We start from the raw sequence: 57,671 nt of genomic DNA, 5'->3' as shown, positions 1-57,671 counted from the left end.
GGTCGTTAACATATCTCTCAACAACATCTTTACTCATGTTACCTAGAGAGCCTAGATAATAGCTAGAAGACCATAAATGACCGCCCCAATATTGTTTTTGTCTAATTTCTGGATGTGTTTGTAAGAATAGGAATGCACTTCTGCCTTTTAGTGCTTTGATTACGTCTACTGCTGATTTTCTCGGTGGAAATGAAATAAGCATATGTACATGGTCTGGCATTACTTCCATTTTTTCAATGACTATTTCATTGTCGTCAGCTACTCTTTGTAGAATATCTTTCATTTCGTTAGATAACTTTTCATTTGTAAAAGTCTTATTTCTGTATTTTGTACACCAAATTAAGTGAAAATGTAAATTATACACATAACGCTTTGTGTATATTGCGTCTTTTATTTTATTAGTCATTGTATAGTCTCCTTTACCTTATAAAATTAACGATTTCTCTTGATACAAGCTAATACATTGATTATAATTATAGTATAAACTTAAAGGAGGTGAAATACAATGAAGAAGATGAGTGATTTAGAGTATCATTATGGATTGAAAATGCGCATTTATCCAAGCACTAACCAAAAGAAGATTATTAAAATTAATGGTAACATTGCTAGAACTATTTATAATAAAATGGTTGCTATTGACCAAGAATTATATAAGTTGAAACAAGTTAAGTTACCTATTGATATTGTTAAGGAACGTATTAAAGAATTAAAAAGTCGTAAAAACGCTAGAAATTTGTCTAATCATTATCAGTACATGCAAGATAAGAATATTGATAGTTTAGCTAAAGCTAACGCTATTCAAAATTATCAAAAAGCGTGGAAGATGTTTAGAAAAGTACATTCATCTGGTACACCTAAGTTCCATAAAAAGAGTTACCGTTTGAGTTATCAAACTAATGCTCAATATGGTAAAGATGCTAAAATGGACGTTTATTCTGCTAGCGTAAAATTTCTTGATAAGAATCATATTAGTTTGCCTAAATTAGGTAGCTTAAGAGTATCTGGTTCTCACCGTCGTATTATTGACAATAAAGATGATATTAGAATCGGTACTGTTACTATCTCTAAAGATACAGCTGATAGATATTTCGTATCAATGCAATTAGGCTCTGATACACCATTTGTAAAGAAATTAGCTAAAACTAATTCTCAAGTTGGTGTTGATTTGAATACAGAGAATTTTTTGACCGATAGTTTTGGTAAAGTGGTAGCTAATCCGCGTTATTACCGTACTATTAAAGGTAAAATAGCTAAAGCTCAAAAAGTATTATCTAGAAGGCAAAGAAGAGCTAAAAAAGAAAAACGTTCTTTACGTGATAGTAAAAATTACCAAAAACAAAGAGTTTTAGTAGCTAAGCTCCATGACAGAGTGCGCAATCAACGTAATAACTTTTTGAATCATGTTACTACTGCACTTATCAATAACCACGATTTGGTGGTAGTAGAAAATTTGAGAAGTAAAAATATGCTCAAGAATCATGCTTTAGCTATGTCTATATCCGATGTAGGCTGGAGAAGCTTTTTACAGAAATTGGATTATAAAGCTAATTTGTATAACAGAACAGTTATATCAGTTAATCCTAAAAATACAACACAGACTTGTTATGCTTGTGGCTTTATAATGGGTACAGATGGAACTGATAAGCTAACTCTCAAGGATAGAGAATGGACTTGCCCTAATTGTCATGAACACCATATTAGAGATTGGAATGCAGCTAAAAATATTCTAGCTAAAGGATTAGACAAGTTAGAAAAACAAAAAAACTTAGCTAAAGCTAAGTAAAGGGTGCGTTTGGCAGCTCGCGCCACCCGTATATTATTGTATACAAAGTGCTGTGGTAAATTGATGTGTAAGACGTAAGTATCTTTTTTGGATATTTATGCTGTATTTTACCCACGGAAGAGTGTGTTAGTAGAGCCGAAAGGCTTGAACACTCACAAGCCCCATGTCTTTAGACTGGGGTGAGTTGACTGGTACGATGTTCTGTCCCTTAATAGTAGATTTAAAACTTTGCAACAGAACCAAAAGAAGTGCAAAACTTGATATGCGTCAATTTTCGTCTGCTAAAAGTGAGCTATACTACAGTTGTAAAGAGGAAAAGGAAGTGTTCATTAATCTGCAATCTGCTGCGGATAAAATAAAAACACATAAAGGAGATAGGAATTATGGAAAAAGCTATATTACAATTAGAAACGTTGTCTTGTCCAAGTTGTATGCAAAAAATTGAAGGTGCCTTGAAATCAGTTAACGGTATTGATAAAGACAGCATTAAAGTATTATTCAACTCTAGCAAAGTCAAAATCAATTTTGATTCAGCTGTCACTTCGATTGAAGAGATTCAAAAAGCTATTGAAAACGTAGGCTATCAGGTCCTCAAAGTAAAAGTCAAGGCCGCTTAACAGATTAAATGAACTAGGCAATTCTGGAAGAAAAGCTATTTTTCCGGGATTGCTTTTTTGTTGCAATCCGATTCGAGGTGCTTAGAAACGATAAAAGATAACTTTCTAAACTTGATAGCCGTAAATTTTTATTCGATAAAAAGAGGGTATCGTTATAACTGTAAAGAGGAATAAGTGTCATTGAGGCTGTTAGATCAAAAAATAGTGAGAAGGGACACGTATTTTTTCAAAACTTGATGTCAGTCAATTAATTACTTAGGCAATTATCTTATATTGTATTTATCAATAAAAGAGAAATTAAATTTGGAGGGAAAAAGCATGCAACAATATATATTAAGCAAGAAAAATGTTATCGCCGTTATCAGTGGATTGTTAATCGCACTCGGTTTCTTCAGTCACTTTGTTTTAGAAAACGTAGGACTTTCAGAGTGGTCTTTGATCATTGCCTCTGTCTTTGGGATTACGCCAATTGCCATTCAAGCATTTCAAGCAATGAAAGTCAAAGTCATCAGTATTGATGTCTTAGTCAGTATTGCAGCGATTGGTGCGCTTTTTATTCAAGATTATGAAGAATCGGCTATTGTCACGTTCTTATTCTTATTCGGACACTACTTAGAACAACGAACATTGAACCAAACGCGATCTGCTATCAAAGAATTGACTGAAATGGCACCCGAAAGCGCCTTGAAACAAATGGATAATGGCAAATTTGAAGAAGTAGAAGTGGATGATGTAAATGAAGGGGATATCTTGCTCGTTAAAACGGGTGCGAAAGTTCCAGTGGATGGCACAGTCCTTACGGGCGAAGGGCATATCAATGAAGCTAGCATTACAGGGGAAGCTGTTCCGGTCAACAAGCTACCTGATGCAGAAGTTTTTGCAGGAACCATTTTAGAAAACGGAACGATTCAAATCAGAGCTGACCGAGTTGGTGAGGACACTACATTTGGAAAAATTATTGAACTCGTGGAAGAAGCACAAGATTCTAAATCCGAAGCAGAACGGTTCATTGATCGCTTTTCTAAATACTACACACCAGCTGTCTTGGTTCTGGCAATTGTTGTATGGGCGTTCAGTCAAAATATTGAGTTAGCAATCACCATCTTGGTTCTAGGTTGCCCAGGTGCATTAGTTATCGGAGTGCCTGTCTCAAACGTTGCCGGTATCGGGAATGGTGCTCGTAACGGTGTTCTTTTAAAAGGGAGTGAAGTCATTCAAGACTTCAGCAATGTGGATACAATTGTATTTGATAAGACAGGTACTTTAACTGTCGGAAACCCAACCGTTGCAGCGACTGAACTGTATGAAAAAGATTCTGCTGAAACGCTTGGCTATCTGGCCAGTGTGGAATGGGAATCAGATCATCCATTAGCAAAAGCGGTCTTAAACCAAATTGGAGAAACAAATTTTTATCCTGTTGAAGGAACTGAAGTCGTGAAAGGCGGCGGAATCGTTTCAAGCGTAGCTGGACATAGAGTGGCTGTTGGGAATGTGGCCTTGATGGAAAAAGAAAATGTCACTCTCAGCAAAAAAGTGCAAAAAGATGTCAAACGGTTTGAACAACAAGGGAACTCTCTCGTTTTGACAGCGGTTGACGGTGAATTAAAAGTACTGATGGGCATTCGCGATCAAGTCCGTCCGGATGTGAAAGCTAATTTGCAGGAATTAAAAGACTTGGGCGTGAAAAATCTAGTCGTTCTTTCAGGAGATAACCAAGGAACCGTTGATGTGGTCGCCGGCGAACTTGGTTTGACCGAAGCTCACGGCCACATGTTGCCGGAAGACAAAGCGGCTTATATCGGAAAACTACAACAACGTGGTCAAATTGTAGCCTTTGTTGGAGATGGCGTTAACGATAGTCCGTCCTTAGCTTTAGCAGACATTGGAATCGCAATGGGAAGCGGAACGGACGTAGCGATTGAAACATCCGATGTCGTTTTAATGAATTCGAACTTCAGCAACTTGCCTCACGCATTAGGATTAGTAAAAGCCACCGTAAATAATATGAAACAAAATATCGTGATTTCAATTGGAGTAGTGTTGGTCTTGTTGACCAGCGTCTTCTTCAGCGAATGGATGAATATGTCTATCGGAATGTTGGTTCATGAAGGTAGTATCTTGGTGGTAATTTTCAATGGCATGAGATTAACGAAGTATAAGTTGAAAGGTCGAAAAGAACAAAAAGAAGTATCAACACCTGCAGAGAAAGTAAAAATATCTTAAGAATAAATTAGAGGATGAACATAGGCACTGATTGTCCCTTATTCAAAAAATAGTTTTTTGCGTATTGGGAAAAGTCTTTAATGGGGTCAGAAACTTAACAGTACATGACACCTACTTTATTAATATTTTTTTACTCAAAAAGATTAGAAGGCTCCTATGTCAAGAATGCCGGACTATATTCGAGTAGACTTTTGCGATGGCAATTTAAACGGCGTTGTTCGTATTGAATTTGACCGCTATCGGCAAAATAACGCTGGGTATAAACGCCATAACTGGACATTTGAGTCACGGTGCCGCGCTTGATTTCACGGCTGATCGTGCTGGGATCGCGGGCTAATCTTTTAGCAATCGCCCTGATCGAATAATGATCTTCATAAAGACTCTGGATTTGGCCACGCTCCTCACGTGATAGTTGCTTATAAGAAGCTGTTTAGTATCTTTGATTTTGACCCAATAATTTGATAAACTACTGTCAAAAAAGTTGGTGATCATATGCAACATTTTAGTCATCATTACCAAAGCGATATTTCTCGGCAACAATTCGATTTGATCCGTCAGGATCTGGAAGCTTCAAGAAAACGAACTCACCCAAAACACATTGATCCTTATGATATCTTCTGTGCCATGCTCTATGTCCTTAAAAATGGCTGTACTTGGCGTGATTTGCCGGCTGATTATCCAAAGTGGTCCACCGTTTACTACTATTGGATGAGTTGGTCAAAAGCCCCCACCCCTGATAAACCAGCTTTATTAACTCAGGTTTTAAAAAAATTGTCGCTGATCGACGATTAAGGCAAGGGCGGTCAGCCCGAACTTCGTTCGTCATTTTAGATGCCCAAAGCATTAAGAACACCGCTACCGCTGAAAATAAGGGTTACGATGGTGGCAAGAAAATTTCCGGCATTAAGCGCCATTTAGCCGTCGACATCAATGGATTCCCGCAAGCTATCCATATTACCCGGGCTAACATCACTGATCGTGACGGGGCGATTGCACTCGTCACCCTTAATTTAGAGCAGTTTAAATTGGTTCGAACCATGATGGTTGATAGTGGTTATACCGGCCAAAATTTTGCCAATGAGATTAGCAGTTTAACCTCAGCCAAGGTAATCGTCGTTAAATGAAATGAGTTACACCAATTTTCGGTTATCCCCCAACGGTGGCTCATTGAACGTTCATTTAGTTGGTTGGGAAATTATCATCGTTTATGGCGTAACTGTGAGCGTAAGCTCAACACTAGTCTCATGATGGTTTCGTTAGCTTTTATCAGGTTACTTCTCAAAAGATACTAAACAGTTTCTAAGATTTTTTGATGGTATCTTTAGATTGGGTCATGAAGTCCGTCCTAACTTATTGGTTTTGTCACTTATAAGTTTAAGGCTTCATGGCCTTTTTGGTCTAGTTATTTAGGTGTTGCACTTACATTGTAAATCCGGCGTCACAAAAAAATTGACTGACGAGTCAATAATTTGTTGACTCGTCAGTCAATCGCGACTATACTGTAGGAAGGTTGATCAACCGACATATTAAAACGTGTTTCAAGTTTGACCTTAAGGAGGATGACAAAAATGACAACAGCTATTATCGAACTTGACCATCTTCAAAAAAACTTTGGCAAGTTTGCCGCATTAAAAGATGTCAGTTTCACGTTGGCACCCGGTCAGGTTCTGGGTTTTCTAGGACCTAATGGGGCCGGCAAATCCACGACCATTCGAGTTATTTTAGGCTTATTAAAAAAGAGTGGCGGCTCAGTGACCGTCTTCGGCAAAGATGCCTGGCGGGATGATGCGGCGATTCATCCACGCATCGCCTATGTTCCTGGGGACGTTTATTTATGGCCAAATCTTTCTGGCGGCGAAATTATCGACCTATTGCTACGTTTAAATGGCCGCCAGCATAATCAAAAGACCGATGAACTAATCAAGGCCTTTGAATTTGATCCGAAGAAAAAAGCTCGTACCTATTCAAAAGGCAATCGTCAAAAAGTAGCGTTAATTGCTGCGTTGTCGCAAGATGCCGATTTGTATATTTTTGATGAACCCACTTCTGGGCTTGATCCATTAAATGAACAGACTTTCCAGCAAGAAGTTTTAAAACTGAAAAGAGCCGGTAAAAGTGTGCTGCTATCAAGCCACATTTTGTCCGAAGTCGAGCGAATGTGTGATTCAATTGTTATCATCCGTGATGGTAGTGTGATTGAGAGCGGCAATCTTGATCAATTACGGCATCTATCGCGGATCAAAATTGAAGTCACCACCGCTACCCCAATGACTGCTTTGGCAAAGCAAGCTGGCGTTCACGACCTCACTTATCGCGATTCCGAGCACACCAAGGCGGTTTTCACCGCTGATCGAGACGCGCTTGGCACCATCATGACCACACTGGCCGCCAACACCGTGGTCGACATGCAATCAACGCCGCCAACGCTGGAAGAGTTATTCCTGCGTTATTATGGAAAGCAAGGTGAGACTCATGCGGCACAGTAATCGGAACGCAGGTTATCTGCTTCGGGCAAACCTCAAACAAAATCTAAAATTTTCACTCATCTGGCTTGTCATTTTGATCATGATGATTGCCAGTGGTGCTGGCAAATTGGAAGCAGCCTTTGCAGGCGGGGCCTCGGGCTCTAAAGAGATTGTCAAAATGCTGCAAGCGCCGGGCATGGCGGCAATGTTTGGCGCGATGCCAAAGGTGGACACGTATAACACAGCGATTGTGTTTGCTGGTGTGATGGTCGTCTTCATGATTATTTTGCAGGCCTTATGGGTTATGCCGCTGATGATTCGCAACACCCGCGGTCAAGAAGAAAGTGGCTTGCTCGAAATGGTTCGCGCTCGCAATGTTGGGCGAACGGCTGCCATCACCGCCGCTTCGCTTGAGCTTCTCATCGACAGTGCCATAATGGGTATCCTCTATTTTGTCTCGTTGGCCGCTGTCAACATGGGTGGTACTGACTTGTACGGTGACTTCCTGTTTTCACTGGGGATGGTGATCGCCAACTTGCTATTCGGAGCCATTGCGTTGCTATTCGCGCAACTAACCAATAACACACATACAGCCAATATGTTGAGCTACATGGTGCTGACTGCCGCTTATTTGGTTCGGCTGGTCACCGATATCCAGCATCAAAATCTGACGTGGTTATCACCAATTGGTTGGTTCGAAAAAGCAAACTTCTATACTGATAACAACGTCTGGGCTTTAGGTTTGGCCTTACTGGTCAGCATTCTGCTTGCGGCCAGCGCCACCATGATTGCCCGCAACCGCGATCTGGGCGCCGGGATTATTGCTGAACGCACCGGCCGAGCCAAAGCTGCCGGCTGGCTTCGCTCGATCCCTGCCTTACTGTGGCGAACTGAGCGCAGATTATTTGCTGGGTGGTTAATCGGCGCCGTGGTGTTTGGCGGCGTCATGGGTAGTGTGCTCGGCGGCGTTGGCGACATTCTTAAAACGAATCCGCTTTATCGTAAAATACTAGATGTTGGCCAAATCAACGCTGCCAATCAGACCATGGTCCTGTCATTCTTAGGCATGTATCTCGGCATTTTCGTCGCATTAGCCGTGACTGCTGGCGTCCAAGTGGCATTCCGACTCAAACGCGATGACAACCTTGGTTACTTGAGCGTCATTCATGCCGAAAAGCCAACGCGAACCACGATCAGTGTCAGCTACTATTGCTTTGGTCTGCTGGCAGGCGTGTTCGTCCTTTCTGCTGGGCTGCTGGCCTTGTTCTTCACTGGGAACACTGTTCTCAGTCACCCGTTGCCGCTCAAGTACCTCGGTCGCCTATTCGTGGCTAGCGTTCCGGCTGTGATATCGTTTATCGCCCTTGGCATCGCACTAGTCGGTCTGTGGCCACGCTTAAGCAGTCTATTCTGGCTGTATATGGGAGCCGGTCTGATCGTTCAAATTTTCCGGGGATTGTTTGATTTGCCAAAACACGCAGGCAACTTCACACCTTTTGGCTGGATTGCCAATGTACCGGTTGAAAACGTTGATCAAACATGGCTAATCGTGATGGTTGTTAGCGCTATAGTATTATTTATTCTTGGCATTGCTGGTTATCGCCGTCAGGATTTGAGCCTATGAAAAATGTTGTGACAGATCCTGAAAAGGTCACCCGAATCCTCAAAACAGCGACGGAAATTTTCGGCCAGCAAGGCTTCATCAAGAGCAAAACCGATCAGATTGCCAACCAAGCACAAGTATCTAAGGGCTTGCTCTTCCATTATTTTGGCAATAAACAAGCGCTGTATCTTGACGCTTTCAAATATGCCTATCATCGAATTTATGATCACATGGACCCTAAAAAGTGGCAGAATGCCCCTGGCTTGGCTGCCATGATGACCACTGCAGTTAAGTATGAGTTGAAACTACAATTCAAATTCCCAGCTGAATACCGCTTGATGATGCAAGCCTATGCTGATTTACCGCATTTTCCCGAACCGTTGCGACAACAAGTGCAGCAAGAAACAACTGCCATATCCGCTGAAACCGATCGCATTTTTCGCGAGAAAATTGAACAGCTGCCTCGTCGTGAGGGCCTGTCAGTCGATGACGTTTTCGGTGTCGTTTCTGCCTTAATCGCCCAACAAACGGCGGTCACCACCAGACTCATTGCCAGTGGCCATTATCGCAAGTTTGAAGATCTGCAGTCCGTGGTTGAGACGATGGCACGCCAGTTATTGATTGTCGAACACGGCTTTTTACCAGATGAAAGTTGACGTCAGCTGATAGATCAAAAAAGGTCATTAGGGTATACCCTAGTGGCCGTTTTTATTTCTGTGCTATACTAGGAATTACAAGCGTTCATTAGAACTGTCCAAAAGGAGAATTGGAAATGGCTAAAATCGGTTATGCGCGTGTGAGTTCCAAGGAGCAACATTTAGATCGACAGTTAGCGGCTTTAAAAGACGTTGATAAATTATTTACGGATAAATTAAGTGGGGCTAACACTAATCGGCCAGAACTGCAAAAAATGCTGGCCTATATTCGTGAGGGTGATATTGTAATGGTCACTGAATTAGATCGCTTAGGCAGAAACAACCATGATTTGACTAAGATCATGAACTCCATTCAAAATAAGGGTGCCACCCTAGATGTGTTAAATTTGCCGTCCATGACAGGGATTGCTGACCCAAATTTACGTCAACTGATGACCAACTTGATTATTGAACTCTATAAGTATCAGGCCGAAAGTGAACGTAAGCGAATCATTGAGCGCCAGCAACAAGGGATTGCCTTAGCTAAGCAGCAGGGTAAATATCATGGGCGCAAACCCCAATATGCCAAAGATGATCCCCGTTTGCAACATGCTTTTAAGCTTTATCGAGCTGGCATGAGTGACATTGATGTGTCCCGAAATACAGGTATTAAACGGACGACCTTTATTCGATACCGTGTGAAATACGGTATTAAAAGAAAATAGGGCGCCCTTTTGGTTAGCACATGTTAACTGAAAGGGTCCCTATTTTCTTTACTTAAAAGGTAGATTGATGAAATGCTAGCTAACGCTAGTCCTAGTGATAAATTGTCTAAACGCTTGCAAGCAATCTTTGCCCAAGCATCTATTTCTCGGCGTGATATGTTGGGTGCAATGATTGGCGCCGGTATGAATATTGCTACAGCAAAAAGTGAATCATTTGCAGTGAATGAACTCAAACAGCAGTATATCGATGGCTATAATAATTCAAGCCCTAATAAACTATCAACAGTTCCAGATAAAGTAGCCAACCAAGCTGAGTATTCTCAACGAATTTGGGTGCATGGCGACGTCATGACGACACGAATGAAAGAAACCCTGAACAAGGGTTTGAGTCGCCGCATGAAGAAATCAGACATCAATAAAATGACCCGCAGTATTCCTCAAAGCGGTGATCGAATTGATGACAATTTAACAACGCCTATGAACCAAATGCTATCCAGAATTCATACGTTAACAACTAATGAAGCTATACGCAATAGCAACGGTGGTAAGAATAGAGCGTATGATGAACAGAATGTTCAGTATGTGATGTGGTTAACCGAGGAAGATGATCGTGTTTGTGATATTTGTGAACCACTTGATAGACAAACATTTGCCTATGGACAAGCACCGATTCCAGTCACGGATACTCATCCAAGGTGTCGTTGCCAGCTGGTAGCCTGTGATGAAGATGGGAGTCTGCTGTCTGGTGAACTTGATAGGGTATTTAAGGAACAAAAAAAGCCCACTTAGTTTAAAACTAAGTGGGTCAGGAATATTATTAATTGGCTCCGCTCACAACAAAGTCGAGGGGTGCTAACTAAGTTAGCATCTATAATTTAGTATAAGAACCTTAAATGAAGCTTAAAAACTAATTCTTTGATTTACCGACAAAGAAAGAAACTACAGCAACAACAATTACTGCTCCAATAATTGAAGGAATAATTGCCATTCCGGCTAATTGAGGGCCCCAAGATCCGAGTATAGCTTCTCCAATAGAGGAACCAACTAATCCGGCAACAATATTAGCAATCCACCCCATTGATTTTCCTTTGCTAGTAATTGCTCCAGCAATAGCACCAATGATGGCACCAATAATTAAAACCCATAACCAATGCATAAAACCTCATCCTCTCTTATTTTTCGAAGGATGTTTTTTAGATTTGTTATAGTTTTGAATTTCTTTAAAAATGGCTAATAAAAGTTGAGATATAGAAATGATAATTGATATTTTTGACCAAAGTCCAAATCTTTTCATATGAAATCCTCCATTATCTAAATTGCATCCTTCTAAATCTAATTATAGGCAATTGAATATTTGCATACAAGTTATTCGATTGTGCCATTCTTTTTAAAATAGGAATTTTTGATTTGCCTTTTTCTCAATTACAGACGTTAAAGAATAATTGATTTAGTTGTTGAGCTTACAAACAATTTAGCATACGGACTTAAAAAGGAGTTTTGATGAGGCAAATTACAAGTTTAATCCGAACAAGCCCGGAATCTTTCAATGGCAGTCTGTTGATGATGTATTTTTAATGGTCGTTGATTAATTAGTTCAAGTGCTGCTAGGATCTCATCAGTCGTTACTTGGCTAAAATTGGTCTTTTTCGGGAAGAACCAGCGTAACCGTCTATTAAAATATTCATTGGAACCTCGCTCCCATGGTGAATATGGATGGCAAAAATAAACTTTGATCTGATAATCCTGTTCTAAGGCCTGATAATTGGCAAACTCTTTACCATGATCAACAGTAATGGATTTTACTTGGGGACCGAAGGCCCCCATAAACTTGCCAAAGGCGGTGTTTAGAGCCTTAGCCGTTCTATTAGGGGCTTTGATGGCCCATAGAAGTCGGGTCTTACGTTCTACGAATGTAACCAGACATGATCGTGACTCACTTCGACTAGAAAGCACCGTATCTACTTCCCAATGACCAAAAGCTAACCGTTGATTAACAGTTGTTGGCCGTTGTTCGATGGAAGTCCCACTTGTAAATTTCCCACGATTTTCGCTCACTCGGTGCTGGCGGACATTCCGATTGGGTAGATCAGTCAATTTGAAGGGGAGCCAGCCACGATTAAGCCAATTATAAATTGACGCAGTGCTCAAGTTATAAGCGGCCGCAATGGTTTCTGGTGACCAGGTTAATCGTAAGTGATTGGTAATTAAAGTCGCTAATGCTGCCGTCAGCATCGAACGACGACCGCAATTCCGCCTTTTGCGATCTGCATCTTGCTGAGCTAATTCTGGATCATAAGGTTTAACTCGGTCCAACTCATAGCTAATCGTAGCTTTGGCGACGCCTAAGGCGTCAGCCATTACTTGGTAAGATTTATTCCCCTCATTGACCAGTTGTGCTAGTGCGCCACGTTGAAAACGTGATAAAGTAGATGTACCCAAAGTAATCACTCCCTATATTGGTTGGAATTAGCTACTACCATTGTAAGTGATTGCTTTGGGCTTTTTAATTTCTGTTCGGATTAATTATAGAATTTGCCTGATATAAAACCGATTTGATACAAATAACGAAAGGAAGTAGCACTTATGAAATACCAATTAGAGTACGATAAACTAGCACTTACTGAACCTTTTTACTATGAAGAACGAGGAGAATGGCTTGATTGTCTGCAGATTTGGTTACGATTCTCTCCGATTTTTACTGTTCCTAAAGGCGATACACCAATAGAGGTACCATTAAATTTGAAAGATGGCACGAAAAAAATGCTTTCTGATTTAGTTAGAGTTGCCTTTGATGGTAAAAAATTTACTTTTGAGAACGTTCAAGATACTTTGGTTCAATATGAAATTGTTGCATACGGTCGAGGTCTAACGAATGATAATAACATTCATATAACTGATGCCAAAGAATTTACTGAAATAGTAAAAAAGTATAACCAATATATTGAAATAGATACTCGGTTACAAAACCTAGCATATTCTTGGCATTTATTAGATTAATGCTAGTTTGTTATTTCATCAAGCTAATTGCATAGATCTCATTAATGGCTATAAACTCGCCACCAATCATCAATTTATCCTGGTAATAGCCTTCTATTTTCCCCTCAATAAAAGGGGCCACATAACCATTTTGATCTTGCAGGCTGCGTTCGACTCTAACAACCTGACTCTTTTCCAAAGCCTGACTTAAACAGCTTTCAATCTCGTTAAGCGCCATTTGTTCACTATGCCGGCGATTTAATTTAATTTCGTCTTCACGATCTACCTTATTCAAACTAGCCGTATGATCACTCAAGTAAAATCCTTGCCACTTCATCATGCCTCGGTCTTGATATTGGTTTAAAAACTGTGTTACCAGGTTTGGGTCAAATTCTTGTTTATTCATAGGAATTCCCTCCAGCGTGGCCACCAACTAAGCCAGCACGTTGTACAGCGGTTGCGCCAACAGATTTACTTGATAACTTAATCAGTGATGTGAAACCATATTTTTTTCGAATGTCATCAACCGTACGATCAAGATTGCGATTTTTTAAAGTTTTGTACTTTGTATCAAACAAATTCAATTGCACAACATTATCGTCAACTAGACCAGCACAGCTAATTGAGATGTTCCGAACGGCTTCGCCTTGCCACTTATCACGAAAAAGCGTTATAGCATAAGCTGCTAGAAGTCCGTTATCATTGGTGGCATTAATTTTCATAGAGTGGCCAAAACCACGTTTCCTGGTTTCCTCCTTTGCTCTGAAAGAATAACCGATTCCTAAGCTAATAACTGTAGCCGCTTTATGATGTGACCGAATTCTTGTAGCCACCTGTTCGGCGATTTCACGTAAGACAATCTCTATTTCTTCTTGCTTGGTATAATCGCGTGGTAGCACCTGACTGTTTCCATACGATTTAGCCTTAGGTACGTACTTATCACGAATTAACGCCCGATCGATACCCCAACTAAACGCATATAATTGCCCGCCAATAACCCCAAATTTCTGTTTTAAAAGAAACGGGTTATAGTGGGCCAAGTCATACATTGAATTGATACCTAACTTATTTAATTTCTCGGCTGTCTTATGGCCAATTGACCAAAGATCATCAAGTTGTGTCACTGGCCACAGTTTGTCCTGAACGTCTTCATAGTGCCATTCACCAATTAGACTGTGGGTACGTTTAGCTTCCATATCAAGCGCAAACTTAGCTAGTAGCGGATTATCACCGATACCAACTGTTAAATAGATGCCCAGCTCTTCCTTAACCTTTAGCTGGATCTTTCGAGCCACCTCTCGTGGGCTGTCTCCAAAAAGTTTCCAGCTATTCGTCATATCAATTAAAGACTCATCAATCGAATAGGGTTGAATATCCTCTTCTGCCGCAAAACTCTTAAAAATCTCATGAATGGCCAGATTATACTTGATATAAAGGTTCATACGTGGTGGCACAACAATGATCCTATTATCTTTAGGTACGTCCCTGGTGCGCATGACATTACTAATTCCAAAGAGTTTCTTGGCCATTGGTGAAGCAGCCAGTACTAAGCCACCATTTGTGTTTTCAGCCGTAGACATGACGACAAGTATTGACCTTAAAGGATTCAGACCAAGTTCGACTGACTCACAACTCGCGTAAAACGACTTTGAATCGATCATAAACACGACGCGGCGCGACTCTTTAGCATAATCGTACATTGGGCATACCTTCTCTTAAAGCGTTAGCCTGATAATCTAAAGACTTCTGGACGTGGCCAAATTCAATCATGGTCATGTTAGGAATATGCTTCAAACAGATTTTAACAAGTTGATCGCGATCATAAAAATAGTTGCAACTATCTATTAAGATTGTCGACTCATTTGCTAGTTCGTGTCGCAGCTGTAAACTACCGTCATAATGCAGTACAAAATATTTGTCTGAGTTTTCTAACCAAATTGGTCCTTCGAAAATCATTGCTGTAGCCCCCTTCAAATGACATTATACAAACATACGTTCGCTGGGTCAACTGAATTATTACTTATTAATTAGTTTAGAATGTACAATTCTGTTGTTTTTATCTCTGTTGCGTATTACAATTAGAGGTTCATATTTTCTAAAAAAATTGAGGTTGTCTTAATGTTAAACAAACTGCAAAAACTTTACACGTCAAGCCTGGCACGTATCGATCCAAAATTATCTAATATCATTGGTAAAATGAAGCTGTTATGGATGAAACAAATAAATTATATTATACGTATTCTCCGCTTTTTTAAAAGAATAGCATTATCTGCTGGTTCTCTCACAGTAACCACAATATTTTTGTTACTGTTTTACATCATAGTTCAGCTGTGGGGGTTTACCAACGAGAAGTATAGTTCTTGGCTTGATGGTTTATGGGATATGAAAGCTACTTTTATCACAACAATTGGGATTGGACTTGTCAGTCTCAGTGTAAACGAACAAAATAATTGGCGAGCAAAACTAAAGGTTCAATATGGTTTTAGAATGGCGTTTACATCGGTAGAACAAGTAATGTCCGATATAAATAGAACTTTTTTGGTTGATCAACAAATTATCAACGATTTAAATAAGGAATATGCGAGAATACAAAATAAAGAAGCTGTTCAAAAGAATATTGACAAGTCAGAACTTGATTTAAAGCTTAAAATATTACTCGAAATCTCAGAACACTTATTAGAAAAGATAAATTTCACGGAATTAGCAGTTGATCAGAAAAATATTCAATTGGAGCTTTCCTACTTAAATAGCGAGATTAGAGAATTTATTTCTAAACCAACCGCAACTGATACAAATTATTTATATATGTTTAATAAACTAAATTTCAGTATCCATACAATTGCAAATAGATTAAGTTCTCCTTGGCGATGGGACAAAGATAGAAAGCAAAAGTATTGCAAAATAATTGAAAAGTATTGCAAAATAATTGAAAAGTATAAGATAAATAAGGAGTAATTGTATACAAATAAAATATAAAAACCAAACTTAATTCTTAGTTTGGTTTTTTAAGTATCAAAAACTGAAAGGAAAATGGCATTATTTGTATCGAGCCATCGATGCAGATGGTTTAACCTTGGATATTTGAAGGTAGAATAAAATTGGGACAAGTTAAATGTGATAGAATCATGTATAATAATTAAATAATTTTATTGAGGAGGACATTACATGCCCAAGAAAACATATACTGATGAATTTAAAACAGATGCCGTAAACTATTATTATGATAGTGGACTTTCTATTAATACCACTGCTAAAAAACTAGGAGTAAGCGTCAGTGCATTAAGAAAATGGATTAAATTATCAAAAAAAGATGGATCAGTGTAGAGAAAGTGGAAATTATTCTAGCGATAAAGATAAAGAGATTGTAAGATTAAAAAGACAATTAAGAGACGCAGAAGGAGCGATTGAAGTACTAAAAAAAGCAATAAGCATTCTGGGATAGTAACAACGGAAGAAATTTATAAGAATATAAAAGAAGTAAGTGAAAATTCTAAACAAAAGCCTACTGTAGCTGGAATGCTTAAATGTATAGGATTATCAAAATCAGGATATTATAGACATAAGTCTAAAGGATTGAGTAAATCAAAAGAACGTCAGCTAAAAATCAAGGATCTTATCATGGAAATATGGGAAGAAAGTCAGCACCTTTATGGTGCACCCAAAATTACAGCTAAACTAAGAAAAATGGGCATACAAATTTCTGAACGTACTGTTGGAAAATATATGAAAGAACTAAAAATACGTACAAAGTACTGTAAACCCTTTACTGTAACTACTAGAGATTCCAACCTTAATAATAAATTGAAAAATATCCTAGATGAACAATTTAATCCTGAAGCACCTGATACGATTTGGTGCATTGATATAACTTATATTCTAACTAAAGAAGGATTTGTATATCTAACTAGTATCATGGATTTATTTTCACGGCGTATAATTTCTTGGGATTTATCAACTACATTGGAGACCACAAATATAATATCTCTTATAAATAAAGTGAAAGCTACTCGTAAGAGTAATCCAAAAATTATTCATAGTGATAGAGGTAGTCAATTCACCTCTAAAGAGTATTGCGAAATAACAGCTGGAATAACAAGAAGTTATTCAAAGAAAGCTTATCCGTGGGATAATGCTTGTATTGAGTCTTTTCACGCTATAATTAAGCGTGAATGCTTAAATGAATATAATATCAGTTCATATAATGAAGCTAGACGATTAGTATTTTCATATATAGATGGTTTTTATAATACAGTGAGAATTCATAGCCATTGTGGCTACATATCACCATTAGAATTTGAACAGACATACTTTGATAAAGTACAAAAAGTAAATAAAGCAGCTTAAAAGATGATGATTTAAGATTATTTTCCTTGCCAACAAAGGATTAGAATCATTATTTTTGTCAAGGGTTTCCCGTATGGGCTTGCCCTTGATAGAAATAATGATTCTAATAAAATTTTTACAAGGAAAATTATCTTTGTTCTATTTAACTTATCCATTTTCTTGACATAGTACCATGGCGAAATAGGTATGGAATTGATAATGCAAAATTTGGAAAAATTATATAATGGCTACTTCACGCTTAACTTACCTTCGATAAAATAAAAAAACAATAAGCAATTTTCGAATATTGAAAATCACTTATTGTTTTTCAGGAAGATAGGTATTTTGTCCCATCCTCTAGGACTTACATCCATTTGTAATAAAAAAGGCTAAAAAATACCACTAGATCAATAGTTTTGATAACTATGATTTAGTGGTATTTTTGTACTAATAATTCAATTATTCAACATCAAATTTACGACTACGTTGAATAAGTAGAAGTGTTACAACAACAGTGATGATAGTATCGACTGCTGTAATCCAGAATACACTTAGTACACTTGCTGCAGTGTCACTAATTACGAAACTGGATAACAAAGGTCCTAAGAAGTATGTCAAGGAAGCCATGAAACTATAGTAACTTGTCAACTTACCATGACCAGTAGGGAAGTAACTTGTTAATACAGATAGACCAACTTGCCAGATACCACCAGCACCAAAGAAACCAACTGCGATACTACCGATACGTGCAGTCATTAGAGATGGTGAAAGTACCATCAATAATAAGCCAAGTGCTGATAATGTTGAGTAAAGTAAGATTAAAGTTAAACGCTTAACTTTTGTAACAACAATAGCAGTCACAAAAACAGAAATCATAGATGACATTGCGTACCAAGATAATAGAGTTTTAGCAGTTGCAGGTGCAACACCTAATACGTTGATTCCAAAGTTTGGAATATATTGTGAGAATACGTAGAAAGTGAAACAAATTGTAAAACCTAGAGCGATGATTAGGGAACCATCAATTGCCATTTTTGGTTGGTTAGCTGATGAAACAGTTGTTGTTTCTTGCTTAACTTCAGCCTTTGGTTCAGTCTTTTTGCTTTCATCATGAGGAGCAAATGGTGTCCACATAACAAGTAAAATATCTAAGAATAATGCGACAGCTAAAATAATTGCAGTTAACCTAGCATTTGAAACAGAAGCTACCCAGAATGGGAACAAGAATTGACATAATGACATAGCAGCTTTAACTAATGAGTTCATTGTAGCTGATTTTTCTGGGAAAGCATCTGTTAGGGCTGGGTAACAAGCTGAATCACCAAAGGAGTTAGTAACACCAAAGAATAAAGCAGCAACACAAGCCATAAAGAGATTATGAGCAAATGCAGCACCTAATAAGAAAATAATATCGGAAGTGATTGCGATAATCATGGTTTTTTTACGACCAATTTTATCTGAAATAACACCGGCAAATAAGATTGTTAAGATACGGCCGATACCAACAACTGAAAGTACAGTTGAGATACCTTTAACATCAGTATTCCACGCCTTTTGGAAATAAGAACTGTATTGTGAAATGATGATTGTTGCCATACCAACTAAAGCAAAGTTGATATAAACACTGGCAGCGACGCCAGCATAATTTTGTTTTTTCATAACTTTCCACCCACCTAATTGTGATTTTTTTATCAATCTATTTACATTTTTAATATAAGTCATCTATCCTGTATTGTCTAATTGATATATTTTAAGTTAATTATATAAATATTCTATAGAATCTAATTATTTATAAATGTTTTAGTAACCGTAAACAATATTAATTTTATAGCATATAAAATATAAAATAATTATACATATAGATAAAATTGAAAAATAAAATAAATAAAGTCTATTGGAATTTTAAAAAAATAATAGATAAAATTAACGTATAATAAATGTGAAAAAGATAACAAGTTAGGAGGGGAACGGAATGGAATTCCCTATTGTGTGTAAGAAAAATCAACCTAAAGCTAAAAGATCAGTATTAGCCTTCTATGTATACTTTAATTATTTCGTTTGGGGATCATCAATCATTCTGGTTTCTCAATTCCATAGTTGGTTCATGGAATTATGGCATACAGATCTAAAAGGAATTTCAATTGTTATTTCGATGCTAGGTTTAGGACATTTGATTACTGTTTTATTAGCGGGTTGGTTTTCGGATAAATTTGGTAGAAAAAATACTATAATTATCGGAACAATTTCCAACATCATATTTTTGATAGGTTTATTAGTAAGTAGAAATATTTGGATGGCTTCAATTTGTAGTTTATTTTTAGGTAATGCCAATTCATTTAATGATTCTGGTAGCTATCCTTTATTAACGGAAAAATTTCCAGAGAAACCTGCTAGTATGAATGCTTTAGTAAAAGCTTCAATGTCATTATCGCAAACGATCTTACCGTTAGTAATTGCAGCAGTACACAGTGCATATATCATTATTCCAGCTATGGCAGTGATGCTAGGATTACTTCTATTAAAAGTGAGTGTAACTAATTTTGGTAAAAATGAAACAATAGTTAAAGAAACAGTTAGTGAACAAAAAGAAATCTTGGAAACTTCTACAAATAAGCCTTCTGTTTTGATTGATGGGGTAGGAATGGTAATATTAGGATTTACTTTATCATTTATATTCTATATGTACTCACAATATGCACCAGTATTTGCAGAAAAAGTTATTGGATCAACACCAGTTTTTTCTAAAACGTTGATTTCATGGTATGCTATTTCTTCTTTAATCTCGGTATTTATTACATCGACTGTAGTTAGAAAGGTACATCCATTTAAAGTGTTATTGACATATTCAATTGTTGCTGCAGCGATGTTAGCTGTGATGGTTGTTCATCCAACTCCAACAATTGCACGTTTGACAAGTATCGCAATTGGTTTCTTTGCAGCAGGTGGTATTTGGCAAGTTGGTCTAACAATTTTATCTCGTTATTTTCCACGAGAAAAAGGGAGAGTTACAGGATACTATAGTTTTGCGGCTGCTTTAACATATTTTGTGGGTCCGATTGTGTCTACCTTTATCCTAGATGATACAGCAGCCAGTTTAGTTCATGTATTTGTTTTAGATGTAGCTGTCTCAGTATTAGGAATAATCGTAATGATAATTTTAGCAGTACGTTGCTTCAAGTATAAATTCATCTAAAAAAAGAATCACTAGAATGAATTAATTGGAATTCAATTCTAGTGATTCTTATTATTTTCCAGCATCGGAATTTTGCTTAATAAAATTGATGAAATCTAAAGCAGCTGGAGATTGGTAATGACGCTTAAGAGTGGCCATGTAGATAAAGCGATGCCACTTAGGAAATTCAATTGGGATTTGTTTAACATCTAATGTTCTAAGAATTGGCATTTCTGGAACAATTCCTACACCAAAGTTAGCCGCAACCATACCAGCTACAGTTTCATCTTCGTCAACTTCGAAGACACTATCAGGGGTGCCACCGCAAATTGAAAATAGTTGTTCAGTTTCCGCACGTAAACCAGTATTAGAAGAATAAGTAATATATTTAAAGTCTAAAGTGTCTTTCAAATTAATTTTGGTTTTATTAGCTAGAGGATGGTTAAGTGGAGTTATGAATTTTAATTTTTGTTCATATACAGGGAAATAATCAACATCATCCAAGTTATCAATCTTTGAACAGAATGCAACGTCTACTTTTTCTTCTCTTAATTCATCTAAGATTGAGTGTGAAAAACCGATACCACTTTCAAATTCGAAGGAAGGTTGTTTTTCTTCAGGAATATCATCTAAAAATTTTCGAATAGTAGCTGGTAACCAGTGAGAACTAATAGAACGTAGCATTGAAATTTTAATAACTTCTTTGTTATTTTCGGATTTCTTAGCTCTTTCAATAGCACGATTGAGTGATTCAATAGCAGCTAAGCTTTCTTCAACAAAGATTTTCCCACTACGAGTTAACTTAATGTTTCGACCGGATTTTTCGAATAATTTGATATTAACTTGACTCTCTAAGGAACTAATCGCGTAACTTAAAGAAGGTTGTGTAATATGTAACATTTCAGCAGCCTGTGTATAATTCTCAGTCTGAGCTAAGACATGAAGATATTGTAATTGTTGTAAATTCATAAAAGGCCCTCTTTTCAATTTTTGATAACGATTGCAACGTATAGAAATATTATATCAATTATAGAAAAAATATCAATTAGACGTATAGAAATTATTGATATATATTAAAAGTGTAAAAATTAATTAAATAAATCACAAACTCTGAGGAGGGTTTTATTATGAGTAAGAAAAATCCTATTACTATAAGTTCTTGGACATTGGGAGACAAGTGTACATTTGAACAACGCTGTAAAGCTGCTGCTGAAGCTGGCTATGATGGCATCGGTTTAAGAGCCGAAACATATGTAGATGCTTTAAATGAAGGGCTTACAGATAAAGATATTATAGATATTTTGAATAAATACAATATCACTTGTACAGAAGTAGAATACATTGTTCAATGGTGTGAAGAACCCCGCTCATATGAACAAAAGTATAAGGAACAAATGTGCTTCCATATGTGTGAACTATTTGGTGTAAAGCATATTAATACAGGTTTAATGGAAGATTATCCTGTAGACTATACCGCACAAAAACTTAGAGAATTATGTGATAGAGCTGGAGATTTAATTATTGCCCTTGAACCAATGCCATATAGTGGTTTACCAAACTTAGATAAGACATGGAAAGTATTGCAAAAAGCTGATTGTTATAACGCAATGATGCTATTAGATACATGGCACTGGGTTCGTGCTAACCAACCTTATGATTTGTTGACAAAAGAACAAGCTAAGAAAGTTATTTCTATCCAAATTGATGATGCTTATGAAAGACCATATGCAGATTCAATCTTGAGAGACGAATCAATGCATGATCGTTTAGCTCCAGGTGTGGGGCAAGCTGACACAGTAGCATTCTTAAAGATGATCAAGGAAGCTGGTATCGATCCAAAAGTTGTTGGTGTTGAAGTTATTTCTGATAACTATATGTCCAAAGGTATTGATTGGGTAGCTAATTATACTTATAAGAATACAGAAAAAGTTTTGAAAGAGGCTTGGCCAGAAATTTTAGACTAATTGAATTGAAGAAAAGAGGTTAATATTTATGACTGAATGGTTAGGATTAAGAGATAAAGTTGTTGTAATTACAGGTGCTGCTGGTGGTATGGGAACAAAGTTTTCTCATGACTTTGCTGAACAAGGCGCTAAATTAGTATTGATGGATATCGCTGAAGAACGTGTTGAAAAATTAAGTAAAGAATTAGCTGATGAATTTAAAGTAGAAACACTTGCAGTTGTATGTAATTCTACAGATGAACATGATGTAGATGAAGCTGTAAAGAAGGTAGTTGATAAATTTGGTCGTGTTGACGTATTAGTTAACACAGCAGCAATTCTTCGTTTCTCACCATTGGAAGATTTAACATTTGATGAATGGAAACAACAAATTAATATTAATATTAATGGTTATTTCTTAACTTCTCAACGATTTGGTCGTCAAATGATTAAACAAAAGAAAGGTACAATGGTTCATATTTCAACAGTTGCTTCTCATTTCCCAGAAACATATTCTGGTGCATATAGTACAACAAAAGCTGCTGTAAACATGATTTCCAAACAAATAGCAGCTGAATGGGGACAATTTGGTGTACGTAGTAACTGTGTACTTCCTTGCTTAGTTAAAACTCCATTATCAAAAGACTTCTACAAAGATAAGGAAGTTGAAGATGGACGTAGTCGTTTAGTAGCAAGCAAGCGTATTGGTGAATTGAAGGATATTTCTAATACTGTACTATTCTTAGCAAGTGATCGTTCAGATTATACAAATGGTGATGAGATCAATGTTGATGGTGGTATCGGTATTATGATGCAAGATATGATTCCAAAGCCAGGTGGACGTCGTCAATATGCAATTGACCACCACAAGAAGTAATTTAGTGGAGTGAAAAATATGACTGAAAAGAAAGTAATTACTGCTCAAGCTCAAGGGCATAACGGACCAATTGATTTGGAAATTGGAGTTGAAAATCAAGAAATTGTAAATGTTGATGTAAAGAAACATTCTGAAACAAAAGGTATCTTTAATCAAGTTTTCTCAAAATTAAGAGATGATATTCTTGATAATCAAAGTTTTGATATTGATGCAATTAGTGGCGCTACTGTCATGAGTGATGCAATTTTGAAATCAGCTAAAGATGCGGTGGAAGAAGCAGAAGTAAAGATTGATTCTAAGAAAAAAGATATTCCTCATGTAACCGAAGAATTGCATACAGATGTTGTTGTTATCGGTGGTGGAGAAGCTGGCTTAGTTGCTGGATGTCGTGCCTTAAAACTAGGAAAGAAAGTAATTTTAGTAGAAAAAAATGGTTACCTAGGTGGAGCTACAATCCTAAATGGTTCTAATGTAACTGCAACAGGCTCTAAAGTTGCTAAGAATATTTTTGGTGATGAAGCAGATAATGATACACCAGAAAAATTAGCAGATGATGTTAGACGTGAATCAAAAGACACTAATGTTCCTGAGTTAACTAATTTAATGACAAATAACATTGGTGATGCAATTGATTTTATTTCTGAATTTGCTGGTTTAGAATATCGAAAAGCTCAAACTCAAACACCAGAACATTCAGTTGAACGTCAAGTTGAATTACCAACATCAAGTAGTTATGAATTTATCACTAAAGTTGCTAAAGCTTTTGAAGAAAAAGGTGGTCAAATCTTACTTGATAGTCGAGTAGAAGAGGTTATAACTGACGGTGATAAGATTACAGGTATTGTGACTGAAGGAAAGCATAAAACAACCAAGATTTTTGCCTCGGCCGTAGTTCTAGCTTCCGGTGGTTATGGTGCTAATACAAAGATGCGTGGACCGGAAAGTCAAGGTTTATACTATTATGGACCAATGACATCAACTGGCGATGCTTATCAATTCTTAGCTCCATTACAATTGAAGACAAGAAACTTAGGCTGGTATAAAGTATATCCTCATGGGGTAGAAACTGAACCAGGAATTGCTAAGTTAACAACATATGCATCTAAACTTGCTACTGATATGGGAGCAATTTATGTTAATACAGATGGTAAACGAATCGTTAATGAATCTGATGTATATGCTGAATTAAGAGATGCAGTCTTAAAACAAAAAGACAGAGTGGCATTCTTAGTAATGGATAAGCGAACATGGGATGAATTTTACAAGTTGTTAGTCTTACATGACTTTAGTGAAAGTGAAATCGCTGATTACTTTGCAAAAGACGGAAAGAGTAATCCAATTCTTGTGAAGGGTAGTTTACAAGAAGTTGCACAAAAAGCAGGTATTGATGTAGCTGGTTTAAGTGAAACTGTTCAAAAATACAATGACTATGCTAAACAAGGAAAAGATGAAGAATTTGGCCGAGATAGTAAATTCTTACATGAATATGAAGGCGATGAATTCTACATCATTGAACAACGTGATCGTTTTGCAACCACATTAGGTGGATTTGTAACAGATGCAGATCTACATCTACAATTTGAAAATGGTAATAAATTGGCTAATGTAGTTGCTGCAGGTGAAGTAATCGGTGGAGCAAATGGGCACGATTCTATGCCAAGTATGATGAACTCATGGGGCATTTCTTCCGGATTTGTAGCAGGAAAAGAAGCAGCTGAAATAAGTGAAAATTAACTTTAAAGGGGATAATTAAAATGGAACGTATCGATGGACATACTTTATTAATTGGTTTGATGGCATATCCTATTAGACATTCTATGTCACCAACAATGCATAACAATGCTTTTGCTAAATTAGGTTTAAACTATGCATATTTAGCATTTGAAATTGATAATGATAAACTAGAAAAAGCTGTAGATGCAATTAGAACTTTAGATATGCGTGGATCTAACGTATCTATGCCGAATAAGCAAAAGATTATTCCTTATTTGGATAAATTAGATCCCGCAGCTAAAATGGCTGGTGCTGTAAATACAGTTGTAAACGATAATGGTGTATTGACTGGATATACAACTGACGGAACAGGTTTCATGAAGTCACTAGCTGATGAAGGCTTAGATATTCGTGGTAAGAAGATGACATTAGCAGGTGCTGGTGGTGCTGGTACTCCAATCGCAATTCAAGCAGCACTTGATGGGGTAAAGGAAATTTCTATCTTCAATTTAGATGATGCTCAATGGGCACAAGCTGAAAAGAACGTTGAAATCATCAATCGTGAAACAGATTGTAAAGCAACACTACATCATCTAGAAGATAAAGAAGATTTTAAGAAGGAAATTGCTTCAAGTTATATCTATTGCGATGCTACAGGTGTAGGTATGAAACCATTAGAAGACATGACATTAGTTGAAGATCCTAGTTGGTTCCACAAAGATATGATTGTTTTCGATACAGTTTATGCACCAAGAGAAACAAAATTAATGAAAGTTGCTAAAGAAGCTGGCGTAGATCATGTTCTTAATGGCTTAGGTATGATGTTAGAACAAGGTGCAGAAGCATTCAAGTTATGGACAGGTAAAGATATGCCTGTAGACTATATCAGAGAATTATTATTTAGCGAAGATAACTAGGCGGTGAATTTGATGAGGATAGTCAAAGTAAGAAATGTTGAATTCGGTACGGGCCGTCCTAAAATAGCTGTTCCAATTACCGGAAAATCAAGTGATGATATTATAAAGCAAGCTGAAACAATTATGTCTAGCAATAACGCTGATTTAATTGAATGGAGAATAGATTTCTTTGACCAAGTTGAAGATGCTGAAAAGTTGGTTGAAACAGCCAAAAAGCTACACCAAGTTATGGGTGAAATGCCTTTATTAACTACATTTAGAACTCATTTCGAAGGTGGAGTTAAAGAATTATCAGAAGAAGAATATTTCGATATTTGTCGCATATTGATTAAAGAAAAGGCAACAGATTTATTAGACTTAGAATTATTCAGAAAAACAAGTAAGCTAAAGGAAATTATTGCTGAAGCTCATGAAAATAATATCTATATTATCATGAGTAATCATGACTTCGATAAGACTCCTGCAACTTCTGAATTAGAAAGACGACTAACTTTGATGAAGACTTACGGTGCTGATATTGCTAAGATTGCAGTAATGCCTAATAGTGCACGTGATGTTCTAAATCTATTGTTAGCCACAGATAACATGAAGTACAAATTAAATTGTCCATTAATTACAATGGCGATGGGAGACTTAGGCAAAGTAACCAGAATAAGTGGTGAAGTCTTTGGTTCTTGCTTAACATTTGGTACAGTAGGCGATGCTTCTGCACCAGGACAAATTGAAAGTACTAACTTAAAAGGAATCTTAGATACATTAAAGCTTGACTAAGCAAAAAGAAGTTGAATCAAATTTGGTTCAACTTCTTTTTTTGTGTATTATAAAGAGTTCAATGCATCCGTAGTTTCATCATTATCAATATGAGTATAAAGAGTAGTTGTAGCAGTTGAGCTATGTCCTAATTGTTGTGCAGTTAAAACAAGGTTATTAGTTTGTTTATACAATCTAGTAGCTAAAGTGTGTCTCAACTTATGAGGAGTAACTCTGACTTTGAAACCTTTAGAGTATTTGGAAACCATTTTTTCAATAGCAGAGCCAGTAATGCGTTTGGAACCACCACGACTAATAGCTAAGAAGAATGCTTTTTCATATTTATCTGCACGATAACGACTAGCACGGATATCACGATAATTAGCTAGATATTCCATTGCAAAAGCGGCAATTCTGACAGAATCTTTTTTATTTCCTTTTCTAAGTACAGCAACTCGATTGTTTTCGAAATCTAAATCTTCAATATTGATATTAACAACTTCAGATAAACGGAGACCGGATCCTAACATTAAAGCATTGATAGCTAAATCTCTTTCAACATCGCGATTGTAGAATTTCTTAGCTTGAGTAGATAATGACTGAGGATAAACTTCTTTGATATATTGTAGATATTCATCAGTTTCATCATCTAAAAATAACTTTTCTTCTAAGGCATCAGCTCTAGCTTGTAGAGTTTGCTTATCAGCCACATTATCAATACTTTGCATAACGTCGTGTGTTAAAAAAGGTTTCTCTTGAGAGTTATTAGCACTTCTGCTTAAGAACTTAAAGATCACTTTTAAAGCAGTGATATTACGCTGAATAGTTACTTTAGATAGAGTCTCAGTAGACTCTTCTTTATGACCATTTTTATCAAGAGCTTTTTTATTTTGCTTTTTTCGGCGTAAAAGATAAGATTTGTATTCAGTAGCAGTACGAACTGTAAGCTTATCAAGCGATTCTGGGGCGATGTCACTAGTTTTATTTTCGTTAACATAATGATTTTCAATCAACCAAATCAAAAATTGATGGAAATTCTTCAAGTATTCAAGAATAGTATTAGGAGAATATTCATCAGCGGTTTTTACAATAACAAAATCATTCATATAATAAGGGAGCTCATGTAGCAACTCATCGATTTTTTTATTTGCAACTTCTTTTTGCATAGTTATCCTCCGAACATTCATTTGATAATAGTATTATACCATGAAATTTAAGTTTCGTATTAAATATAACTTGTACTTTGTGTTAATTCATAATGTAAATATATATGTTAAGTGGTAAATGGTAATGAAATAAGTCTTACTTAAGAGTGGAAGAAAGACTTTTAATTAAGGAATACAGATGTATTATAATAAAAAGAGGGGAATGTAGACAAATTACATGTGAGATAAAGTAATCTTTTTTGAATTAAACTACTGTACGAAAATAATCTTATCAATAAAGAAAATAGTATAATAAAATATAAGTAGAGTATAGTAATGTACCTGTACAAAGGTGAATTTAATCATAATGTTATTTCTGTGAACGAAGGAGATGTTCAAAAATGAAAATTACAACTCAAATTAGTCTTGATGATGTTTTGGATAATTTTGAAAGATCATGGACTATTGTTCGTATGAAAGATGGACGAGTATTAAATTTATATATCGTTGATGTTGATGATGAGTTCCAGAGAAATGATGAAGAAGATGAACCAGAGTTAAAAGCTATCGTTTATAACACTACAGGTAGTAATTCTTATGGTAATGGGATTGCTTTTGATGATATTGACAGTATTGAACTAGATCCTAACAAAAATTAATTAAAAAGCTGTCATGCAATTTCAACTTTACCGGAGGAGTTGAGAATTAATGAAAATAAATAAAGCAACTAAACTTTGGGATGTTATAAAAGCTTTTAATTGGAAATGGTGTGTAGTTACTTTAAAGAATAGTAAAAGGATAAAATTATATATTGTGGATGTAGATTATGAAGCATTTAGCTATAATATTATAGTTTATAATTATACTGGCAGCAAATCTTATGGTAATGATATTTCATTTAGTGATATAGATGAAATTGAATTATATAAGAGTGAGGAATAATATTGATCTAGATTTAAGTGATCTTAAGAGATCGGAGAGATACTAATGAAAGCTATAGATGTTTTTTATTTAGAAAGTGAAGATATTTCAAGTGTTGTTGTACCCAGAACAAAAAAATTTAAAATTGGAGATAAAATAATGGATAAAAATGGTACAGTGTATGAAGTGCATAGTTTTGAGCATATATGTCGTACTTTCAAAGATATAACTGGTTTAGTAGTCCATGGTAAATTTGAAGGTGATATTGTGAATTTGGTAGATGAAGAATAGATAATAGCTATTAAACTGCTTTTTACAATTAAAAACTACTAGTAATTATTAGATTGATTAAAGGACATTGATACTTTTATAGGAAGTGATAAAAATGTGTACAGCAATTACTTTAAATGGTAATAATAATTATTTTGGAAGAAATTTAGATTTGGATTTTTCATATGGTGAGCAGGTAATCATTACTCCGGCTGAGTATGAGTTTAAATTTAGAAAGGAAAAAGCTATAAAGAATCATAAATCACTAATAGGTGTTGGAATTGTCGCTAATGATTATCCATTGTATTTTGATGCTATTAATGAGGATGGACTAGGAATGGCAGGATTGAATTTTCCTGGAAATGCATATTATAGCAATGCTTTAGAGAATGACAAAGATAATATTACGCCGTTCGAGTTTATTCCATGGATTCTGGGACAGTGTAGCGATGTTAATGAAGCAAGAAATTTAGTTGAAAGAATAAATCTCATTAATCTTAGTTTTAGCGAACAATTACCTTTAGCAGGATTACATTGGTTAATTGCTGATAGAGAAAAATCCATCGTAGTAGAAGTAACTAAATCTGGAGTACATATTTATGATAATCCAATTGGAGTATTGACTAATAATCCAGAATTTAATTATCAGATGTACAATCTGAATAAATATCGCAACTTATCTATCAATACACCACAAAATACATTCTCAGATAGCGTGGATTTAAAGGTAGACGGCACTGGTTTTGGTGGTATTGGATTACCAGGCGATGTATCTCCCGAATCTCGTTTTGTGAGAGCTGCTTTTAGCAAGTTAAATTCAAGTAAAGGGACGACCGTAGAAGAAGATATTACTCAGTTTTTCCATATACTAGGGACAGTAGAACAGATAAAGGGCGTTAATAAGACAGAATCAGGAAAAGAAGAATATACTGTATATTCGAATTGCTATGATTTGGACAACAAAACGTTATATTATACAACATATGAAAATAGGCAGATAGTGGCTGTTACTTTAAATAAAGATAAGAATGGTAATAAGTTAGTCGTATATCCATTTGAAAGAAAACAAATAATAAATAAGTTGAATTAAGCAAAATAACTGGTATCATAGTAAGGTACCAGTTTTATTTATTATGATAAATATAAAATTACATTGCAACTATAAGTGTTTTAAAACAAAAAAAGCTGAATTTAATTCAGCCATTAAGTCTTTACTTGTCTGTCAAATATATCTTTCTTAAATCTGAAACTTCTTGTTCATTCAACTTCAATTCTGTATGCAAATAATTATTTATCCCACCAAAGTTATCTTTCATCAACTGCAAAGCATGATTTAAATAAGCTTCATTAACTTCAAATAGTGCCTTGATATTCGCGGACATCACTGGACCCATTCCACTTACATCAGCTATTTTCTTTGCTCGAACAGTTTCTGTATAAATGTTAGATGCTAAGTAATCTTGATGGATTATTTTACTATCTACACCTAGTGCAGTTAACAAATAAACAGCTCCCATACCAGTTCTATCTTTACCAGCTGTACAATGGAACAATAGAGCTTCATTTTCTTTATCATTAGCTAACAATAAATCGAAGAATTGGCGATATGCTTTTTTAGCTCCATCTGTAAGTACAATATCTTTATATGCTTTCAACATATCCTCAAAACCAGCATTTTTAATCTTGCTGTAGGTCTTATATCTAGTCTCTTGATCTTTCTTAGTACTACGAGTCTCATCCTCTGAAAAAACTGGATTAAAATGATAATGAACATTATTGCTAATCCGATCAGGTTCAACTTCCTTTTCAGATATTGAACGAAAATCTACGTCATATCTAAGACCATAGTCATCTAAATAGTTAACATCTCGTTCAGACAAATATGCCAAATTAGCAGAACGCAGAATTTTATGCTTTTTAATCTTACGTCCATCTAATGTTTTATAACTGCCTAAATCACGAAAATTAAATCCATGTTTTATATCTAGTAATAGTGGTTTTTGTTCCATATAATCCCTCCATGGAGTGTGGCTTTAAATATGATTTTAACAAAAAATAAGCCTATTACCAAATATAAGTTATTATATCCAGTTTCGTTTTTCAGCTAAATTTACAGCTTCTAAGCGCGAACGTGTTCCTGTCTTACTGAGAATAGAGGAGATATAATTTCTAATAGTACCTTCAGACAAGAAAAATTTTTGTGCCAATTCTTTAGTTGAAGCACAAGTTTTTAAAGCTGCCAGAATTTCTTGCTCGCGATCTGTTAGGGGATTATCAACAGTGTTCAAAACACTAGTAACAAGTTTAGGATCAAATACTGTATCACCATTCATTATCGTTTTTATTGCATTAACCAAAGAATCACTTGGACTATCTTTTAATAAATATCCATTAACCCTTGCAGCAAGGGCGTCTTTAAAATATTTGCTACGTGCAAATGTAGTTAAAATTATGATTTTTATATCTAATTTCATTAGGCGAAGTTGCTTGGCAATTTCTAGCCCAGAAAGTCCTGGCATTTCAATATCCAGAATAGCAACATCTGGCTTTAGCGTAATAACTTTTTCCAATGCTGCCTGACCATCTGTTTCAGTTCCAACTACTGAAAAATCATCTTCTAAATCAAGTAACATCGCCAAAGCACTATTTAACATTTGCTGATCTTCAGCCAAAAATATACTGACCATTCTTAATCACCCTTTACAATAGGAATACTTATGTCTATTTTAGCACCATTGTCATTATCAAAATTAACATTACCATCTAGATAATCAATTCTCTTTTTTATCCCAGATAAACCAAATGAATTTTTATAAGATATATTTTTATCAAAACCAATCCCATTATCATGCACAGTTATTAAATATTGATTTTTCTTCTGACTAAAAGTAACACTAAAGAGATTCCCATGACTGTAACGAATAGCATTAGTAACCAACTCAGTAATAATTTGACTTATTGTATTTTGAATATCCTTATTCCAATCTACTGTAATCTCTTCGTTTTTTGTATGTAGCATTATACCAGATTTATCCAGATTAGATTGTTGTATATCCAAAGTTTGTAGTATTGTAGAGTGTTTCATATCTGCTACAATTTCTCTAACCAAGTCTAAATTTTGACGAGAAGCCGCTGCAATGTCTTTTAATTGTTGTTTAGCCAATGCTGGATCTTTCTCTAATAACTTCTCAGCTAATTCAGCTTTTAGAGCTAACATGGAAAAGGATTGCCCCAAATTATCATGTAATTGTTGAGCTATTCTGTCACGTTCACTATGTCTAGCTATTAATTCTAAACGATTATTTTGTTTTCCTAAACGATAACTCTTTGACAAAGAATTTGAAGCTGGAATTGTTCCAAAAATGAATAAATAATTGATAATAGCCGCTGGTACATCTCCCACTGCCATATTAGGTAATGGATAAGCTAGATATAAACTTATCGTAGATAAAACATAATAAGGAACAATCACTAATTTTGCGTTTTTCATATTAATACTAAAAGTTCCAATAATGAAGCCCGTATAAATATATAAAAATGGATATCTTGCAAAGAAAGAGAGTGTAGCTGCCAAAATTAATTGACAAAAAATATTAATAACTACTCCTTTATCTCTGGCTAAAAAACAATCTCTATAAACTTTGACAAAAATAATTAGTAAAATTAACGTTATATTACGCATAATAGTGGGCAATGTAAGTAACACACTTACTGCTGGAAATAACCATAGTAACCAGAAATAAGGGGCTAGTCCTACGTAACTTGGAAATAATACGTGCTTTTTCAAAAACTTCTTCATCAGTTTTTTCAATCCTTTTTTGAAGTAAATATATAACTAATTTCTAGAGCTAAGACTAACACAACAAACCAAATTATTAAACCTATAAGCGAATTATAGTTGATGCTATTCCCATGTAAAATGTTATTAGATAAATTCGAAATGTAGTATGTTGGTGTTACTTTACCAATTTTTTGTAACCATTGTGGGAGTACACCAAGCGGCCACCATAAGCCACTACAAATTGCCATAGGAAAAACTAAAATATTGGCTAAAGCATTGATAACATTACTATCTTTAAATGATGAAATCAAAATACCTAATAAAACAAGAGGCAAGCTCATAATAGGAATTAGAATTAATAAAAGTATCCAAACCTTTGTCGGTAATGTGAGATTATTAACTAAAATACCGGCTAAACCAATTCCTATAAGACAAAGTAAGTTTAATACTTCAAAAATAATGACCATTTCAATATAATACATAAATTTAGGAAAAGGGCTTAAATCTATAAATAGTGTAAATTTACGGTCTATATCGGAACTTAGTGTATGTGCGACTGTCATAATAGATCCAAGTAGAATTCCGTAAATAGCCATACTTACTAAATAATCTACCTTCCATTGCATTGTATTACTATATTGTGGTAAGGCTTTTGTAAAAAGTAAATAGAACGTCAAAGGCATTGCTAAATCAAACATGAAGAATGCTGGGTTTCTTAGGATTATGCGTTTAAAATCAATTTCAAGTTGATATAAAAAATTGGTCATGATTATTCCTCGTTTCTAATTAAAGAGTCCATTAATGTGTCTAAATTTTGTTGTCTAATTTCTAAATTATCAATTGCTGATAAATAGGGGACTAACTGAGTTATTAAGCTATTAACATCACTTGTAATAAGTGTATAATGGTGGTTCAATTCACTTACTCTAAGTACAGCTGGTAATTTATTAAAAATATCTTTTATCAACTCACTATTGAAGGTTACTTGAACCTTTTTTAACTGTTTTCCCATCTCAGTTAAACTACCATCAAAAATAATTCTTTGATTATGCAGAAAAATAAACCTATTAGCAACTTTTTCTAATTCTTCTAGATAATGACTAGTAATTAAAAATGTTTTCCCTTGTTTCTTTAACTCATCGATACGCTCCCAAAATTTAGTGCGACTTTCTGCATCCATTCCTACAGTAGGTTCGTCTAAGAAAATTAGATCTGGATTTCCGGCTAAAGTAAGAGCGAACTGTAGCTTTCTTTTTTGACCTCCAGATAATTTATCCATAGGGTGGTTTATATAATTTTGTAACTCTGATAAAGCTAATATTGCTTGATAAGACATAGGATTACGATAATATGTTCTAGTTAATTTAATTATTTCTTTCACTGTTATTCGATCTAAAGAGATATTTTCTTGCATCATTACTCCAATTAAATTTCTATCAAATTTTTCTTTCTCAAAAATCTTACTTTGCCCACTATCTTGTTGAATTAACTTCGTAATAATATTGATCAAAGTAGATTTTCCAGCACCATTTTTACCGATTAAGGCAACAATTTCTCCAGATTGAATTGAAAAATTAATATCATTTAAAACAACTTTATTTTTATATTTTTTATTGATATTTTTTACTTCAAGTGCGGTGGTCATAATTTATCATCCTTCCCTATATTACATCTTCAATATAAACAAAATCAGTTAAGGTTAGTAGAATTGAAAGTCATTACTCTTCATGACAATTGTCATAAGAACTATTAAGATGCATGGGATTAATACTATTAAGTAAATAATTAGAATAATTTTGAAAATACTTACTATTCATGGTGCCGGAACTATACTAATTGTTGTATAATTTAGGTATGCGATGTTTGAAAGGGGTATAATTAATGAACCAAGATGAATTAAAGCAATTAGTAGGTACAAAGGCAGTTGAATGGATTAAAGATGGCATGATTGTCGGTCTAGGAACAGGTTCAACTGTTAAATACATGGTTGATGCACTTGGAAAACGTGTAAACGAAGAAGGTCTAGACATTGTTGGTGTTACAACTTCTATTAGAACAGCTGAACAAGCTAAGTCTTTGGGTATTGTTATTAAAGATATTGATGAAGTTGATCATATTGATTTAACAATCGATGGTGCTGACGAAATTTCTTCTGACTTCCAAGGAATTAAAGGTGGCGGTGCAGCTTTACTATACGAAAAGATTGTTGCAACTAAATCTAATAAGAATATGTGGATTGTCGATGAAAGTAAAATGGTCGATGATCTAGGACAATTTCCATTACCAGTTGAAGTTATCCCTTATGGTAGTGGTACTGTCTTTAAACGTTTTGAAGAAAAAGGATTAAATCCAGAATTTAGAAAAAATGAAGATGGCAGTTTACTTCATACAGACTCTGATAACTATATTATCGATCTTCACTTAGGTAAAATTGAAAATCCTAAAGAACTTGGAGATTACCTAATTAATCAAGTAGGAGTTGTCGAACACGGATTATTCTTAGACATCGTAAATACTGTTATTGTTGGGCGTCAAGATGGCCCTGAGGTTCTTGAAGCCAGATAATTCGAGGTGAATTTATATGAAAATAGCTCCTTCTATTCTTAGCGCTGATATGTTAAATCTAGGTGCTGATGTACAAAAAGTAGAAGATGCCGGTGCTGAATATCTCCATATTGATATTATGGATGGAAATTTTGTTCCTAATCTATCTTTTGGTGCTAATGTAGTTAAAGCATTAAGACCACAAAGCAAAATGGTTTTTGACGTTCATTTGATGGTGAATAACCCTGAAAATTGGGTAGAAGACTTCATAAAAGCCGGTGCAGACATTGTAGGTGTTCATTATGAAGCTACACCACACATTCATCGTGCATTAGATTTAATCAAGAAAAACAATGCTAAAGCTGAAGTAGTAATTAATCCAGGAACACCAGTTAGTGCAATTGAAAGTGTTCTATCAATTGTTGATCAAGTACTTGTTATGACAGTTGATCCTGGATTTGGTGGACAAAAATTCATACCAGAAACATTAGAAAAGATTCGCCAACTACATCAAATAAAAGAAGAACGAAATCTTAACTTTGATATAGAAGTTGATGGTGGAATTAACGAAGAAACTGTTAAACTATGTCGAGAAGCTGGCGCAACAGTTGCAGTTGCCGGGTCATATGTTTTTAATTCTGGTAATGAAACTCATGCTGAAAGAATAAATAAATTACGTAATTAATATATAGAAGATACTACTGTGATTAGTGGTATCTTCTATTTTTATATATTGATGAAAGCGTGGGGGAAAATGACTATACATGATTCGAATGTTCGGGAAAAATTACTTCAATTAGGAAGTCAAAAACGGTACAATTTTACAGCTGAATATGCAAGGTGTGGTTACAAAGTTACATATAGGCGTGGATTAGATAGAGATAAATTAGCTCCAACAATTATGTTCAAAAATGTTAAGATAAATAACAATCTAGTTACAGATCATCTGTGGTTCAACTACACAAAAGGCTTTGCTGAGCTAGGAAAATTAGTTGTTGGGGATGTTATTAGTTTTAATGCAAGAGTTGCTAGCTACGAGAAATTAGGACATAAAATAGATTATAAATTAGAACGCCCAACAAAAGTTAAATTGGTTTCCTATAAAAGCGTTAAAGATGCTTTGCCTATACCCAACACTACAAAAGGTAAAAATGAGTTGTTGGGATACATTATGCTAGAGAATAAAAAATTTTATCAAGAAAATAATCGTTCATATTACCCATGGTATGTTGAAAAGTATAAAAAATTCTTAGATCAAAGATCTTCTAACACTGTTTAATAATAGATACACTTTAAAGTCTCCAATTTACTATAAAGATTAGGGGGCTTTTTTGTCATGATTAATCCTTAATTCATCTTTCTAAAAAATGTAAGTTTTTCATAAAGATGGATAAAGAGAAAACCAAACAGTGTAATATAATCTCATTATAGCTTTATTGATTAATTTTGATGTTTATCAAAAATCATATTTTTTCAGAAAGTTAAAATAACTTTTTATTTTATTGGAAATTAATTTCCTAATTTTGATTTTAATAATCTGTCTACGATCTGTTGTTTTTAAAGGCAAATTTGTATTATATAACTGATTCCATTCAATAATCCTTTATCAAAACAATTATATTAACATACCAATCCTTATATTATATGGATATTCAACTTTTTAAATAAGTAAAAACAATTATTTACTTATATTTTCAATTTTACCCTTGCTTTTATTCGTAAATAAGAGTAGAGTTATACTTGTAAGTTAGGGAAAGCATTTACATTTATTAAGGTGGTAATTATATATGAATAAAATTATTATTAGCAAGTTAAACAATGACGAAAATAAGATTGAATGGCGTATTTCTAACAGTGAAACTGGACATTACTTAAATATTTCAATTTCCCGTGCATTAGAAGATGCTATGAAGAAAAAGCGTAATTTATCCTTTAACCGCTTTGAATCTGAACAAATTAACAATTTGTCTCACTTAGTTACAAACATTCAAGAAGACTATGTTCTTAATATTGATGAATCCAATATTAGTTCTAGTTATTTACCATTAAGGGGTATCGACGCATTATCATATATGAAAACCGTCGAATAAGTGATTATAAGCATTAAATTAAGTTGTTATTTTAATACTTATCTTGGATATACTTAAGTATTCTTAATTGATTAAAGATTTGGCTGTCAACAATCTCTATTTTAATGATAGAGATTGTTTTTTTGTTAAATATTTTACAGTTGCATTGTTTTTGGCTAATTAAATATTTAAATTCTCTTATTATTCCTTTGTATTCTTGCTATCTCTACTTTTTAGGTTTATATTAATTCTAGTTATTTTTCGAAAGGAATGGTTACATGTATTACAATGCAGCTCTAGTTTTAGAAGGTGGTGCAATGCGTGGCCTCTATACTTCTGGCGTTCTAGATACCTTTTTGGAACATGATATTCAATTTGATTGTGTTATTGGAGTTTCTGCAGGGTCTCTAAATGGTGCTAATTTCGTTTCAAAACAATATCAAAGAACTTATAATGTAAATGTTAAATACCGTAAAGATCATGACTATATCTCTTTAGCACGCCCTTTTAAGCATGAAAGTATTATTAACTTAGATTTCTTATTTGATGATCATGGATTAGATTGGCATAATTTCGATAATAAAGCTTATTTAAAGTCTGAAACTGATTTTATTGTTGTAGCTACTTCTCTAGAAAGCGGAAAAGCTGTGACGCTACGTAATCCCCAACCTGGCCAAGACTTAATTGATGCTTTAGAAGCTTCTTCATCTATGCCTTTCATCTCAAAGCCACATAATACTTCTAAAGGACTTTGTCTAGATGGTGGTATTGCTAACTCTATCCCTTTTGATATCGCTCAAAAAATGGGTTTTCAAAAAATTGTAGTTGTTCGTACTCGTCCACGTGATTATCGCAAAAAGCCTACTAGTTTTGCTTTAAAACGCCTCTACAGTAATAGCTTCAAGGAATACCCAGAATTCGTTAAAACGGCTATCAGACGCCCTGAAATGTATAATCATTCTGTTGAAGTTTTAAATAAACTTGAACACAACGACGAAATTTTTTGTTTAGCACCCAAGGATCCAGTTAAAGTTGGTAGGCTTGAACACAATACTAAAAAGATGACTGAACTCTATAATATAGGTAGAAATGATGCTGAAAGTAATCTTGAAGCAATGCTTAACTATCTTCAAAAAAGTGAACCCCTATATGACTAAAAATACATTTTAAAACCAAAAAACATGGTATCTACTTAGCAAAACTAAGCGATACCATGTTTTTATTTTATATTTGCCAATTTAGCTAGCTTGGTTGTTGATCCAAAGTATTAATGCCTGGATACCAATCTTTATATCCTTGATATCTATCTACTTCTAGCAGTTTTTCAGCATTTTTTACTCTTTCTGGCGTAGGAGGCTCAACACCTTCAAGACGATATCTGATACCCATTTCATGATACTTATGAACGCCCATTGTATGATAAGGTAATACTTCAAATTTTTCGACATTATGAAGATTTTCCTTAACATACTCGCCCAATTGTCTCAAGTATTCATCATTATCCGTGATGCCTGGGATAAGGACATGACGAATCCAAACAGGTTTCCCTATGCTAGAAAGATATTCGCACATATCCAAAATATTATCATTTGGGAATCCGGTTAATCTCTTATGTTCGTCCGAATTAATATGCTTGATATCAACTAATAGAATGTCGGTATAGTCCATTAACTCATTGAACTTACTAAACCAAGGTTCTCTTCTTGTAAATGGCTGTCCACAAGTGTCCAAACAAGTGCTAATACCTTCTTCCTTGCACATCTTGAATAACTCTAGTGCAAAATCTATTTGCAATAGAATTTCACCACCTGATAAAGTTATTCCACCTTTGTCGCCCCAAAAGCTACGATAAGGAAGTGCCTTATTTAGAACTTCTTCAGTCGTCATTTGTGAACCTACCCTTGTTTTCCAAGTGTCCGGATTGTGACAGAATTTACACCTCATATGGCAACCTTGCATAAAAGCGACAAAACGTATACCTGGTCCATCGACAGCCCCAAAAGTTTCCAAAGAATGTACATAGCCTACGACATGACCGTCTTTAGTTGGAACTGGATTCAATAAAGGATTAGCACTCATTCTCTCCACCTACTCTCTTCTAAATATTACATTGAAGTATGGAAGGTTCTTGCAATAACGTCATCTTGTTGTTCTTTAGTTAGATCAGCAAAGTATACACAGTAACCTGAAACACGAATTGTTAATGTTGGATACTTCTCTGGATGTGCTTGAGCATCTAATAAAGTATCTCTATTGAATACATTAATATTCAAATGATGACCATCTTTTCTCATATAGCCTCCGATCATGTTTACTAATGTATCTTCTTGCATCTTTTCATCATGACCCAATGTTGTTGGTGTTACAGCAAATGTATTAGAAATACCATCTGTAGCATACTTGTATGGTAATTTAGCAACAGATAATAATGATGCTAAAGCACCTGTTGTATCTGCTCCGTATGCTGGGTTAGCACCTGGTGCAAATGGTTCACCCTTTTGACGACCATTTGGAGTAGTACCTGTGTTCTTACCATAAACAACATTTGAAGTAATTGTAAGAACGGATGTTGTTAACTTAGCTCCACGATATAGATGATGCTTGCTCATCTTAGTAAATAGTTCCTTAACAAGCCATGCAGCAATATCGTCAACACGATCATCATCGTTACCATAACGAGGGAAGTCATGATCTGCTTTAAAGTCAACAGCAATACCATCTTCGTCACGAATTACTTTAACATGTCCGTACTTGATAGCTGAAATTGAGTCAGCAGCAACAGACAATCCAGAAATACCTGTAGCAAAGCTACGATCTACTAATGTATCTTTCAATGCCATTTGTGCTGATTCATAGTAATACTTGTCATGCATGTAATGAATTGTGTTCAAAGCATTTACATAAATATCAGCAATCCATTCCATCATGTCATCGAATTTCTTCATGAATTCATCGTAGTCAATGTATTCTGAGCTAATTGGTTCGTATGCAGGACCTACTTGTTGTTTTGTAAGTTCATCCTTACCACCATTGATAGCATACAATACAGCCTTAGCTAGATTTGCACGAGCTCCGAAGAATTGCATACCATTTGCAATTGGTTGTGCAGATACACAGCAAGCAATGCCATAGTAGTCTGTTCCCCATGTCTTCATCATTAAGTCATCGTTTTCGTATTGAATTGTAGAACTTGCAATAGATACACTTGCAGCATAGTGCTTAAATGATTCAGGCAAACGATCAGACCAAAGTAATGTGATATTTGGTTCTGGTGCGGCACCCATATTATGCAATGTATTTAAGAAACGATATGATGTCTTAGTTACATGGTGACGTCCATCTAAGCCCATACCAGCAATTGATAATGTTGCCCAGATAGGGTTACCTGAGAATAGTGAGTTGTAAGCTGGTGTACGAATGAAGCATACCATTCTCAATTTCATTGTGAATTGGTCAATTAATTCTTGTGCTTCTTTTTCAGTTAAAATACCACGCTTCATATCACGTTCAATGTAAATATCGATGAATGAATCGATACGACCAATAGACATAGCAGCACCATTTTGTTGTTTAATAGATGCTAAATATCCAAAGTATAACCATTGAATTGCTTCTTTAGCTGTTGTAGCTGGTTTGGAAATGTCATAGCCATAAGACTCAGCCATAATCTTCATATCATTTAAGGCTTTGATTTGATCAGAAATCTCTTCACGCATCTGGATTATGTCGTTAGTCATCTCACCATCGCCACAATTTTCCAAATCTTTTTTCTTTTCTTCGATTAAACGATCAATACCATACAATGCAACACGTGGGAAGTCACCAATCAAACGGCCACGACCATATGCATCTGGTAGTCCAGTGATAATCTTGTTGTGGCGAGCTTTCATGATTTCGCTTGTGTATGCATCAAATACACCTTGGTTATGTGTCTTAGATAGATTTTCAAATACGAAGTCTGTTTCTGGATCAATCTTAAATCCATAAGCTTCCAAGGCACCTTTAGCCATTCTGATACCACCATATGGCATAAGTGCACGTTTCATAGGTTTATCTGTTTGTAAACCAACAATCTTTTCTAATGACTTGTCTAAATAACCTGGTTTATGAGATGTAATTGTTGATACTACTTTTGTATCAGCTTCAAGAGGTCCACCATGTGCACGTTCTTTTAATTTTAAGTCGATTAATTTATCGTTTAACTTCGTTGTAGCTTCGGTTGGTCCTTCAAGGAAAGATTGATCTCCATCATATGGAGTGAAGTTATCTTGAATAAATTCACGAATATCAATTTCTTCTTTCCATTCTTTTCCTCTAAATCCTTCCCAAGCATCTTTTACATCAACGTTTTGCATTTGAGTCTTTTCAACCATGCTCAAAGCCTCCTTTGTGATTTTTAAGAAAACGTTTTCTACACTGTTAATACTACACCTTAGTTAAATTAAATTCAATGAAAAATCGTTCACAATGTTTTTTATTTTCAAAAAATCTTATAAACGCTATCATTTATTTTAATCATTATAAATGTTAATATGACAATGCTTTTGACAACAGTTTATAAACTTTAAAAATGTGATTTATGTATCAAAATATAAATTTCATTAATTTTATTTTAGAATTTCTTAAAATTACAAAAAAAGACCCTATACCCAATAAAATTTAGGTATAGGACCTTTAAAAGTATCTATACTGACGCCCCTAAAATAAAGGTAACTAACGTCGTTAACAATCCAGTTATAACATTTCGTAAAATTGTTTTGCTAGTTGAAACCTCAGAGTTGTGTGTACAAACTACTGCATTAATTGATAATGAGGCAATCATCGCAATTAATGTAAATACCACGCGATGTTCTGGTCTTGCTAGAATCATCGTCAATAATGGAATCATTGCCCCGATTATAAATGAGCAGAAAGAACTGGCTGCAGCATGAAACGGCATTAAGATATCATTCTTTTGCAATTTTATCGGACAATTTTCACAGTCTTCATTTTCCAACTGACTTTGTCTTTCCATTGTTTTTTCTTGAATATCTCTTTGGGTACTTACAGATATCCATTCTCCACCAGCCATTGAACAAGCTCCAGCTAGCATGCCAGACAAACCACTGATTAAAAGGGTCTTACTATTAAGATTAGCCCCTGCAGCACCTAACACGATTCCAGATACTGAAATAATCCCATCATTGGCACCTAAAATACTAGCCCTTATAACATTTAAGCTATCCCAAAAAAAATTAGTCTTAACTTTCAATACATACGTAACTTTCAATTTGTACACTTCCTCACGAAATATAAAAATAATACCGTTTTTATATACATATTTAAATTATATAAACCGCTTTCATTACGATTAAATTATACATCATATGAGTAATTAGTACTAATTTAGCAAAATTTATAATTATATACATGTTTCACAATAATATAAAAAAGCATACTTAAAAAGCATGCTTTTTTATAATTAACCTACACTACCATCCATTTGATATTCAATCAATCTATTCAATTCGACTGCATATTCCATTGGTAGTTCTTTAGTAAATGGTTCAACAAATCCCATAATAATCATTTCAGTAGCCTTTTCTTCAGAAATACCTCTACTCATCAAATAGTAAAGCTGATCTTCAGAAATTTTAGAAACTTTAGCTTCATGTTCCATTGAAACATTACTATTTAATACTTCATTAAATGGAATTGTATCACTTGAAGACTCATCATCCATAATGATAGTATCACATTCAACGTGCGCAAACGAACCATCACTATCTCTATTAAACCTTACATACCCACGATAGTCAGCAATTCCTCCATCTTTACAGAGAGATTTTGATACAGTTGACGAATATGTATTCTTAGCATTATGAATCATTCTTGCACCAGTATCAGAGTCAATACCTTTGCCCGCAAATGCAATAGATAACATATTTCCATGTGCACCTTCACCATCTAAATAGATACTTGGATATTTCATAGTTACTTTAGAACCAAGGTTACCGTCTACCCATTCCATAGTAGCATTTTCCAAAGCTCTAGCACGTTTTGTTTCCAAACTATATACGTTGTTGGACCAGTTTTGGATTGTTGTATAACGGCAATAAGCATCCTTCAAAACATTTACTTCAACAACTGCCGCATGTAAGGAATCTTGTGAATAATTAGGAGCAGTACAACCTTCTACATAGTTAACACTAGCACCTTCATCGACAATGATTAGTGTTCTTTCAAATTGTCCTGAATTTCCGGCATTAATTCGGAAGTAACTTTGAATAGGTGTTTCAACTTTCACTCCCTTAGGCACATAAATAAATGTTCCTCCAGACCAAACAGCAGTATTAAGCGCGGCCATCTTATTATCATCTGCTGGTATTAACTTTCCAAAATATTTCTTTACTAATTCCGGATATTCTTGAACTGCAGAATCTGTATCCATAAATATGATACCTTTTTTGGCAAAATCTTCTTTCATATTATGGTAAACAACTTCTGATTCATATTGAGCAGAAGAACCTGCTAAATACTTGCGTTCAGCTTCTGGTACGCCTAAGCGATCAAAGGTATCTTTAATTTCTTGTGGAACATCTTCCCATTTTCTAGCTACTGTATCAGTATCACGTCTAAAATAATTAATATGATCTAAATCCAATTCTGACAAATCTGGTCCAAAATTAGCCATCTTCAAAGTCTTGTACTTTTCATAAGCAGCCAATCTAATATCCAACATCCATTCAGGTTCATTTTTAGCTTTAGAAATATTTCTTACAACTTCTTCACTAAGACCTTCACCAGTTGTATATATTGGTTCAATATCATCTTTAAAGCCATATTTATATTGGCCACCAATGTCTTTTATATCTTCACTAATCATTCTTTTCACCCTTTCCTTCATACTTCTCAATAAGTTGATAAATTGCCTTCCATGATAACATTGCGCATTTAATTCGAGCTGGGAATTGTTTAACCCCTTCTAAAATTATTGCCTCACCTAAAACTTTTCTATCAGGTTTTACTTCTTTTGTAATCATATCGGAAAATGACAATACCATGTTTTTTATTGTATCGAAGTCTTTATTTAATACTTCATTTGTCATAATACTTGCGGATGATTGAGAAATTGTGCAACCATAGCCATCAAAAGCAATATCTTTTATCTTATTATCCTCAATTAATGCAGTTAAGGTAATAACATCGCCACAAGTCGGATTTCTCAATTCAACTTCAACACTTTTATTTTCTAACTTACCTTTATGTCGTGGATGGTTAGCTTCTTCTAAAATTGCTTGTCGATATAAATTATTTAAATTACTCATATTTGGAAAAATTCCTCTACTTTCTTTAGAGAATCTACTAATTTGTCGATTTCTCCATAAGTATTATAAAAATAGAAACTTGCTCTCAAAGTAGCACTCACACCTAACCAATCCATAAGTGGTTGTGCACAATGGTGACCAGCTCTAACTGCAATTCCATCAGCATCTAAAAAAGTTGCTACATCGTGGGGATGAATACCTTTCAAATTAAAGGATACTACTCCACATCTTTGATCAGGATCTTTGGGACCATAAATTTCAATAGTCTTAATATTAGTTAACTTTTCAAGTGCATACTTTTGTAAGTCCTCATCGTTTCGAGCCACATTTTCCATTCCGATTTCTTCTAAATAATCAATCGCTGCACCAAGACCTAGTACACCTTCAATATTTTGCGTTCCACCTTCAAAGTTCCAAGGAATCTCTTTGAATGTTGATTTTTCAGTTGTTACACTGTCAATCATTTCTCCGCCATATTCTAAAGGATGCATTTTTTCTAAGAGTTCATACTTTCCCCAGAGAACACCAATTCCAGTAGGTCCTAACATCTTATGGCCAGAAAATACATAAAAGTCTGCTTCTAAATCTTGTATATCTACTGGTAAATGTGGTACAGATTGAGCACCATCAACTACTAAAATTGCATTACTTTGATGAACAATAGCTGCAATTTCTTTAATTGGATTAATTGTTCCTAAAACGTTAGAAACATGAGTAACTGCTACAATCTTTGTTTTATCAGTAACCTTTTGCTTTAAATCGTCTAAATCAAGTTTACCTTCTTCAGTTAAAGTTACATACTTTACCTTTAGATTCTTTTCTTGTGCAATTGCTTGCCATGGAACAATGTTACTGTGATGCTCCATATAGGTGGTAACAATTTCATCGCCTTCATGTAAGTTATATCTAACATAACCTTGTGCTATCCAGTTCAAACTTTGAGTTGTTCCCTTGGTAAAAAGTACTTCCTCATCGCGATAAGCATTAATAAAATTTGCCACTTTATGTCTTACATTTTCATATTTATCAGTTGTTTCGACTGCTAAATTGTAAACACCGCGATGAATATTACTATTGTATTTATTATAGTAGTCAGCAATTTCGTCAATTACTTGCTTAGGCTTTTGCGAAGTAGCTGCACTATCTAAGTAAGTTAAAGGCTGATCGTTCATTTTAGTTTCTAAAAGAGGAAAATCTTTCCTTAAATCACTAGTTTTCTTCATCATAACTTACCTTTCTTTCAATCAATTCACTAAACTCATTGCGAATTTCTTTCAAAGGTATTTCATCTAAAACAGGAGCTAGGAAACCTCTAATTACTAATTTTTCAGCTAAACGTTTTTGTAAGCCACGACTCATTAAGTAATATAATTGTTCAGGATTTACACGACCAATACTTGCCGCATGTCCTGCAGTAACATCATTATCATCAATTAGCAAAATTGGATTAGCATCCCCTCTAGCTTGTGGAGATAACATTAAAATACGACTTTCTTGTTGTGCATCAGAGCCTTTACTTCTCTTCATTACATGTCCGATGCCGTTGAAAGTTAATTCGGATTCATCTAAAGCAACACCATGTTGTAAGATATGACCGATTGTATTCTTTCCAATATTTGTAACTCGTGTATCAATTCCTTGAATTTGATCACTTGTTGAAATACCTACGACTTTTAATTCAGCATGAGAGCCATCGCCAACTAAATCAGAATCAAAATCACCGATTGTTAAACCAGAATTCATCATACCCATTGCCCAGTCAATCTTGGAATCTCTTTGTAAGTATCCACGACGATTCATATAAGCAGTTGTGTTCTTACTTAAATTATCGACACTAGCAAAGTGAATTCGACTTCCATCACCAGCGATAACTTCAACCACGATGTTAGCTGTATTTTTCTTATCACCATCTGTTTTTAAACGTTCCACATAAGATAGTGAACTATTTGCTTCTGTAACAATTAGTACATGGTGAACATAATCTTCCTCAACTCGTGAATTTTGAATATATTCGCATGTTAATGGTGTTTCTAAGTCTACATTTTTAGGTACATAAACCAAAACTCCACTTTGAAGATTTGCTACATGTTCTGCTAACAAGCGATTATCGTCCATTTTTAATCCTTTTTCCATAAAGTATTTCTTCATAATGTCTTCATGATTAATCAAAGCATCTTCAAAGTCTTCGACAATTGCACCCTTATCAAGAAATTCTGATGGTAACTTAATTTGTGCCTTATTACTAGCATATTGATAGACATCAGCGTTAGTATCAAATTTAGGTTGATCATCAATTACACTCGTCCCATCAACATTTATATCCCAGTCATGATACTTAATTTTTTGGAAACTAGGCAATTTAGTAGTTTCAATTAATTGTTTAGCTTCATTTCGCTTAGCTCTAAACCATTCGGGCTCTTTTCGAAGTTCAATCAATTCATCTATGGATAATTGTTTCATTGTACAAGCCCCCTAAGCATTTTCATCAACTAATTTAATATCTAGTCCAAGTTCATCACGAAGTTTTGCGTATCCTTCTTTTTCCAAACGAATTGCCAAATCTGGGCCACCAGTTTTGACAAGTTGGCCATCCATCATAACATGTACATAATCTGGAACGATGTAGTTCAGGAGTCTTTGATAGTGAGTAATAATCAAAGATCCAAAATTATCGCCACGCATTTGGTTGACACCACGAGAAACGACTTTAAGTGCATCAATATCTAGTCCAGAGTCAATTTCATCTAATATTGCGAATTCGGGTCTGATCATCATCATCTGCATAATTTCATTACGTTTCTTTTCACCACCAGAAAAGCCTTCGTTTAAATATCTATCAGCCATTTCTTCAGACATATCCAATGTTTCTAATGTTTCATCTAAACGTTTGATGAAATCCATTAAAGGAATCGGATCATCTTTGGGACGACGAGCATTGATCGCACTCTTAACAAATTCTGCATTAGTTACTCCTGGAATTTCTTGTGGATATTGCATTGCTAAAAATAGTCCCATTCTAGCACGTTCATCAACTGGTAAATCAATGATACTTTTACCATTCAATAAAATATCTCCCTTTGTAATCTTGTAAGCAGGATCTCCCATAATAGTTGAAGAAAGTGTTGATTTCCCAGTACCATTCGGACCCATAATTGCATGAATTTCACCAGTCGACATCTTTAAATTAACGCCCTTTAAAATTTCCTTTCCTTCAACAGTTACATGTAAATCTTTAACTTCTAATACTGACATTTAAATCACCACTATAAAATAGTTACCTTTCCTGGAATTTTCTTATCAATAACATTATAAGACAAATTACTTAACTTAACGATTGGATTTAAGTATTTTTACAATATATTCCCTTAAATTTATTTGTAATTAAGTAATAATCTTTATAATAAGTTTACAAATATAGAATAACGCTTACATACAACATAATCAATACTCTTATACAAATTATTTAGCACAACTTAAAAACTCGCCTAGAAATTCATTCTAGACGAGTTCTTACCTATTTAATATAAGCGTATTTGTAATTCCATTGTGTACCTGCAGTATTTTGAATAATACCCTTCACTTTTGTATTTTGCATATAAGATGTTGTTTGTTGATATAGAGGCGTTACACCTTGATCAGCATTAAAGATTCGAGCTGCTTTTACTAAATCTTCCCAACGCTTATTAACATCATTGGCATCTTCATTTTGCGCTTTTTCAATTAAAGCATCATATTCTTTATTAGAATATTTTCCATAATTGTACGAAGTTCCTGTAACTGGAATTTGCATGAATGTGATTGGATCTTTGAAGTCTCCACCCCAACCTGATACATAAATATCATAGTTACCTTTGCGAGCTTTAGATAATGCACTATTTCCAGGAATGTTTTGTACAGAAATCTTAATTCCCGGTAGTACCTTTGTGTATTGTGATTGTAAATATTGAGTTAAGGCATCATTATTAGCCATTTCATTAGAAGCTAGAATTGTGAAATTCAAATTCTTTTCACCAATTTCTTGTAATCCTTTTTTCCAATATTCCTTAGCTAATTTTTCATTATAATCAACCGTATTATCTACTTTCTGTTCTTCTGCGAAATCTTTACCTGTGCTTGGATTAGAAGCTAAATCGGATGCTACAAATCCAGTTGGTACATTAGATCCATCGCCGAAAACTTTCTTTGTAAGTGTCTTTCTGTCGATCGCCAATGATAAAGCTAATCTAATATTCTTATTATTTAGTGCCTTACGATTTACTTCATTAGAATCATTAAAGTTATAGTCTAAATATGCAACGTAAGAATAAGAGTATTGCTTGAATTCTGGCTTGTTATGTAGATTCTTAACTTGCTCACTAGATAATGGTGTTAAATCCAACTTACCTTGTTGGAATAATTGATAACCTGTATTGGTATTTTTAACTACTTGATAGTTAATCTTTTGTAGTTTTACTACTTTTTTATCCCAATATTGATTATTCTTTACAAATGACCATTTATCCGAAGTACCATTCCAATCTTTAACTTTAAATGGTCCTGAATACACCATGTATTTAGAATTAGTTCCATATTTCTTACCATACTTTTGTACTACTTTTTCATTTTGTGGTCCAAATAATGGATATGTCATTAAGACTTTAAAATATGATATAGGTCTATCTAATGTAATAACAACCTTGTTATCACCTTCAGCCTTTATTCCTAACTTATCAGCTGACATTTTACCCTCATTAATAGCTTGAGCATTCTTTACATCATAGAACAAATAAGCATATGGCGAAGCTGTCTTAGGATCAATTGTTCTTCTCCAGGAATATACAAAATCTTGAGCAGTAATCTTATCACCGTTACTCCACTTTGCATCTCTCAAAGTAAAAGTCCATGTTTTACCATCTTGTGAAACCTGACCACTCTTAGCTAGTCCAGGGGTTACTTTACCATCTTTACCTAGTCGATAAAAGCTTTCAAAAACATTTCCTGTTTGACCATAACCAGTAGACTTAGAAATATCAATAGTATCTAATGGTCCAGTTGTACTTAAATTTAAAACTTGTTTAGAATTTTCACTAGTAGATTTTCCACATGCAACTAACAAAACTGCGGTTAAACTTATAAATATTCCAGTAATAATTGCTTTAATTCTTTTCATCTTTATTTTCTCCTTTATGTAAGATGTGTTTTTAATCTATAAACAGTTCATCATCCATCCTTCCAGATAAACAAAAAGGACTTGCAACTCCAAAAAATTAGAATCGCAAGTCCAGTTATTATTATCTCATATAATCTAACTGATTAAATTAATCTGCATCGGTACCGATAATAAATATATACAGTTTAATCCAATCTTGGAAGTGTGAATCTAATTTTCTGCATGCCAAAATCCATGTTGCCTACTGAACAACATGTTACCAAACAACAACATTGTGTATTAATAAATTTTGACATAATATTCACACTCCTCTCATTTCATTAACCAAATCATATAACTTTACTATACTTTTGTCAATAAAATTTAATCATACTTGCAAAATATTCTTTTAGTAAAAAATAACATTCCCGTTAACAACGCGAATGTCTACATTTTTAATAATTGATAAATAATTATATTCTACTAAATTTCATTTTTATTTTTCTCCCCAGAATTGTCAATCCAATTACAAGTAACGAAACTGGGAAAAGAGTAATTGGGAAAAATAAACTTATAAAGATACCTGCTAACCATTCTTTTTCAAGGAGAGTGATAGCTATAGACACACTAACAACTAAGACAACAAATAAACTATCTATTTGTGGAAAAAGTTGTGCCATTCCAAATCCTTGTAGAAAAGCTGCAAATGTTACTGGAAAAATGTCCCCTCCAGTCCATCCTGTCCATAAACATAAATCTAAGAACAATAACTTTATAAGAGATAAAATAAATAATATTACAACAGGTGTACTCATACCGAGTTTAGCAACAGTATGTAAACTATGTTGACCCGAAAATAGTAACGTTGGAATAAATAGTTTCATTAAGAAAATAACCATTGCACCTATACAAATTTTAAATGGTAAAGAGATCTTCAAATGATCTAAATTTATAAAAATTACTTTTTTTAACCAACTATAGCTTTTACCAAAAACAAATCCATACAAACAAAGAGGTAAAAATACTAATAAATCTACCATAGACCAATTAGTTTTTCCTAACTTAGTCACAAATGATGGCTGATCAGTTAATCTCATCATTAACCAAAAGGCAAGTAAGCCATTCGCAATTAATAAGTTTCGCCAAGTTTTTCCAATCTTCTTTTGATTAATTGAATAAGATAACAAATAATGACTAGGATGAAAAATATACTTTATCCACTTTATAGGATTAGATTTTTCCAACTGGTTCCAATTTGCTTCTAAATATCTAAGTTTATCTGCCTGCCAAATAGAGTAAGCAATAACTGCTCCCAATAAAGGAGCCTCAGGACCAACTCCAGCTCCTGAAATTAAAATCACTAAAGCTAGCAGCAAACTATGCCATGTCTTTCTATATGATGCTGTTCCTTTAGCTTTAAATTCGTGTAATAATTCATGACTAGTCTTAGGTAAATTACCCCATTTAATCTTTAAAAAAATAACCACGCTACATAAAATAGTTAATACTAGTAACGAATACACAAAATTTACATGCAACCATTGAGAAACTGATTCCCACAAAATATGACTTAGTATCTTTTCAGTCATAATAAATGCATAGGAAATCAAAGCAAGCACACTACTATACATTAAACCTAGCAAAACTAAAAAAAATTTTTTTCTTTCAAACATCCTTACCAACAATCACCCACTTGATACAATTTTTAAAAAATTTTTATTTCAATTTTAAATTTAAGTCTCTTTACCTATATTATCTTTTAAAAGATTACCATATTAAATGCTTCTAGGCTAGAACTATTGTAGAGTATGTATGAAATTCTTAATTATCGTAAATTATTTCTTATAAAAAATAAAAAAACAACATCCCCGTCAACAACGAGGATGTCTTCGATTGTGGTATGTAGAACCTTACTGAGAATGACTAAGTTATCCAAACTAGGTAATGATCTACCAGATAACCATTTATAAATGGATTGTGGATTCTCAAATCCCATAACTGATTGAATGTCACGTACACTGTACCCATTGTTTTTGAATAAACTTTTTAGGTTAGCACCAGTTTTTTCTGAATTTATCGAAATATACATTGGCTTCATGTAATCACCTCAATTTAATTATACATACCTCTAACACTTTATACCAAAAATAGCCAACGCAAAATTTGCATTGACTAAAAATTATGTAAACCGACACGTATTGGCTTACGTGGGATACTCTTGTATCTGGACTTATTAGACTACTGAATCAGACTAGCACATCATGGCTAGCAACTTCCACGACCTAGTCCGCATTTCAAGTTCAGGGCATAGACCTTTTCCTATCCAATTTTCACCAAACATGTGCAATGTTCCAGTTAATGTAATATTGTCGATTTTGGCTACTCAAACCTTACTCGTCAGTTATAGTTGCGTTACTACAACTTCACGACACGAATTCTTAATTGATATTCTTCTTTGGTTCCTAAGGTAATCAGCCTTAATTAACTGAAGATGGCATATTGCGAATCCCTGACGGCAAGTGTCTTAGTTTCAGATATGAGTCCCCTTGCTTCTCTCTACACAACTTTTTTTCGTTGCTCCCAATTAGTACTACCTAAGTGGAAATTAGAAAAAATAAACGTATCCGTATATTTCGTCATAGTAGTTATTAAGAGACGTATGGCTAGGCGGCTTGTCACACCTTATCCACTAGCTTCATCGGTACACTTATATACTAACAAAGCTTAGGTCATTAAACTATAAACTATTAGGTTAATTTTTGCGATTTCGACATAGGACCAATTTCTTAATTTATGCAAAATAAACTTTGATATCGCTTTATTTGCATAAATTTTAGAATTTCTCCTATATCTATATTTGATATATTTAATAATTCATCATTTAAAAAGACACCAGATTTCTCTAGTGTCTTCATCAATTATTCAACTCTAATATTTTCTAACCTAAAAATTCAAAAACATCTTTGCGGTCATATAGCTTAAATACTTTTTCAAATAAGAATTGACCAACAAGTGACGCAATAACTGGAATAACTAACCATGCTAGCAATGCTGCGACAACGCCTAAGCCTTTTTCAATTGATGCTAATGGTCCTACTAAACCTACTAAACCAAAACCACCGGAAGCAGGAGAACCAGAAATTGACATCAAAGCTACAGGAACTGCAGAAATTATTGCTGTAAAGAAACATGGTACTAAGATAATTGGACGTCTAAATAAGTTAGGCATCATCATCTTCATCGCACCTAAGGCAATCGCGATTGTTACCCCTGGCTTGTTAACTTTCCATGAGTTTACTACAAGTACAAGTGTTGTTGCAGCAACTCCCATTGCAGCAGCACCAGCAGCTAAACCGTTAACTTGGATAGCCATCGCAATCGCTACTGTTGAAATTGGAGAGATAATTAACACTGCAAAAGAGCAGGCAATTAAAATACACATTAAAACTGGTTGTAATTCTGTAAATGTGTTAATCACATTACCAATTGCGGAAGTTATCGCTGTAACATATGGATACATATAGAATCCAATTAAGCCAGCACCTGCTCCTACTACAATTGGTGTTAAAACAATTGCTACTGATCCAAATTTATCGCCTATCAACAGAATTAATCCAACTGCAATCGATGCTGTTAACATAGTGTTAATAATATCACCTGTTCCAGCACCTACATAGGCACCTGTTTTATTCAACGCTGGGAAGTATTTAATTACGCCAGAACCTACAAACGCGGCTCCACCAACTACGGTCATCTTCATTCCATCAAAGCCAAACTTTTGAGCAATCAATGTACCAATAATTAAAGGTGTTCCTAATTGGAAAATAATTGCTGCTTGTCCTAAATGTACGGCAAAAGGATTAGTGCCGAACATCTTGAGGATAGCGGCAAGAACAGCATTAGGAATTAAACCAACTATAATCCCGATGGCAGTACCGCCTAAAACACGATCAATGAAAACTTTGGGTGTAATCTTTGTTGTTTCCAAATTCGTCACCTTCTTTATGTAAAATATATACACTATTATAAGTGAGATTGTGAGCAATGTAAATATATTTTTCTTTAGTTTCTTTTTTTTATTAGAGAAAAACGTAAAAAATTAATTAAATTTAACACTTATATTTAAGCATTCTGCTATAATAATGATATAATACATATTGTAAAGGTTATCATTTATATGAGGAGGAATTTTTAATGGTTTCAATCAAAATGTTTGGTGTTCGTGATGAAGAACGTCCAATGGCTGAAAACTGGGCAAAAGAACACAACGTTAACATTGATATGACTAGTGACATTCTTACATCCGATACTATTGATGAAGTTAAGGGTTTTGACGGTCTAACTTTAATGCAAGTAGCGGAAGTTACTGATGATTTATATCCTAAATTGAAAGAATTTGGTATTAAACAAATCGCACAACGTAGTGCTGGTTATGATATGTACAATTTAGATGCTGCTAAAGAAAATGGCATTATTATTACTAACGTGCCTAGCTACTCCCCAGAATCAATTGCTGAATACACTGTAACTACAGCATTGAACTTAGTACGTAAATTCCCACTAATCGAAAAACGTGTTAAGGAACATAATTTCTCATGGGAACCTGAAATCAGAGGTCGTGTTGTCGGTGACATGACAGTTGCTGTTATCGGAACTGGACGTATTGGTTACCATGTAGCTAAAATCTTCCATGGTTTCGGCGCTAAAGTTGTCGGCTATGACTTATATCCTAGTGATAAATTAGATGGTATCTTGGAATATCGTGATTCCGTAGAAGATGCTATCCGCGATGCAGACATTATTTCCTTACATATGCCTGCTTTCAAGGAAAATCATCATATGTTTAACTATGAAATGTTCAAGAAATTCAAATCTGATGCTGTACTAGTTAATATGGCTCGTGGTGCTTTAATTGATACAGAAGATTTATTGAAAGCTTTAGACGATGGTCTTTTAGCTGGAGCTGGTCTTGACGTTTACGAACACGAAGGTCCATTAGTTCCTATTGACCTAACTGGAAAAGATATTGAAGACGAAACATTCAAGAAAGTACTCGAATCTGATAAGATTATCTACTCACCACACGTAGCTTACTACACTGATGAAGCTGTTAAAAACTTAGTTGAAGGTGGTTTGAATGCTACTTTAGAAGTATTGGAAACTGGCAATGCTTCAACACGTGTAAACTAATTAGTTTAATCCTAATAAAAACCTCTGAGAATCTGTCTCAGAGGTTTTTTATTATACTTACTATAAGTTATTTATATTTTTGTCACCATATAGACTTTCCCAGTCATTTCTAAAATCTGCCACAGCTTGAGAAATAGATGGCATCTTAAAAGCAGATGCTACAATATCAGGACCAACTGTTACAGCTTGAGCACCATTGCTTAATGCTTCATTTACTTGTGCTACATTATGGAAACTTGCAGCTAAAATTTTAGTATTACTATTATCTAAGTTAATTCTTTTAGCTAGATTTCTAATAACCTCAGCTGAATCAATATTTTGATTTAACATTCTATTATAGTAAGGAGCCAAGTAGTCAGCACCAACATTAATTGCTTGATAACCTTGAAATTCCGTATAAATTGCAGTTGCTGTTACTCTAATTCCTTCAGCCTTTAGTTTTTTCATGACTTCTAACCCATCTAAAGTAGTTGGAACTTTAATATATACATCCTTGCCTACTTCATCTACAATTTTGTGAGCTTCATCTATCATTCCAGATACAGAAGGTGCTACAACTTGTACGTGGAGTTCTCTTTCATCTCCAATAATTTCCTTTATTTTTTTTAGATGTACGAATAAATCATCGCCTACTCCAGCTTTTTTTAGAATCGTTGGATTAGAAGTTACTCCTTTAACATTTAATTTATCACAGTAATATTTAATCTTTTTCAAATCAACTGTATCTAATAAAAATTCCATATCTATTTTGTCCTTTCATGCTAGAAAAGCATAGAGAAACCTCAACGTTCCCTATGCTTCCCTAATTTATTTTATAATAGCAATTTTTGTACCTTCATTAATTTCAGGATATTCCTTTTCTTCTACGTACATTGATCCTGGTAATGTAGCAGTTTTATCTCCTGTGAAATTAATAGCTATATGACCTAAGTTCTTCAAGTTAGTTTGAACTTCGTTACCTACTGCTGTTATTTTGTATTTTTCATCGTCAATTTGTAAAGTCATGCCTGCCTTTATTTCGCCAGATAATTCATTTACTTTAATGATGTAGCAAGATGGTCTAAGCGCATCTGGAGCACCTTCACCAAATAAGATAACCATTTTAATTTCCTTGAAATTCTTAGCTTCTTCACCAATTTCTATAACTTCTGTTTCGTAAAGTTTAGTCTTTTTCTTTTGTAAGAACATAATAAATCACACCTCATCATCAATTCATTTTTTACTTTTATTTTCCTGAATATAATCCAAAACTAGCTAACCATGCTACAAATACTCGAGGTAAACCGTTTAAGAAACGTGAGTACAATACAGATGTAACCCCAACTTCAACTGTTTCTGGCTTAGCTTCTTCAAGACCTAAACCAACAGGAATGAAGTCACAAGCATTTTGAGTATTGATAGCGAACAATGCTGGTAATGCATATTGTGGAGGAATATGACCTTTACCAATTTCAACACCAATTAGAGTACCGATAACTTGGGCAATTACAGCACCTGGTCCAAGCAATGGTGATAAGAATGGCAATGAACAAATGAAACCTAAAATCATCAAGCCCCAAACGTTCCCTGCAAGAGGTACCATGATTTTAGCGAACCAGTTACCAATACCGGAACCCATGATAATACCGATTAGCAAAGCAACGAATGCCATAAATGGAATAATTGTATTCAAAACTGTTTGTACTGATTCCTTAGCAGCTTGGTTAAATGTAGCAACAACTTTACCTACACCAATACCAATCTTAGCGATAAATCCGCCACCATGACCTTGTTGTGTCAATGTCTTGGAAGTATCTATTCCATCTTCTTTATCAGCTGCAGTTTCTTCTTTGGTAGCCTTTTCATTTTGCTGCTTAACAATTGCTTCTGCGTCTTCAGCATTTACTAATGAAATTTGTTTTGGAGTTACAGCAGATACATATAATTCTGGAGTAATGTATTTAGCTAACGGACCACTCTTACCTGTTGGAAGAACATTTACTGTCAAAATATTTTTACTTGGGTAAATACCACAACGTAAAGTACCACCACAGTCAACAATTGCTAATGCGATTTCTTCATCAGGAATTGCTGTCTTAAACCCATCAATAGCTTCCATACCTGTTAATTCAACAATTGTATCAACAATATCTGGTCTGTTACCACCTGTTACATAAACTACTTTATGTTTTTCTTCTGTTGGTGTTACAACGATTGGACCACCCCAACCACCTGAGCCTTTTACGATTTTAATACTGTTCCATTTACTCATAGTTCATTACCTCCAATTAATCCACTGTCTTAGATAACTTAATTCCAGTTGTGCGACATACATAAGCAGTTGTAAAGTCAGTTACCCAACCACCAATGAAATTCATAACCAAACCTACTAATAAGTATCTAATAGCTAAGTCCATACTATTCAAACCTAATTTTTGTACACCTTGTGCGATACCCATCCATACAAACAATTCACCTGGATTGATGTGAGGGAATACCCCATTACTTGTATGACAGAATTGAGCTTGTGCAGCGTAGTAACTTGGCTTGTAGTATTCAGGTAAGAAACGAGCCATTGTAAAGGACATTGGATTACCTAACATAAATGCTGATAA

Annotated in this window: 58 protein-coding genes and 4 pseudogenes (2 of these 62 cut by a window edge); 30 read left to right on the top strand and 32 right to left on the bottom strand. The window is 34.6% G+C overall.

Annotated features, from left to right (window positions below):
* A pseudogene (gene tnpA, locus OZJ21_RS00655) lies at window positions 1–406 on the bottom strand (IS200/IS605 family transposase); it reaches 69 nt to the left of the window's first position.
* A gap of 99 nt (window positions 407–505) precedes the next feature.
* On the opposite strand from tnpA, the gene OZJ21_RS00650 reads away from it, so the two are divergent.
* The 3 genes from OZJ21_RS00650 (at window position 506) to OZJ21_RS00640 (ending at window position 4,623) form a co-directional block, all read left to right on the top strand.
* Window positions 506–1,783, top strand: a complete 1,278-nt coding sequence (locus OZJ21_RS00650) for an RNA-guided endonuclease InsQ/TnpB family protein (RefSeq protein ID WP_268857255.1) — start codon at window positions 506–508, stop codon at window positions 1,781–1,783.
* 383 nt (window positions 1,784–2,166) lie between these two features.
* Window positions 2,167–2,400, top strand: coding sequence for a heavy-metal-associated domain-containing protein (locus OZJ21_RS00645; protein WP_003710871.1), 234 nt, complete (start codon window positions 2,167–2,169; stop codon window positions 2,398–2,400).
* A gap of 318 nt (window positions 2,401–2,718) precedes the next feature.
* Window positions 2,719–4,623, top strand: a complete 1,905-nt coding sequence (locus OZJ21_RS00640) for a heavy metal translocating P-type ATPase (RefSeq protein WP_095761704.1) — start codon at window positions 2,719–2,721, stop codon at window positions 4,621–4,623.
* Window positions 4,624–4,786: 163 nt separating this feature from the next.
* Here the strand turns inward: OZJ21_RS00640 and OZJ21_RS09815 are convergent.
* Window positions 4,787–5,047: pseudogene (locus OZJ21_RS09815) on the bottom strand (helix-turn-helix domain-containing protein); the annotation flags it as partial.
* 68 nt (window positions 5,048–5,115) lie between these two features.
* Between OZJ21_RS09815 and OZJ21_RS00630 the strand changes: the two are divergent.
* The 6 genes and pseudogenes from OZJ21_RS00630 (at window position 5,116) to OZJ21_RS00605 (ending at window position 10,840) form a co-directional block, all read left to right on the top strand.
* A pseudogene (locus tag OZJ21_RS00630) lies at window positions 5,116–5,915 on the top strand (IS5 family transposase).
* A gap of 276 nt (window positions 5,916–6,191) precedes the next feature.
* Window positions 6,192–7,109 carry an ABC transporter ATP-binding protein gene (locus OZJ21_RS00625; RefSeq protein ID WP_013085963.1) on the top strand — a complete coding sequence of 306 codons (918 nt, stop codon included), beginning with the start codon at window positions 6,192–6,194 and terminating at the stop codon, window positions 7,107–7,109.
* Window positions 7,096–8,712, top strand: a complete 1,617-nt coding sequence (locus OZJ21_RS00620) for an ABC transporter permease (RefSeq protein ID WP_087310890.1) — start codon at window positions 7,096–7,098, stop codon at window positions 8,710–8,712. Before OZJ21_RS00625 ends, OZJ21_RS00620 begins: the two co-directional genes overlap by 14 nt.
* On the top strand, window positions 8,709–9,347 hold the full coding sequence (locus OZJ21_RS00615; protein ID WP_003708736.1) for a TetR/AcrR family transcriptional regulator: 639 nt from the start codon (window positions 8,709–8,711) through the stop codon (window positions 9,345–9,347). The genes OZJ21_RS00620 and OZJ21_RS00615 overlap by 4 nt, the downstream gene beginning before the upstream one ends.
* Window positions 9,348–9,463: 116 nt before the next feature.
* Window positions 9,464–10,051 carry a recombinase family protein gene (locus OZJ21_RS00610; RefSeq protein ID WP_003596518.1) on the top strand — a complete coding sequence of 196 codons (588 nt, stop codon included), beginning with the start codon at window positions 9,464–9,466 and terminating at the stop codon, window positions 10,049–10,051.
* A 72-nt stretch (window positions 10,052–10,123) separates the two neighbouring features.
* A complete protein-coding gene (locus OZJ21_RS00605; protein ID WP_003708739.1) occupies window positions 10,124–10,840 on the top strand; it encodes a minor capsid protein in 717 nt (238 codons plus the stop codon).
* Window positions 10,841–10,958: 118 nt separating this feature from the next.
* On the opposite strand, the gene OZJ21_RS00600 is transcribed toward OZJ21_RS00605, so the two are convergent.
* From OZJ21_RS00600 to OZJ21_RS00590, 3 genes are all read right to left on the bottom strand, one after another.
* On the bottom strand, window positions 10,959–11,207 hold the full coding sequence (locus tag OZJ21_RS00600; protein ID WP_003606447.1) for a GlsB/YeaQ/YmgE family stress response membrane protein: 249 nt from the start codon (window positions 11,205–11,207) through the stop codon (window positions 10,959–10,961).
* A gap of 6 nt (window positions 11,208–11,213) precedes the next feature.
* Complete coding sequence (locus OZJ21_RS00595; protein WP_016511903.1) at window positions 11,214–11,345, bottom strand: hypothetical protein; 132 nt, start codon at window positions 11,343–11,345, stop codon at window positions 11,214–11,216.
* A gap of 224 nt (window positions 11,346–11,569) precedes the next feature.
* The gene (locus OZJ21_RS00590) at window positions 11,570–12,490 is read right to left on the bottom strand and encodes an IS30-like element ISLsa1 family transposase (protein WP_011373852.1); all 921 of its coding nucleotides are present in this window, start codon (window positions 12,488–12,490) and stop codon (window positions 11,570–11,572) included.
* A 144-nt stretch (window positions 12,491–12,634) separates the two neighbouring features.
* On the opposite strand from OZJ21_RS00590, the gene OZJ21_RS00585 reads away from it, so the two are divergent.
* Window positions 12,635–13,048, top strand: a complete 414-nt coding sequence (locus OZJ21_RS00585) for a hypothetical protein (protein WP_034998389.1) — start codon at window positions 12,635–12,637, stop codon at window positions 13,046–13,048.
* Window positions 13,049–13,058: 10 nt separating this feature from the next.
* Here OZJ21_RS00585 and OZJ21_RS00580 read toward each other — a convergent pair whose 3' ends face one another.
* Genes OZJ21_RS00580 through OZJ21_RS00570 form a run of 3 tightly spaced genes read right to left on the bottom strand, consistent with a single transcriptional unit; the run spans window position 13,059 to window position 14,983 of the window.
* The gene (locus OZJ21_RS00580) at window positions 13,059–13,433 is read right to left on the bottom strand and encodes a hypothetical protein (RefSeq protein ID WP_013085967.1); all 375 of its coding nucleotides are present in this window, start codon (window positions 13,431–13,433) and stop codon (window positions 13,059–13,061) included.
* The gene (locus OZJ21_RS00575) at window positions 13,426–14,727 is read right to left on the bottom strand and encodes a Y-family DNA polymerase (RefSeq protein ID WP_116843789.1); all 1,302 of its coding nucleotides are present in this window, start codon (window positions 14,725–14,727) and stop codon (window positions 13,426–13,428) included. Before OZJ21_RS00575 ends, OZJ21_RS00580 begins: the two co-directional genes overlap by 8 nt.
* Window positions 14,711–14,983: a hypothetical protein gene (locus tag OZJ21_RS00570; RefSeq protein ID WP_034998393.1), complete on the bottom strand. Its 273-nt coding sequence runs from the start codon at window positions 14,981–14,983 to the stop codon at window positions 14,711–14,713. The genes OZJ21_RS00575 and OZJ21_RS00570 overlap by 17 nt, the downstream gene beginning before the upstream one ends.
* 162 nt (window positions 14,984–15,145) lie before the next feature.
* Between OZJ21_RS00570 and OZJ21_RS00565 the strand changes: the two genes are divergently transcribed.
* From OZJ21_RS00565 to OZJ21_RS00550, 4 genes and pseudogenes are all read left to right on the top strand, one after another.
* Window positions 15,146–15,982: a hypothetical protein gene (locus tag OZJ21_RS00565; RefSeq protein WP_268857254.1), complete on the top strand. Its 837-nt coding sequence runs from the start codon at window positions 15,146–15,148 to the stop codon at window positions 15,980–15,982.
* 55 nt (window positions 15,983–16,037) lie between these two features.
* Window positions 16,038–16,109: pseudogene (locus OZJ21_RS00560) on the top strand (DDE-type integrase/transposase/recombinase); the annotation flags it as partial.
* A gap of 83 nt (window positions 16,110–16,192) precedes the next feature.
* Window positions 16,193–16,351, top strand: coding sequence for a transposase (locus OZJ21_RS00555; RefSeq protein WP_204771110.1), 159 nt, complete (start codon window positions 16,193–16,195; stop codon window positions 16,349–16,351).
* 114 nt (window positions 16,352–16,465) lie between these two features.
* Entirely contained in the window at window positions 16,466–17,371 is a 906-nt protein-coding gene (locus OZJ21_RS00550) for an IS3 family transposase (RefSeq protein WP_044005708.1), read from the top strand.
* A gap of 438 nt (window positions 17,372–17,809) precedes the next feature.
* Here OZJ21_RS00550 and OZJ21_RS00545 read toward each other — a convergent pair whose 3' ends face one another.
* The gene (locus tag OZJ21_RS00545) at window positions 17,810–19,009 is read right to left on the bottom strand and encodes an MFS transporter (RefSeq protein ID WP_044005709.1); all 1,200 of its coding nucleotides are present in this window, start codon (window positions 19,007–19,009) and stop codon (window positions 17,810–17,812) included.
* Window positions 19,010–19,322: 313 nt separating this feature from the next.
* On the opposite strand from OZJ21_RS00545, the gene OZJ21_RS00540 reads away from it, so the two are divergent.
* Complete coding sequence (locus tag OZJ21_RS00540) at window positions 19,323–20,543, top strand: MFS transporter (RefSeq protein WP_178847300.1); 1,221 nt, start codon at window positions 19,323–19,325, stop codon at window positions 20,541–20,543.
* A gap of 51 nt (window positions 20,544–20,594) precedes the next feature.
* Here OZJ21_RS00540 and OZJ21_RS00535 read toward each other — a convergent pair whose 3' ends face one another.
* Entirely contained in the window at window positions 20,595–21,491 is an 897-nt protein-coding gene (locus OZJ21_RS00535; RefSeq protein ID WP_069469604.1) for a LysR family transcriptional regulator, read from the bottom strand.
* 158 nt (window positions 21,492–21,649) lie between these two features.
* On the opposite strand from OZJ21_RS00535, the gene OZJ21_RS00530 reads away from it, so the two are divergent.
* Genes OZJ21_RS00530 through aroD form a run of 5 tightly spaced genes read left to right on the top strand, consistent with a single transcriptional unit; the run spans window position 21,650 to window position 26,743 of the window.
* Window positions 21,650–22,486, top strand: coding sequence for a sugar phosphate isomerase/epimerase family protein (locus tag OZJ21_RS00530; protein WP_268857253.1), 837 nt, complete (start codon window positions 21,650–21,652; stop codon window positions 22,484–22,486).
* Window positions 22,487–22,514: 28 nt separating this feature from the next.
* Complete coding sequence (locus OZJ21_RS00525; RefSeq protein WP_003699078.1) at window positions 22,515–23,342, top strand: SDR family NAD(P)-dependent oxidoreductase; 828 nt, start codon at window positions 22,515–22,517, stop codon at window positions 23,340–23,342.
* 18 nt (window positions 23,343–23,360) lie between these two features.
* Window positions 23,361–25,076: an FAD-dependent oxidoreductase gene (locus OZJ21_RS00520; protein ID WP_268857252.1), complete on the top strand. Its 1,716-nt coding sequence runs from the start codon at window positions 23,361–23,363 to the stop codon at window positions 25,074–25,076.
* Between the two features lie 20 nt (window positions 25,077–25,096).
* On the top strand, window positions 25,097–25,972 hold the full coding sequence (locus OZJ21_RS00515) for a shikimate dehydrogenase (RefSeq protein ID WP_268857251.1): 876 nt from the start codon (window positions 25,097–25,099) through the stop codon (window positions 25,970–25,972).
* Between the two features lie 12 nt (window positions 25,973–25,984).
* The gene (aroD, locus tag OZJ21_RS00510; protein ID WP_268857250.1) at window positions 25,985–26,743 is read left to right on the top strand and encodes a type I 3-dehydroquinate dehydratase; all 759 of its coding nucleotides are present in this window, start codon (window positions 25,985–25,987) and stop codon (window positions 26,741–26,743) included.
* Between the two features lie 47 nt (window positions 26,744–26,790).
* Here the strand turns inward: aroD and xerS are convergent, their stop codons facing one another.
* Window positions 26,791–27,888, bottom strand: a complete 1,098-nt coding sequence (gene xerS / locus OZJ21_RS00505; RefSeq protein ID WP_003703247.1) for a tyrosine recombinase XerS — start codon at window positions 27,886–27,888, stop codon at window positions 26,791–26,793.
* A gap of 380 nt (window positions 27,889–28,268) precedes the next feature.
* Here xerS and OZJ21_RS00500 point away from each other — a divergent pair, with 380 nt between their 5' ends.
* The 4 genes from OZJ21_RS00500 (at window position 28,269) to bsh (ending at window position 30,148) form a co-directional block, all read left to right on the top strand.
* Window positions 28,269–28,526: a hypothetical protein gene (locus OZJ21_RS00500; RefSeq protein WP_109242091.1), complete on the top strand. Its 258-nt coding sequence runs from the start codon at window positions 28,269–28,271 to the stop codon at window positions 28,524–28,526.
* Between the two features lie 49 nt (window positions 28,527–28,575).
* On the top strand, window positions 28,576–28,809 hold the full coding sequence (locus OZJ21_RS00495; protein WP_268857249.1) for a hypothetical protein: 234 nt from the start codon (window positions 28,576–28,578) through the stop codon (window positions 28,807–28,809).
* Window positions 28,810–28,854: 45 nt separating this feature from the next.
* Window positions 28,855–29,079, top strand: a complete 225-nt coding sequence (locus tag OZJ21_RS00490; RefSeq protein WP_003708758.1) for a hypothetical protein — start codon at window positions 28,855–28,857, stop codon at window positions 29,077–29,079.
* A 94-nt stretch (window positions 29,080–29,173) separates the two neighbouring features.
* On the top strand, window positions 29,174–30,148 hold the full coding sequence (bsh, locus tag OZJ21_RS00485) for a choloylglycine hydrolase (RefSeq protein ID WP_268857248.1): 975 nt from the start codon (window positions 29,174–29,176) through the stop codon (window positions 30,146–30,148).
* A gap of 121 nt (window positions 30,149–30,269) precedes the next feature.
* On the opposite strand, the gene OZJ21_RS00480 is transcribed toward bsh, so the two are convergent.
* From OZJ21_RS00480 to OZJ21_RS00460, 5 genes are all read right to left on the bottom strand, one after another.
* Window positions 30,270–31,067 (bottom strand): tyrosine-protein phosphatase, encoded by a 798-nt coding sequence (locus tag OZJ21_RS00480; protein ID WP_003706768.1) that lies wholly within the window; start codon window positions 31,065–31,067, stop codon window positions 30,270–30,272.
* A gap of 72 nt (window positions 31,068–31,139) precedes the next feature.
* Entirely contained in the window at window positions 31,140–31,745 is a 606-nt protein-coding gene (locus tag OZJ21_RS00475) for a response regulator transcription factor (RefSeq protein WP_003699094.1), read from the bottom strand.
* Between the two features lie 2 nt (window positions 31,746–31,747).
* Entirely contained in the window at window positions 31,748–32,857 is a 1,110-nt protein-coding gene (locus tag OZJ21_RS00470) for a sensor histidine kinase (protein ID WP_268857247.1), read from the bottom strand.
* Window positions 32,858–32,865: 8 nt separating this feature from the next.
* On the bottom strand, window positions 32,866–33,606 hold the full coding sequence (locus tag OZJ21_RS00465) for an ABC transporter permease (protein ID WP_003708766.1): 741 nt from the start codon (window positions 33,604–33,606) through the stop codon (window positions 32,866–32,868).
* Window positions 33,607–33,608: 2 nt separating this feature from the next.
* Entirely contained in the window at window positions 33,609–34,484 is an 876-nt protein-coding gene (locus tag OZJ21_RS00460; RefSeq protein WP_003708768.1) for an ABC transporter ATP-binding protein, read from the bottom strand.
* Window positions 34,485–34,720: 236 nt separating this feature from the next.
* Between OZJ21_RS00460 and rpiA the strand changes: the two genes are divergently transcribed.
* The 5 genes from rpiA to OZJ21_RS00435 all read left to right on the top strand — a co-directional run bounded on the left by rpiA (window position 34,721) and on the right by OZJ21_RS00435 (window position 38,609).
* Window positions 34,721–35,404 (top strand): ribose-5-phosphate isomerase RpiA, encoded by a 684-nt coding sequence (rpiA, locus tag OZJ21_RS00455; protein ID WP_003706781.1) that lies wholly within the window; start codon window positions 34,721–34,723, stop codon window positions 35,402–35,404.
* 16 nt (window positions 35,405–35,420) lie between these two features.
* A complete protein-coding gene (rpe, locus tag OZJ21_RS00450) occupies window positions 35,421–36,068 on the top strand; it encodes a ribulose-phosphate 3-epimerase (RefSeq protein WP_011476680.1) in 648 nt (215 codons plus the stop codon).
* A gap of 69 nt (window positions 36,069–36,137) precedes the next feature.
* A complete protein-coding gene (locus tag OZJ21_RS00445; protein ID WP_268857246.1) occupies window positions 36,138–36,662 on the top strand; it encodes a hypothetical protein in 525 nt (174 codons plus the stop codon).
* Between the two features lie 508 nt (window positions 36,663–37,170).
* The gene (locus OZJ21_RS00440; protein ID WP_003699490.1) at window positions 37,171–37,473 is read left to right on the top strand and encodes a hypothetical protein; all 303 of its coding nucleotides are present in this window, start codon (window positions 37,171–37,173) and stop codon (window positions 37,471–37,473) included.
* Between the two features lie 257 nt (window positions 37,474–37,730).
* The gene (locus tag OZJ21_RS00435) at window positions 37,731–38,609 is read left to right on the top strand and encodes a patatin-like phospholipase family protein (protein WP_003708476.1); all 879 of its coding nucleotides are present in this window, start codon (window positions 37,731–37,733) and stop codon (window positions 38,607–38,609) included.
* Window positions 38,610–38,694: 85 nt separating this feature from the next.
* Here OZJ21_RS00435 and pflA read toward each other — a convergent pair whose 3' ends face one another.
* The 12 genes from pflA to OZJ21_RS00375 all read right to left on the bottom strand — a co-directional run bounded on the left by pflA (window position 38,695) and on the right by OZJ21_RS00375 (window position 53,875).
* A complete protein-coding gene (gene pflA, locus OZJ21_RS00430; RefSeq protein WP_268857245.1) occupies window positions 38,695–39,531 on the bottom strand; it encodes a pyruvate formate-lyase-activating protein in 837 nt (278 codons plus the stop codon).
* Between the two features lie 26 nt (window positions 39,532–39,557).
* The gene (gene pflB, locus OZJ21_RS00425; RefSeq protein WP_094372021.1) at window positions 39,558–41,825 is read right to left on the bottom strand and encodes a formate C-acetyltransferase; all 2,268 of its coding nucleotides are present in this window, start codon (window positions 41,823–41,825) and stop codon (window positions 39,558–39,560) included.
* A gap of 311 nt (window positions 41,826–42,136) precedes the next feature.
* Window positions 42,137–42,721: a VIT1/CCC1 transporter family protein gene (locus OZJ21_RS00420; protein WP_003706788.1), complete on the bottom strand. Its 585-nt coding sequence runs from the start codon at window positions 42,719–42,721 to the stop codon at window positions 42,137–42,139.
* A gap of 192 nt (window positions 42,722–42,913) precedes the next feature.
* A complete protein-coding gene (gene sufB, locus OZJ21_RS00415) occupies window positions 42,914–44,317 on the bottom strand; it encodes a Fe-S cluster assembly protein SufB (protein ID WP_003702990.1) in 1,404 nt (467 codons plus the stop codon).
* Window positions 44,310–44,759 carry a Fe-S cluster assembly sulfur transfer protein SufU gene (gene sufU, locus OZJ21_RS00410; protein WP_003706789.1) on the bottom strand — a complete coding sequence of 150 codons (450 nt, stop codon included), beginning with the start codon at window positions 44,757–44,759 and terminating at the stop codon, window positions 44,310–44,312. Before sufU ends, sufB begins: the two co-directional genes overlap by 8 nt.
* A complete protein-coding gene (locus tag OZJ21_RS00405) occupies window positions 44,756–45,982 on the bottom strand; it encodes an aminotransferase class V-fold PLP-dependent enzyme (RefSeq protein ID WP_268857244.1) in 1,227 nt (408 codons plus the stop codon). The genes sufU and OZJ21_RS00405 overlap by 4 nt, the downstream gene beginning before the upstream one ends.
* Window positions 45,969–47,219 carry a Fe-S cluster assembly protein SufD gene (gene sufD, locus OZJ21_RS00400; protein ID WP_268857243.1) on the bottom strand — a complete coding sequence of 417 codons (1,251 nt, stop codon included), beginning with the start codon at window positions 47,217–47,219 and terminating at the stop codon, window positions 45,969–45,971. The genes OZJ21_RS00405 and sufD overlap by 14 nt, the downstream gene beginning before the upstream one ends.
* 12 nt (window positions 47,220–47,231) lie before the next feature.
* Window positions 47,232–48,011 (bottom strand): Fe-S cluster assembly ATPase SufC, encoded by a 780-nt coding sequence (gene sufC / locus OZJ21_RS00395; protein WP_003702968.1) that lies wholly within the window; start codon window positions 48,009–48,011, stop codon window positions 47,232–47,234.
* Window positions 48,012–48,273: 262 nt separating this feature from the next.
* Window positions 48,274–49,908, bottom strand: coding sequence for a peptide ABC transporter substrate-binding protein (locus OZJ21_RS00390; protein WP_268857242.1), 1,635 nt, complete (start codon window positions 49,906–49,908; stop codon window positions 48,274–48,276).
* A gap of 452 nt (window positions 49,909–50,360) precedes the next feature.
* Complete coding sequence (locus tag OZJ21_RS00385; protein ID WP_003699473.1) at window positions 50,361–51,518, bottom strand: chloride channel protein; 1,158 nt, start codon at window positions 51,516–51,518, stop codon at window positions 50,361–50,363.
* A gap of 194 nt (window positions 51,519–51,712) precedes the next feature.
* Window positions 51,713–51,976: a helix-turn-helix domain-containing protein gene (locus OZJ21_RS00380; protein WP_225357520.1), complete on the bottom strand. Its 264-nt coding sequence runs from the start codon at window positions 51,974–51,976 to the stop codon at window positions 51,713–51,715.
* 849 nt (window positions 51,977–52,825) lie between these two features.
* Window positions 52,826–53,875, bottom strand: a complete 1,050-nt coding sequence (locus OZJ21_RS00375; RefSeq protein WP_034982136.1) for a PTS sugar transporter subunit IIC — start codon at window positions 53,873–53,875, stop codon at window positions 52,826–52,828.
* Between the two features lie 206 nt (window positions 53,876–54,081).
* Here OZJ21_RS00375 and OZJ21_RS00370 point away from each other — a divergent pair, with 206 nt between their 5' ends.
* A complete protein-coding gene (locus OZJ21_RS00370) occupies window positions 54,082–55,077 on the top strand; it encodes a D-2-hydroxyacid dehydrogenase (protein WP_268857241.1) in 996 nt (331 codons plus the stop codon).
* 60 nt (window positions 55,078–55,137) lie between these two features.
* Here the strand turns inward: OZJ21_RS00370 and OZJ21_RS00365 are convergent, their stop codons facing one another.
* From OZJ21_RS00365 to srlA, 4 genes are all read right to left on the bottom strand, one after another.
* Window positions 55,138–55,818, bottom strand: coding sequence for a fructose-6-phosphate aldolase (locus OZJ21_RS00365; RefSeq protein ID WP_099460247.1), 681 nt, complete (start codon window positions 55,816–55,818; stop codon window positions 55,138–55,140).
* Between the two features lie 66 nt (window positions 55,819–55,884).
* Window positions 55,885–56,265 carry a PTS glucitol/sorbitol transporter subunit IIA gene (locus OZJ21_RS00360; RefSeq protein WP_003699445.1) on the bottom strand — a complete coding sequence of 127 codons (381 nt, stop codon included), beginning with the start codon at window positions 56,263–56,265 and terminating at the stop codon, window positions 55,885–55,887.
* A gap of 37 nt (window positions 56,266–56,302) precedes the next feature.
* A complete protein-coding gene (gene srlE, locus OZJ21_RS00355; protein ID WP_003699444.1) occupies window positions 56,303–57,328 on the bottom strand; it encodes a PTS glucitol/sorbitol transporter subunit IIB in 1,026 nt (341 codons plus the stop codon).
* Window positions 57,329–57,344: 16 nt separating this feature from the next.
* Window positions 57,345–57,671 carry the 3' portion of a PTS glucitol/sorbitol transporter subunit IIC gene (srlA, locus tag OZJ21_RS00350; RefSeq protein ID WP_003699442.1) on the bottom strand. Its footprint extends 216 nt past the window's final position, so the window shows 327 of its 543 coding nt (coding positions 217–543); its start codon lies off the right edge, out of view; it ends in the stop codon at window positions 57,345–57,347.

It is taken from the genome of Ligilactobacillus sp. UO.C109 (assembly GCF_026847815.1).
Taxonomy (GTDB): Bacteria; Bacillota; Bacilli; order Lactobacillales; family Lactobacillaceae; genus Ligilactobacillus; species Ligilactobacillus salivarius.
The sequence above is the reverse complement of the archived record's forward strand: the minus strand, read 5'-3'. Positions and strand labels throughout refer to the sequence as shown.

What these genes read in the sequence shown, in the direction of transcription:
- OZJ21_RS00650 (WP_268857255.1), top strand. Translation starts at nt 506, where the DNA reads ATGAAGAAGATGAGTGATTTAGAGTATCATTATGGATTGAAAATGCGC.
- OZJ21_RS00645 (WP_003710871.1), top strand. Translation starts at nt 2,167, where the DNA reads ATGGAAAAAGCTATATTACAATTAGAAACGTTGTCTTGTCCAAGTTGT.
- OZJ21_RS00640 (WP_095761704.1), top strand. Translation starts at nt 2,719, where the DNA reads ATGCAACAATATATATTAAGCAAGAAAAATGTTATCGCCGTTATCAGT.
- OZJ21_RS00625 (WP_013085963.1), top strand. Translation starts at nt 6,192, where the DNA reads ATGACAACAGCTATTATCGAACTTGACCATCTTCAAAAAAACTTTGGC.
- OZJ21_RS00620 (WP_087310890.1), top strand. Translation starts at nt 7,096, where the DNA reads ATGCGGCACAGTAATCGGAACGCAGGTTATCTGCTTCGGGCAAACCTC.
- OZJ21_RS00615 (WP_003708736.1), top strand. Translation starts at nt 8,709, where the DNA reads ATGAAAAATGTTGTGACAGATCCTGAAAAGGTCACCCGAATCCTCAAA.
- OZJ21_RS00610 (WP_003596518.1), top strand. Translation starts at nt 9,464, where the DNA reads ATGGCTAAAATCGGTTATGCGCGTGTGAGTTCCAAGGAGCAACATTTA.
- OZJ21_RS00605 (WP_003708739.1), top strand. Translation starts at nt 10,124, where the DNA reads ATGCTAGCTAACGCTAGTCCTAGTGATAAATTGTCTAAACGCTTGCAA.
- OZJ21_RS00600 (WP_003606447.1), bottom strand. Translation starts at nt 11,207, where the DNA reads ATGCATTGGTTATGGGTTTTAATTATTGGTGCCATCATTGGTGCTATT.
- OZJ21_RS00595 (WP_016511903.1), bottom strand. Translation starts at nt 11,345, where the DNA reads ATGAAAAGATTTGGACTTTGGTCAAAAATATCAATTATCATTTCTATA.
- OZJ21_RS00585 (WP_034998389.1), top strand. Translation starts at nt 12,635, where the DNA reads ATGAAATACCAATTAGAGTACGATAAACTAGCACTTACTGAACCTTTT.
- OZJ21_RS00580 (WP_013085967.1), bottom strand. Translation starts at nt 13,433, where the DNA reads ATGAATAAACAAGAATTTGACCCAAACCTGGTAACACAGTTTTTAAAC.
- OZJ21_RS00575 (WP_116843789.1), bottom strand. Translation starts at nt 14,727, where the DNA reads ATGTACGATTATGCTAAAGAGTCGCGCCGCGTCGTGTTTATGATCGAT.
- OZJ21_RS00570 (WP_034998393.1), bottom strand. Translation starts at nt 14,983, where the DNA reads ATGATTTTCGAAGGACCAATTTGGTTAGAAAACTCAGACAAATATTTT.
- OZJ21_RS00565 (WP_268857254.1), top strand. Translation starts at nt 15,146, where the DNA reads ATGTTAAACAAACTGCAAAAACTTTACACGTCAAGCCTGGCACGTATC.
- OZJ21_RS00555 (WP_204771110.1), top strand. Translation starts at nt 16,193, where the DNA reads ATGCCCAAGAAAACATATACTGATGAATTTAAAACAGATGCCGTAAAC.
- OZJ21_RS00545 (WP_044005709.1), bottom strand. Translation starts at nt 19,009, where the DNA reads ATGAAAAAACAAAATTATGCTGGCGTCGCTGCCAGTGTTTATATCAAC.
- OZJ21_RS00540 (WP_178847300.1), top strand. Translation starts at nt 19,323, where the DNA reads ATGGAATTCCCTATTGTGTGTAAGAAAAATCAACCTAAAGCTAAAAGA.
- OZJ21_RS00535 (WP_069469604.1), bottom strand. Translation starts at nt 21,491, where the DNA reads ATGAATTTACAACAATTACAATATCTTCATGTCTTAGCTCAGACTGAG.
- OZJ21_RS00530 (WP_268857253.1), top strand. Translation starts at nt 21,650, where the DNA reads ATGAGTAAGAAAAATCCTATTACTATAAGTTCTTGGACATTGGGAGAC.
- OZJ21_RS00525 (WP_003699078.1), top strand. Translation starts at nt 22,515, where the DNA reads ATGACTGAATGGTTAGGATTAAGAGATAAAGTTGTTGTAATTACAGGT.
- OZJ21_RS00520 (WP_268857252.1), top strand. Translation starts at nt 23,361, where the DNA reads ATGACTGAAAAGAAAGTAATTACTGCTCAAGCTCAAGGGCATAACGGA.
- OZJ21_RS00515 (WP_268857251.1), top strand. Translation starts at nt 25,097, where the DNA reads ATGGAACGTATCGATGGACATACTTTATTAATTGGTTTGATGGCATAT.
- aroD (WP_268857250.1), top strand. Translation starts at nt 25,985, where the DNA reads ATGAGGATAGTCAAAGTAAGAAATGTTGAATTCGGTACGGGCCGTCCT.
- xerS (WP_003703247.1), bottom strand. Translation starts at nt 27,888, where the DNA reads ATGCAAAAAGAAGTTGCAAATAAAAAAATCGATGAGTTGCTACATGAG.
- OZJ21_RS00500 (WP_109242091.1), top strand. Translation starts at nt 28,269, where the DNA reads ATGAAAATTACAACTCAAATTAGTCTTGATGATGTTTTGGATAATTTT.
- OZJ21_RS00495 (WP_268857249.1), top strand. Translation starts at nt 28,576, where the DNA reads ATGAAAATAAATAAAGCAACTAAACTTTGGGATGTTATAAAAGCTTTT.
- OZJ21_RS00490 (WP_003708758.1), top strand. Translation starts at nt 28,855, where the DNA reads ATGAAAGCTATAGATGTTTTTTATTTAGAAAGTGAAGATATTTCAAGT.
- bsh (WP_268857248.1), top strand. Translation starts at nt 29,174, where the DNA reads ATGTGTACAGCAATTACTTTAAATGGTAATAATAATTATTTTGGAAGA.
- OZJ21_RS00480 (WP_003706768.1), bottom strand. Translation starts at nt 31,067, where the DNA reads ATGGAACAAAAACCACTATTACTAGATATAAAACATGGATTTAATTTT.
- OZJ21_RS00475 (WP_003699094.1), bottom strand. Translation starts at nt 31,745, where the DNA reads ATGGTCAGTATATTTTTGGCTGAAGATCAGCAAATGTTAAATAGTGCT.
- OZJ21_RS00470 (WP_268857247.1), bottom strand. Translation starts at nt 32,857, where the DNA reads ATGAAGAAGTTTTTGAAAAAGCACGTATTATTTCCAAGTTACGTAGGA.
- OZJ21_RS00465 (WP_003708766.1), bottom strand. Translation starts at nt 33,606, where the DNA reads ATGACCAATTTTTTATATCAACTTGAAATTGATTTTAAACGCATAATC.
- OZJ21_RS00460 (WP_003708768.1), bottom strand. Translation starts at nt 34,484, where the DNA reads ATGACCACCGCACTTGAAGTAAAAAATATCAATAAAAAATATAAAAAT.
- rpiA (WP_003706781.1), top strand. Translation starts at nt 34,721, where the DNA reads ATGAACCAAGATGAATTAAAGCAATTAGTAGGTACAAAGGCAGTTGAA.
- rpe (WP_011476680.1), top strand. Translation starts at nt 35,421, where the DNA reads ATGAAAATAGCTCCTTCTATTCTTAGCGCTGATATGTTAAATCTAGGT.
- OZJ21_RS00445 (WP_268857246.1), top strand. Translation starts at nt 36,138, where the DNA reads ATGACTATACATGATTCGAATGTTCGGGAAAAATTACTTCAATTAGGA.
- OZJ21_RS00440 (WP_003699490.1), top strand. Translation starts at nt 37,171, where the DNA reads ATGAATAAAATTATTATTAGCAAGTTAAACAATGACGAAAATAAGATT.
- OZJ21_RS00435 (WP_003708476.1), top strand. Translation starts at nt 37,731, where the DNA reads ATGTATTACAATGCAGCTCTAGTTTTAGAAGGTGGTGCAATGCGTGGC.
- pflA (WP_268857245.1), bottom strand. Translation starts at nt 39,531, where the DNA reads ATGAGTGCTAATCCTTTATTGAATCCAGTTCCAACTAAAGACGGTCAT.
- pflB (WP_094372021.1), bottom strand. Translation starts at nt 41,825, where the DNA reads ATGGTTGAAAAGACTCAAATGCAAAACGTTGATGTAAAAGATGCTTGG.
- sufB (WP_003702990.1), bottom strand. Translation starts at nt 44,317, where the DNA reads ATGATTAGTGAAGATATAAAAGACATTGGTGGCCAATATAAATATGGC.
- sufU (WP_003706789.1), bottom strand. Translation starts at nt 44,759, where the DNA reads ATGAGTAATTTAAATAATTTATATCGACAAGCAATTTTAGAAGAAGCT.
- OZJ21_RS00405 (WP_268857244.1), bottom strand. Translation starts at nt 45,982, where the DNA reads ATGAAGAAAACTAGTGATTTAAGGAAAGATTTTCCTCTTTTAGAAACT.
- sufD (WP_268857243.1), bottom strand. Translation starts at nt 47,219, where the DNA reads ATGAAACAATTATCCATAGATGAATTGATTGAACTTCGAAAAGAGCCC.
- sufC (WP_003702968.1), bottom strand. Translation starts at nt 48,011, where the DNA reads ATGTCAGTATTAGAAGTTAAAGATTTACATGTAACTGTTGAAGGAAAG.
- OZJ21_RS00390 (WP_268857242.1), bottom strand. Translation starts at nt 49,908, where the DNA reads ATGAAAAGAATTAAAGCAATTATTACTGGAATATTTATAAGTTTAACC.
- OZJ21_RS00385 (WP_003699473.1), bottom strand. Translation starts at nt 51,518, where the DNA reads ATGTATAGTAGTGTGCTTGCTTTGATTTCCTATGCATTTATTATGACT.
- OZJ21_RS00380 (WP_225357520.1), bottom strand. Translation starts at nt 51,976, where the DNA reads ATGTATATTTCGATAAATTCAGAAAAAACTGGTGCTAACCTAAAAAGT.
- OZJ21_RS00370 (WP_268857241.1), top strand. Translation starts at nt 54,082, where the DNA reads ATGGTTTCAATCAAAATGTTTGGTGTTCGTGATGAAGAACGTCCAATG.
- OZJ21_RS00365 (WP_099460247.1), bottom strand. Translation starts at nt 55,818, where the DNA reads ATGGAATTTTTATTAGATACAGTTGATTTGAAAAAGATTAAATATTAC.
- OZJ21_RS00360 (WP_003699445.1), bottom strand. Translation starts at nt 56,265, where the DNA reads ATGTTCTTACAAAAGAAAAAGACTAAACTTTACGAAACAGAAGTTATA.
- srlE (WP_003699444.1), bottom strand. Translation starts at nt 57,328, where the DNA reads ATGAGTAAATGGAACAGTATTAAAATCGTAAAAGGCTCAGGTGGTTGG.